The 57,671-nt window shown below is 45.1% G+C and carries 52 protein-coding genes (1 of these 52 running past the window's edge); 33 read left to right on the forward strand and 19 right to left on the reverse strand.

Annotation, left to right across the window (positions count from 1 at the left end; genetic code table 11):
• Positions 1–942: 942 nt before the first annotated feature.
• Complete coding sequence (locus tag NBH15_RS08710) at positions 943–1,818, reverse strand: NAD kinase (RefSeq protein WP_010802500.1); 876 nt, start codon at positions 1,816–1,818, stop codon at positions 943–945.
• 13 nt (positions 1,819–1,831) lie between these two features.
• Complete coding sequence (locus NBH15_RS08715) at positions 1,832–2,491, reverse strand: CBS domain-containing protein (RefSeq protein WP_250822481.1); 660 nt, start codon at positions 2,489–2,491, stop codon at positions 1,832–1,834.
• 85 nt (positions 2,492–2,576) lie between these two features.
• On the opposite strand from NBH15_RS08715, the gene NBH15_RS08720 reads away from it, so the two are divergent.
• From NBH15_RS08720 to NBH15_RS08745, 6 genes are all read left to right on the forward strand, one after another.
• A complete protein-coding gene (locus tag NBH15_RS08720) occupies positions 2,577–3,296 on the forward strand; it encodes a pyridoxine 5'-phosphate synthase (RefSeq protein ID WP_224265647.1) in 720 nt (239 codons plus the stop codon).
• 33 nt (positions 3,297–3,329) lie between these two features.
• A complete protein-coding gene (locus NBH15_RS08725) occupies positions 3,330–4,040 on the forward strand; it encodes a MotA/TolQ/ExbB proton channel family protein (RefSeq protein ID WP_007658773.1) in 711 nt (236 codons plus the stop codon).
• An 8-nt stretch (positions 4,041–4,048) separates the two neighbouring features.
• A complete protein-coding gene (locus tag NBH15_RS08730; protein ID WP_007658774.1) occupies positions 4,049–4,459 on the forward strand; it encodes an ExbD/TolR family protein in 411 nt (136 codons plus the stop codon).
• Positions 4,460–4,464: 5 nt separating this feature from the next.
• On the forward strand, positions 4,465–5,301 hold the full coding sequence (locus NBH15_RS08735; protein ID WP_007658775.1) for an energy transducer TonB family protein: 837 nt from the start codon (positions 4,465–4,467) through the stop codon (positions 5,299–5,301).
• A 10-nt stretch (positions 5,302–5,311) separates the two neighbouring features.
• Positions 5,312–5,857, forward strand: a complete 546-nt coding sequence (locus tag NBH15_RS08740; RefSeq protein WP_244050903.1) for a DJ-1 family glyoxalase III — start codon at positions 5,312–5,314, stop codon at positions 5,855–5,857.
• Between the two features lie 92 nt (positions 5,858–5,949).
• Positions 5,950–6,864 carry a DMT family transporter gene (locus NBH15_RS08745; protein WP_199676218.1) on the forward strand — a complete coding sequence of 305 codons (915 nt, stop codon included), beginning with the start codon at positions 5,950–5,952 and terminating at the stop codon, positions 6,862–6,864.
• A 41-nt stretch (positions 6,865–6,905) separates the two neighbouring features.
• On the opposite strand, the gene NBH15_RS08750 is transcribed toward NBH15_RS08745, so the two are convergent.
• Positions 6,906–7,805, reverse strand: coding sequence for a 1,4-dihydroxy-2-naphthoate polyprenyltransferase (locus tag NBH15_RS08750; RefSeq protein ID WP_250822482.1), 900 nt, complete (start codon positions 7,803–7,805; stop codon positions 6,906–6,908).
• Positions 7,806–7,893: 88 nt separating this feature from the next.
• Between NBH15_RS08750 and NBH15_RS08755 the strand changes: the two genes are divergently transcribed.
• The 6 genes from NBH15_RS08755 (at position 7,894) to NBH15_RS08780 (ending at position 12,274) form a co-directional block, all read left to right on the forward strand.
• Positions 7,894–8,292 carry a hypothetical protein gene (locus tag NBH15_RS08755; RefSeq protein ID WP_007658789.1) on the forward strand — a complete coding sequence of 133 codons (399 nt, stop codon included), beginning with the start codon at positions 7,894–7,896 and terminating at the stop codon, positions 8,290–8,292.
• A gap of 286 nt (positions 8,293–8,578) precedes the next feature.
• Positions 8,579–8,791: a hypothetical protein gene (locus tag NBH15_RS08760; RefSeq protein ID WP_007658790.1), complete on the forward strand. Its 213-nt coding sequence runs from the start codon at positions 8,579–8,581 to the stop codon at positions 8,789–8,791.
• A gap of 40 nt (positions 8,792–8,831) precedes the next feature.
• A complete protein-coding gene (locus tag NBH15_RS08765) occupies positions 8,832–9,038 on the forward strand; it encodes a hypothetical protein (protein ID WP_186961155.1) in 207 nt (68 codons plus the stop codon).
• Between the two features lie 200 nt (positions 9,039–9,238).
• Positions 9,239–10,186: a calcium/sodium antiporter gene (locus NBH15_RS08770; protein ID WP_186961156.1), complete on the forward strand. Its 948-nt coding sequence runs from the start codon at positions 9,239–9,241 to the stop codon at positions 10,184–10,186.
• An 80-nt stretch (positions 10,187–10,266) separates the two neighbouring features.
• Positions 10,267–10,968 carry a nucleoside-specific channel-forming Tsx family protein gene (locus tag NBH15_RS08775; protein WP_186961157.1) on the forward strand — a complete coding sequence of 234 codons (702 nt, stop codon included), beginning with the start codon at positions 10,267–10,269 and terminating at the stop codon, positions 10,966–10,968.
• A 10-nt stretch (positions 10,969–10,978) separates the two neighbouring features.
• A complete protein-coding gene (locus tag NBH15_RS08780; protein ID WP_250822483.1) occupies positions 10,979–12,274 on the forward strand; it encodes an NCS2 family permease in 1,296 nt (431 codons plus the stop codon).
• An 84-nt stretch (positions 12,275–12,358) separates the two neighbouring features.
• Here NBH15_RS08780 and NBH15_RS08785 read toward each other — a convergent pair whose 3' ends face one another.
• Positions 12,359–14,401 (reverse strand): M13 family metallopeptidase, encoded by a 2,043-nt coding sequence (locus NBH15_RS08785; RefSeq protein WP_250822484.1) that lies wholly within the window; start codon positions 14,399–14,401, stop codon positions 12,359–12,361.
• A gap of 156 nt (positions 14,402–14,557) precedes the next feature.
• Here NBH15_RS08785 and NBH15_RS08790 point away from each other — a divergent pair, with 156 nt between their 5' ends.
• The gene (locus NBH15_RS08790) at positions 14,558–16,897 is read left to right on the forward strand and encodes a beta-galactosidase (protein ID WP_250822485.1); all 2,340 of its coding nucleotides are present in this window, start codon (positions 14,558–14,560) and stop codon (positions 16,895–16,897) included.
• A gap of 16 nt (positions 16,898–16,913) precedes the next feature.
• Here the strand turns inward: NBH15_RS08790 and NBH15_RS08795 are convergent, their stop codons facing one another.
• Positions 16,914–17,918, reverse strand: coding sequence for an AI-2E family transporter (locus NBH15_RS08795; RefSeq protein ID WP_250822486.1), 1,005 nt, complete (start codon positions 17,916–17,918; stop codon positions 16,914–16,916).
• Between the two features lie 299 nt (positions 17,919–18,217).
• Positions 18,218–19,303, reverse strand: a complete 1,086-nt coding sequence (locus NBH15_RS08800) for a winged helix-turn-helix domain-containing protein (RefSeq protein WP_250822487.1) — start codon at positions 19,301–19,303, stop codon at positions 18,218–18,220.
• A gap of 209 nt (positions 19,304–19,512) precedes the next feature.
• Between NBH15_RS08800 and NBH15_RS08805 the strand changes: the two genes are divergently transcribed.
• From NBH15_RS08805 to NBH15_RS08820, 4 genes are all read left to right on the forward strand, one after another.
• Positions 19,513–19,707 carry an NVEALA domain-containing protein gene (locus tag NBH15_RS08805; protein ID WP_233584433.1) on the forward strand — a complete coding sequence of 65 codons (195 nt, stop codon included), beginning with the start codon at positions 19,513–19,515 and terminating at the stop codon, positions 19,705–19,707.
• A 72-nt stretch (positions 19,708–19,779) separates the two neighbouring features.
• Entirely contained in the window at positions 19,780–20,073 is a 294-nt protein-coding gene (locus NBH15_RS08810; protein WP_147426532.1) for an NVEALA domain-containing protein, read from the forward strand.
• A 176-nt stretch (positions 20,074–20,249) separates the two neighbouring features.
• Positions 20,250–21,380, forward strand: a complete 1,131-nt coding sequence (locus tag NBH15_RS08815; protein WP_122327264.1) for a DUF4934 domain-containing protein — start codon at positions 20,250–20,252, stop codon at positions 21,378–21,380.
• Positions 21,377–21,994, forward strand: a complete 618-nt coding sequence (locus tag NBH15_RS08820; protein WP_122327265.1) for a hypothetical protein — start codon at positions 21,377–21,379, stop codon at positions 21,992–21,994. The genes NBH15_RS08815 and NBH15_RS08820 overlap by 4 nt, the downstream gene beginning before the upstream one ends.
• A gap of 135 nt (positions 21,995–22,129) precedes the next feature.
• On the opposite strand, the gene NBH15_RS08825 is transcribed toward NBH15_RS08820, so the two are convergent.
• A complete protein-coding gene (locus NBH15_RS08825) occupies positions 22,130–23,233 on the reverse strand; it encodes a sialidase family protein (RefSeq protein ID WP_007658805.1) in 1,104 nt (367 codons plus the stop codon).
• A gap of 188 nt (positions 23,234–23,421) precedes the next feature.
• On the opposite strand from NBH15_RS08825, the gene NBH15_RS08830 reads away from it, so the two are divergent.
• Positions 23,422–23,940 carry an HdeD family acid-resistance protein gene (locus NBH15_RS08830; RefSeq protein ID WP_010802480.1) on the forward strand — a complete coding sequence of 173 codons (519 nt, stop codon included), beginning with the start codon at positions 23,422–23,424 and terminating at the stop codon, positions 23,938–23,940.
• Between the two features lie 6 nt (positions 23,941–23,946).
• Here NBH15_RS08830 and NBH15_RS08835 read toward each other — a convergent pair whose 3' ends face one another.
• Complete coding sequence (locus tag NBH15_RS08835; RefSeq protein ID WP_010802479.1) at positions 23,947–24,849, reverse strand: helix-turn-helix domain-containing protein; 903 nt, start codon at positions 24,847–24,849, stop codon at positions 23,947–23,949.
• Positions 24,850–25,085: 236 nt separating this feature from the next.
• Between NBH15_RS08835 and NBH15_RS08840 the strand changes: the two genes are divergently transcribed.
• The 12 genes from NBH15_RS08840 to NBH15_RS08895 all read left to right on the forward strand — a co-directional run bounded on the left by NBH15_RS08840 (position 25,086) and on the right by NBH15_RS08895 (position 37,090).
• The gene (locus NBH15_RS08840; RefSeq protein ID WP_250822488.1) at positions 25,086–25,703 is read left to right on the forward strand and encodes a TetR/AcrR family transcriptional regulator; all 618 of its coding nucleotides are present in this window, start codon (positions 25,086–25,088) and stop codon (positions 25,701–25,703) included.
• A 32-nt stretch (positions 25,704–25,735) separates the two neighbouring features.
• Positions 25,736–27,145, forward strand: coding sequence for a TolC family protein (locus NBH15_RS08845; RefSeq protein ID WP_044214748.1), 1,410 nt, complete (start codon positions 25,736–25,738; stop codon positions 27,143–27,145).
• A 39-nt stretch (positions 27,146–27,184) separates the two neighbouring features.
• Positions 27,185–28,207 (forward strand): efflux RND transporter periplasmic adaptor subunit, encoded by a 1,023-nt coding sequence (locus NBH15_RS08850; RefSeq protein ID WP_010802478.1) that lies wholly within the window; start codon positions 27,185–27,187, stop codon positions 28,205–28,207.
• A 13-nt stretch (positions 28,208–28,220) separates the two neighbouring features.
• A complete protein-coding gene (locus NBH15_RS08855; RefSeq protein ID WP_244050899.1) occupies positions 28,221–31,346 on the forward strand; it encodes an efflux RND transporter permease subunit in 3,126 nt (1,041 codons plus the stop codon).
• 125 nt (positions 31,347–31,471) lie between these two features.
• On the forward strand, positions 31,472–31,765 hold the full coding sequence (locus NBH15_RS08860) for a PG0541 family transporter-associated protein (RefSeq protein ID WP_007658818.1): 294 nt from the start codon (positions 31,472–31,474) through the stop codon (positions 31,763–31,765).
• A 6-nt stretch (positions 31,766–31,771) separates the two neighbouring features.
• On the forward strand, positions 31,772–32,329 hold the full coding sequence (locus NBH15_RS08865) for an STM3941 family protein (protein ID WP_244050898.1): 558 nt from the start codon (positions 31,772–31,774) through the stop codon (positions 32,327–32,329).
• A 50-nt stretch (positions 32,330–32,379) separates the two neighbouring features.
• Entirely contained in the window at positions 32,380–33,105 is a 726-nt protein-coding gene (locus NBH15_RS08870; RefSeq protein WP_122327372.1) for a DUF1295 domain-containing protein, read from the forward strand.
• A gap of 64 nt (positions 33,106–33,169) precedes the next feature.
• A complete protein-coding gene (locus NBH15_RS08875) occupies positions 33,170–34,396 on the forward strand; it encodes an NADH:flavin oxidoreductase (RefSeq protein WP_128135323.1) in 1,227 nt (408 codons plus the stop codon).
• Positions 34,396–35,283, forward strand: coding sequence for an SDR family oxidoreductase (locus NBH15_RS08880; protein ID WP_250822489.1), 888 nt, complete (start codon positions 34,396–34,398; stop codon positions 35,281–35,283). The genes NBH15_RS08875 and NBH15_RS08880 overlap by 1 nt, the downstream gene beginning before the upstream one ends.
• A 95-nt stretch (positions 35,284–35,378) precedes the next feature.
• Positions 35,379–35,969, forward strand: a complete 591-nt coding sequence (locus NBH15_RS08885; protein WP_250822490.1) for a 50S ribosomal protein L25/general stress protein Ctc — start codon at positions 35,379–35,381, stop codon at positions 35,967–35,969.
• A gap of 120 nt (positions 35,970–36,089) precedes the next feature.
• Entirely contained in the window at positions 36,090–36,653 is a 564-nt protein-coding gene (gene pth / locus NBH15_RS08890) for an aminoacyl-tRNA hydrolase (protein ID WP_128135320.1), read from the forward strand.
• Between the two features lie 2 nt (positions 36,654–36,655).
• Entirely contained in the window at positions 36,656–37,090 is a 435-nt protein-coding gene (locus tag NBH15_RS08895) for an RNA-binding S4 domain-containing protein (RefSeq protein ID WP_128135319.1), read from the forward strand.
• A gap of 340 nt (positions 37,091–37,430) precedes the next feature.
• Here the strand turns inward: NBH15_RS08895 and NBH15_RS08900 are convergent, their stop codons facing one another.
• The 3 genes from NBH15_RS08900 to NBH15_RS08910 all read right to left on the reverse strand — a co-directional run bounded on the left by NBH15_RS08900 (position 37,431) and on the right by NBH15_RS08910 (position 42,502).
• The gene (locus NBH15_RS08900; RefSeq protein WP_250822491.1) at positions 37,431–37,904 is read right to left on the reverse strand and encodes a toxin-antitoxin system YwqK family antitoxin; all 474 of its coding nucleotides are present in this window, start codon (positions 37,902–37,904) and stop codon (positions 37,431–37,433) included.
• A 122-nt stretch (positions 37,905–38,026) separates the two neighbouring features.
• Entirely contained in the window at positions 38,027–39,661 is a 1,635-nt protein-coding gene (locus NBH15_RS08905) for a beta-helix domain-containing protein (protein WP_250822492.1), read from the reverse strand.
• Between the two features lie 45 nt (positions 39,662–39,706).
• Positions 39,707–42,502: a TonB-dependent receptor gene (locus tag NBH15_RS08910; RefSeq protein WP_250822493.1), complete on the reverse strand. Its 2,796-nt coding sequence runs from the start codon at positions 42,500–42,502 to the stop codon at positions 39,707–39,709.
• 225 nt (positions 42,503–42,727) lie between these two features.
• Between NBH15_RS08910 and NBH15_RS08915 the strand changes: the two genes are divergently transcribed.
• Positions 42,728–43,993, forward strand: coding sequence for a DUF3843 family protein (locus NBH15_RS08915; protein WP_250822494.1), 1,266 nt, complete (start codon positions 42,728–42,730; stop codon positions 43,991–43,993).
• A 415-nt stretch (positions 43,994–44,408) separates the two neighbouring features.
• Here NBH15_RS08915 and NBH15_RS08920 read toward each other — a convergent pair whose 3' ends face one another.
• From NBH15_RS08920 to NBH15_RS08935, 4 genes are read right to left on the reverse strand one after another with little or no spacing between them, the layout of a single operon-like run.
• Positions 44,409–45,434, reverse strand: coding sequence for a Gfo/Idh/MocA family protein (locus tag NBH15_RS08920; protein WP_250822495.1), 1,026 nt, complete (start codon positions 45,432–45,434; stop codon positions 44,409–44,411).
• 7 nt (positions 45,435–45,441) lie between these two features.
• Positions 45,442–45,762, reverse strand: a complete 321-nt coding sequence (locus NBH15_RS08925; protein WP_250822496.1) for a type II toxin-antitoxin system RelE/ParE family toxin — start codon at positions 45,760–45,762, stop codon at positions 45,442–45,444.
• Positions 45,744–46,073, reverse strand: a complete 330-nt coding sequence (locus tag NBH15_RS08930; RefSeq protein ID WP_250822497.1) for a hypothetical protein — start codon at positions 46,071–46,073, stop codon at positions 45,744–45,746. Before NBH15_RS08930 ends, NBH15_RS08925 begins: the two co-directional genes overlap by 19 nt.
• A gap of 44 nt (positions 46,074–46,117) precedes the next feature.
• On the reverse strand, positions 46,118–46,846 hold the full coding sequence (locus tag NBH15_RS08935; RefSeq protein ID WP_250822498.1) for a 2-phosphosulfolactate phosphatase: 729 nt from the start codon (positions 46,844–46,846) through the stop codon (positions 46,118–46,120).
• 236 nt (positions 46,847–47,082) lie between these two features.
• Here NBH15_RS08935 and NBH15_RS08940 point away from each other — a divergent pair, with 236 nt between their 5' ends.
• On the forward strand, positions 47,083–47,673 hold the full coding sequence (locus NBH15_RS08940) for a DUF4251 domain-containing protein (protein WP_007658846.1): 591 nt from the start codon (positions 47,083–47,085) through the stop codon (positions 47,671–47,673).
• 73 nt (positions 47,674–47,746) lie between these two features.
• On the opposite strand, the gene NBH15_RS08945 is transcribed toward NBH15_RS08940, so the two are convergent.
• From NBH15_RS08945 to NBH15_RS08960, 4 genes are all read right to left on the reverse strand, one after another.
• Positions 47,747–49,741: a glucosamine-6-phosphate deaminase gene (locus tag NBH15_RS08945; RefSeq protein ID WP_128135644.1), complete on the reverse strand. Its 1,995-nt coding sequence runs from the start codon at positions 49,739–49,741 to the stop codon at positions 47,747–47,749.
• 113 nt (positions 49,742–49,854) lie between these two features.
• Complete coding sequence (gene nagA / locus NBH15_RS08950; protein ID WP_250822499.1) at positions 49,855–51,021, reverse strand: N-acetylglucosamine-6-phosphate deacetylase; 1,167 nt, start codon at positions 51,019–51,021, stop codon at positions 49,855–49,857.
• A gap of 34 nt (positions 51,022–51,055) precedes the next feature.
• The gene (nagA, locus tag NBH15_RS08955; protein WP_250822500.1) at positions 51,056–52,222 is read right to left on the reverse strand and encodes an N-acetylglucosamine-6-phosphate deacetylase; all 1,167 of its coding nucleotides are present in this window, start codon (positions 52,220–52,222) and stop codon (positions 51,056–51,058) included.
• Positions 52,223–52,374: 152 nt separating this feature from the next.
• Complete coding sequence (locus tag NBH15_RS08960; protein WP_186961182.1) at positions 52,375–54,321, reverse strand: ABC-F family ATP-binding cassette domain-containing protein; 1,947 nt, start codon at positions 54,319–54,321, stop codon at positions 52,375–52,377.
• 445 nt (positions 54,322–54,766) lie between these two features.
• Here NBH15_RS08960 and NBH15_RS08965 point away from each other — a divergent pair, with 445 nt between their 5' ends.
• Positions 54,767–57,671, forward strand: partial view of a SusC/RagA family TonB-linked outer membrane protein gene (locus tag NBH15_RS08965; protein ID WP_250822501.1) — the 5' portion only. Its footprint extends 218 nt past the window's final position; 2,905 of the gene's 3,123 nt are visible here — the first part of the coding sequence; it begins with the start codon at positions 54,767–54,769; its stop codon lies beyond the right edge, outside the window.

A 57,671-nucleotide genomic window follows, 5' to 3' on the forward strand; every position in this document is an offset into this window, starting at 1 on the left:
TCATAAGCTATATCGTTATTAGTTAATAATGAATTTGATACAATACAAAGTTAACTAAAATGGTATAGCTTTTGTAGTGCTATCTCGTGCTATCCGTCTTTTCCGATTTTAAACATAGGAACTATTTGAAGCATTTAGGTTTTAAGAAGTACAAAGATAAGTCTTTTTCCACGGAAATAAAGACCGATACGTCTATAAAACAGAAAAGCCATCCATCACGGACAGCCAATCTTCATTGTTAACCTTAAATCTAATACCATGAAAAACACAGTGCAAATATAGAGGTTTTATGTTATTCAGCATAATATTCACCTCAAAAACACCATTCATTTAATACAGTTTAACAAAAAACATGCTACACAACACATTTCTATAGCATATTCACGCTATAAAATGTCATTATCCATACAGATAACATTCTTTACTATCAGAGTATCGCAGAAATTTTACGTACTTCTGCCAGCCGCTCCATAAATGTCTTGTCTTTGCGGGTAGCTTGCATTATCTCCTAAAGAGACCTTTCAAAATAAAATTCCCCGAACCAAGAAAATCTCGATCCTCTGTCCCCTCCACCTTCACTTCCTCCTCCGGAAGGAGCTTTGGTTTCGTTGGTACTGTCTTTGTCATTAAAGTCCATTCTTTAATAGCGACTTTTGAGTCGGACTACTTTTCACCCACACTCAGCAATACAGGAGACTTTGTCGTTTACTTTGCAGAAGCATTTTAAACAGGAACCTTATAAACGCAAAAAAGGCCATCCATCACGGACAGCCAATCTTCATTGTTAACCTTAAATCTAATACCATGAAAAACACAGTGCAAATATAGAGACTTTATGTTATGTAGCATAATATTTCGCTTGGAAATCTCATTTATTTAATATGATTTAACAAATACATGCTGTAAAACATCTTTTTAGAGCAGTTTTACACTACCTTATCCCTACTTCATTCTTGCATCGGCCCCCCACATCAGCTTCTCACGGAGAGTCTGATAAAAGGTATGATTATATCTTTTTATTACTTTCGTCGTATAGTCTGCTTTCGTCACTGTCAGCTGGATACCTGCCGGAAAGATTTCCGAACGGCCGTCGAGAGAGATCAGAAAGGATTTATTCCGGCTTTCCACTCCCAACGTGATCGTATAGGTGTCCGGTATGATCAGCGGGCGCACATTCAGGGAATGAGGTGCAACCGGACTTAATACGATATTCTTACTTTGCGGGATGATGATCGGTCCGTTTACGCTCATGGAATAAGCGGTAGAACCTGTCGGTGTTGCGATCAGCAGACCATCCGCCTGATAAGAAGCCAGGTATTCATCATTCAAAGAAGTGTGAATCGTGATCATGGAAGAAGTATCGCGTTTCAGGATAGCGATCTCATTCAAGGCATAGTTATACCCATGAAAGGCCCGTTCTTCGGTATGAAGCCGCAACAGGGTACGCTCTTCTATCTTATAATAGTTCTTGAACAGTTCCTCCAACGTGTCTTCTATATCATTACCTCCGACATCGGCCAGAAAACCAAGACGCCCGGTATTAATTCCGAGAATAGGAATATCCTGCCGGTTCACACGGGCAGCCGTACGCAGGAACGTTCCGTCTCCACCCACACTCAGGGCGACATCGAGATCAAAATTATCATCGGTCAGCAGTCCTGCCACCGGAGGTTCATAATTGAGTATATCAGTAAGAAAATTATAGAAACGTACATCTACGTAGATCTCCGCTTCCTGGGATATCAGTTTTTCAAACAAACGTTTTATCTGGCTCTGTTTTTCTACCTGATATTTACTACCAAATATGCCAACTCTCATAACTTTCAATCAATTAGATATTCATATAATGCAACAATTCGTTCATCCGCTGCTGCAACAGATCGTCTACCATCCCTTTTTCCATGAAATAATAAAGGACAGTATAGTTAAAGCGCTCGAAACTGCGGATCACCGGTGAGGCATCCTCCAGGTCTATCTTTATAATAAGATGTAAGCGTCCGGTATCCTTATCCGTGTATGAAAGCAGGTTCAGGACATGCGCATTGTTCGACTCGACCAACCGGGCTATATCCGTCAGCGAATAATCCTGCGGCATTACCTCCAGGACGAACACGCTGCCCGAAGTCTCGGCATTACACAATTCCGAAAGGATATCGATCAGCTTATCCCGCGTAATCGCCCCCTGGTATTCCCCTTCCGGAGTAACAACCGGAAGCAGGCTCAACTGATAGCGGGCAATCAATGCCAGCGCCTCGTGAATATGTGTATTTTCCATTACACTGGGAGCAAACAGAACCGGTTCGCCAATCGTTGCCGCAGGATCAGGCATAGCCAGAAGATCCTTTTCCGAGATCAGGCAACGATATATCCCTTCGCTCAATAACGGTAGATGTTTTAACTTAAAATCATCCATTAGCGCTAAAGCATATTCCCCTGTGTCAAAACTTTTTAACACAGGAAGTTCCTTCGTTATGAAATCTTTCACCAACATTATTCTGTTAATTCCCTTAATTCTGCTAAATTTGCCGATACTTTTGTGCAAATGTAATGAAAGAAAAAAGATATAACGATATACGATGACAAATTTAAGTGTAAACATTAACAAGGTAGCAACCATTCGTAACGCACGCGGTGGTAATATGCCTGACATTTTAAAAGTCGCCCAGGATTGCGAAAATTTCGGCGCACAAGGAATTACAGTTCATCCCCGTCCGGATGAAAGACATATCAAATACAGTGATGTGTATGGATTGAAACCTCTGATCAGGACAGAATTTAACATTGAAGGATATCCCTGTAACAATTTTATAGACCTGGTTCTGAAGGTTAAGCCGACACAGGTCACACTCGTACCGGATGCTCCCGATGCCATCACTTCGAATGCCGGATGGGATGTGAAAACACATTTCGACCAGTTGAGTGAATTAGTGGATACGTTCACTGCACAGGGGATCCGTACCTCTATTTTTGTAGGAACAGACCTTGCCAATATCGAACTGGCTGCAAAAACAGGAACAGACCGTATCGAACTTTACACAGAACCCTATGCAACCAATTATCCGGTTAACAAGGAAGAGGCTGTCGCACCGTTCGTTGCCGCCGCCCAACTGGCTAAAAACCTGGGCATGGGTGTCAATGCGGGTCACGACCTGAATCTGGAAAACCTGGCCTGGTTCAGTCAGAATATCCCCTGGCTGGAAGAAGTATCCATCGGCCATGCCCTGATCTGTGATGCTTTATATCACGGATTACAGGAAACAATCTCCCTATACAAAGCGTGTTTACAACAGAAATAACGAATTAATATTAACGAATAAGTATACAAACCTATGAGTATTTTACTTTCCCTACAGGCAGTAGGGGCACAGACAGCAGAGCAGATGCCGGATCTGACGGCAGTAACAGTCCCCACTGAAGCAGAGATCAATGTGATAGACCTTGCATTCAAAGGAGGGTGGATCATGGTTGTACTATTGCTGTTATCACTAATGGCAGGTTATATCTTTATCCAGCGTTTACTGGTCATCCGTCGCGCCGGTAAAGAAGACCAGAATTTCATGAACCGTATCAAAGACTATATCCACGAAGGAAAAGTAGATTCGGCCCTCAACCTGTGCCGCAGCACCAACACTCCTTCCGCCCGTATGATCGAAAAGGGTATCACCCGCCTGGGCCGTCCGATGAACGACGTGCTTGTGGCTATCGAGAATGTAGGTAACCTGGAAATTGCAAAACTTGAAAAAGGATTCCCGCTGATCGCAACGACAGCCGCCGGAGCCCCCATGCTCGGTTTCCTCGGAACAGTAACCGGTATGGTACGTGCCTTCTTCGATATGGCTAATGCCGGAACAAACGTAGACGTATCCTTGCTTTCAGGCGGTATCTACGAAGCTCTTGTAACAACCGTAGGCGGTCTGGTAGTCGGTATCATCACTTTGTTTGCTTACAACTACCTCGTATCGCAGGTGGATAACGTGGTGAACAAAATGGAAGCCCGCACCATGGAATTTATGGACTTATTGAACGAACCGGCTAATTAACAAAGCGAATGGCACTAAAACGAAGAACAAAAGTAAACGAAGCCTTCAGCATGGCCTCTATGACCGACGTCATATTCCTGCTGTTGATCTTCTTTATGGTCACCTCTACGGTAGTCATTCCGAATGCCATCAAGGTAACATTGCCGCAAGCCAAGAAGCAGACGGCAGCCAAACCGCTTACGCGGGTTACCATCGATGCCAACCTGAATTACTACGTAGCCTTCGGTAACCAGCGGGAAACGCAGGTCACGTTTGACGAGATCACCCCGTTCCTGCAAGACAGTTATGCAAAAGAGCCCGAAATGTTCGTCGCCCTTTATGCTGACGAAACAGTTCCTTATAAAGAAATCGTAAAGATCCTGAACATAGCGAACGAAAACAAATTCAAGATGGTGCTCGCCACCCGTGCGCAGAAATAACAGATATGAAATTCAACAAAGATGACATATACAGTATAGCCGGTTCAGTCGCTTTCCACCTGGCGATCTTTCTGATCCTGTTGTTCACGGTACTACGGACGGAGATTCCGGAAGAAGACGGGGGCGTCCTTGTCAATTTCGGAAACGTCAATTCCGCAGCCGGTACCTTCGAACCCAAATATACGGGACAGGAACTGCCACAGGAAACGACCACGCCTCCCCCTCCACCTACTCCGCCGGTAGAGACACCGAAGGAGGAAGTCATTACGCAGGACATCGAAGAAAGTGTTGCCATGGCTGATGCCAAGAAGAAGGAAGAGCAAAAAAAGAAAGAAGAAGAGCGTAAACGGAAAGAGGAAGAAGACCGTCGCAAACGTGAAGAGGCTGAAAAGAAACGTCTGGAAGAAGAACGTCGCAAGAAAGAACAGGCCATCAGCAACCGCGTTGCCGGAGCATTCGGTATCGGTGGCGCTGAAGGCAACAGTCAGGGCGATGCAGAAACCGGAACAGGTAACCAGGGTAGTCCGTTCGGTAACTCCGACCACGGAGCAAACGAAGGCGTAGGCGGTTACGGTTCGTTCAACCTGAACGGTCGTTCCATCGGAGCCGGAGGCCTGCCCCGTCCTGCTTACACCATCCAGGAAGAAGGCAAGATCGTGATCAACATCACGGTAGACCCGAAAGGGAATGTGATATTTGCAGAAATAGGAAGAGGTACCAACATCGACAACGCCTCCATGCGTAAAAGCGCACTGGATGCCGCCAAACGTGCTAAGTTCAATAGCATCAGCGGGGCGAACAACCAGAGCGGTACGATCACCTATGTGTATAAACTAAAATAAAGGAAGTAATATGAAGAAAGCAATTGTATTTTTAGCCAACGGCTTCGAAGAAATGGAAGCCTTGGGTACAGTCGATATCCTGCGCCGCGGAGGTATTGAAGTGACAACTGTTTCCATCACAGCCAACCCTGTCGTAACGGGAGCACATAATGTTCCGGTTACTGCCGATACTACTCTGGAGAAGGCAAACCTGGCAGATGCGGATGCTTTGGTCCTCCCCGGAGGCATGCCCGGTGCATCCAACCTGAACGATTCAGAAGCGGTAAAGGAAGCCTTACTGCAACAATATCGCGACAGTAAAATCGTTGCCGCTATCTGTGCTGCTCCTATGGTCTTAGGCGGACTAGGCTTGCTGAAAGGTCGCAACGCTACTTGTTATCCCGGCTTCGAACCGAAACTGATCGGTGCCAACGTTACCGGCGAAGCAGTAGAAGTATCCGACAACGTAATAACCGGAAAAGGCCCGGGACTGGTCATAAACTTCGGTCTTGCCCTGGTAGCCGCCATCAAAAATGAAGCGGTGGCAGAAGAAGTGGCAGCTGGATTGCTTGTTTAATCATCTGAAATAATATTTAAGAGCCGTGATATAACCTGATAATATCACGGCTTTTTTGTATGTTTGCAGCCGTTTTAGCAAAAGGTAAAAAGATGAACAGTAACATAAAAGGATTTGTATACGGCATTGCCACTTCCGCGACTTTCGGTTTGATCCCGTTATTCACCCTGCCGCTGATGGCAAAGGGGATGCAGTTTGATTCGATCCTTTTCTACCGTTTTCTGTTTGCCTCGATAGCACTGGTGGGTATTATGGCTAGTAAAAAGGAATCCCTGCGTATCGACAAAAAAGATATACCGGTGTTAGTCCTGCCAGGGTTCTTTTACACGGCTTCGGCCATGTTTCTTTTCTGGGGATATAATTTCATGTCAGCAGGGATAGCTACGACATTACATTTCACTTATCCGATATTCGTTACACTTATCATGTTATTGTTCTTCCGCGAAAAAACATCGTGGGTAACGTTGTTGGCTATTGGGCTGGCAATCTGCGGGGTTGCTCGTCTGTCGATCAATGAAGGAGAGATGAAGCTAAGTGTACTGGGCGTATTTATCGTACTCCTGTCTGCTGTCGGATATGCGCTTTATATTACTACCGTCAACAAATCGAGAGTGCATACGATGACAGGCAGAAAACTGACATTCTATGTATTCATTGTCAGCACCATCCTGTTTTCCATTAAGGCAAGCACCAACGAAGGGATACAACCGATCCCCGACACGATGTCGCTAGTCAACCTGATACTTCTGGCTATTGTCCCGACAGTCATTTCAAATATCACTCTGGTACTGGCCGTCCATAACATCGGTGGTACGCTGACTGCCGTATTGGGAGCTATGGAGCCCGTTACCGCCGTCTTCGTTGGTGTACTCGTCTTCGGCGAACCGTTCACATTCAATCTGGCCATCGGCATCCTCCTTATTATCATCGCCGTCACCATGATCATCCTCTCCAAAAGCATACAAAAAGCCTTACGGGGACTCCGCAGGGCTTTGTTTCATTTATAAGAATATTCGAATAAACAAATATACGACACTGTGTGTTTCCGCTATAATCCTGTCGTTAACGAGATTAACAGAAGCGATAACAGCAGGGTGAAGAGAAAGACATTGCGGGCGGTATGGCCCAGGGTCTTATTGAGTTCGCGTCCTTCAAAACGGTAAAGTTGCCGCCAGGTCGCATAAAAGAGGGCAAAAAAGGCGGCGAAAAGGAACTGTATCCACCAAGATGCGTCCAGCATCAGGGGCATAGCCAGCAAAAGCGCCACTACCCCGTTCAACAGGTAGAATATCCGGCCGAAACCGCGCCCGAAAAGGACGATGGTGGTCCGCTTATGCGATGCCTTGTCCTGCACATAATCACGATAATTGTTCACGACAAGGATATTTGTAGAAAGCAATCCGACCGATACGGACAACAGAAACGATAACGGGGAAAAGGACAGCGCCTGTACATAATAGGTGAAGCATACCGGGATGATCCCGTAGAACAGCACCACGCAGACATCGCCCAGCCCGTTATAGGCCAGCGGAAAAGGTCCAGCGGAGTATGCCAGCACGCAAAGGGCGATGGCGATACCGACGGGTATCAACTCCCACCCGGCATAAAACAGCAGCATACATCCGCAGAAACACGACAAGCCCAAGGTGAGAAAAGTGGCTTTCAGCATGGCTTTCGGAGTGATCCATCCCTGGGCGACGGCACGCTCGGGCCCCAGGCGGTCTTCCCGGTCGGCTCCCTTTTTAAAATCAAAATAATCGTTGGCAAAGTTACTGGCTATCTGCGCCAGCAAAGCTACTCCAAAACACAAAAGGGCCGGTACCAACCGGAATACTCCCTCGCACCAGGCTAAAACACATGCCAGCAGCACAGGACTTAACGATGCCGGCAGCGTTTTCGGGCGCGCGGCCTCCAGCCATGATTTAAAAAGGCTCTTCTCTCTTTCCATCTTTCCTCGTTCACTTTTAACGGACAAAAGTATAAACAAAAACCACAATGATTTGTTTTTTTAATAGGAATTCGTATATCTTTGCAGCATGAAAAATTTTCTGTTCATATTGACTCTGCTTTTCGGCATGTTGCTTTTTTCTCCCCAGGAGGAGGTTGAAAGCGACAACATCGCTGTGGCTCAAAAAGAGGCAGTCATGAAGGAAAAAGGTTCTGCGGATGTACAATATTACCTGAACGTATTAAGTACCGACCTGAAAGAAAGCAAAGGTCTGACTGCACGCAGAACGGTTCAATCGACAAATAATACATTTCATTTGCGCACGCTGAAAATAGCGGAAAAAGTACTTCAGGATATCCGCCTGAAGGAGATGAATGCACAACGGAAAGTGCTGGAAAATGTATCAGAATGTCAAACCATAAATCTGTCTACCCTTCTTTGCCGCATGGGGGAACATGTGTTTGCTCTGCGGAAACTCATTATTTAGTAATTGATAATTACTTTTGGCTTGATCCAAAAGTAATCAAAAAATCAAGGCTACACCGGCTTCGCTGCTACGGCGAAAGACTACGCTGTCGTCTGTGAACTCGCTGCGCTCAAACAGCACAGCCTCCGGACGCTTCGTCTTTCTCCTTCGCCCGACGCTCACCCGCTGAGGCCTTGTCAAGAACGCCATGCGTTCTCTTCGGATTGCCGACACTACCTGTCACATTGATAAGTAAGGCTTCGAAACAATCCGGTCATTAATTATTAATTACTAAAAATGAAATATTATGTCTACTAAAAAATCAAATAAAACACGTATTTATGTTTCTGTTATTATAACTGTTGTTGGTTGCGTACTGGCTTGTAGTTCTATCATTCCTAACGATTACCTGAAGTTATTGGTGGTAATGGGTGCTCTGGGATATGGATTATATGGCATCATGAAAGGTTTGAGCAATACCGGCTCTGCTGAAGAAACTGCTATTGAAGAAAAAGAATAAGCATATTTGAACAAAAGTAACCATTAAAAAGTTTAATAAAATGAAGATAAATAAAGATTTGGTAGATGCCGTCATGATGGTGTCGTTTATCATTTTGGTGTTGATCGGTACAACCGATTTTGAAAACGCTATCGCAAAAGATGTAACAATGGGAGCATTAGGGCTGGTAACAGTCGTCATGGTCATACTCCGTGGCATACAACTGAGACAGGCAGCCAAAGAGCCTAAGGAAGAATACGAATATTAAATCACTAATACGAATATTCCTAACAACCCTAACTGAAATGTCTAGTTGCTTCCTGCTGTTATTCCGGAGCGATCCGGGGTTATCCGAGGTGCGTTTTTCTGCCTAAAAAATAACTTGCTGTTTACTTGGTTACGGTGGCAACATCCACCGGACAACAGGAAGCCGGACATTGTAATAAAAAGATTAGTAAATTTGCGACCATGATAACAAGCGTAACATTATTAGTTCTTTCGCTGTTTGCTCTCTACATCGGAGCTGGCTGGCTGGTAAAGGGTAGTACGGAGATAGCCCTGAAAGCTAAGATATCAAACCTGGTGATCGGTCTTACGATCGTTGCATTCGGTACCAGTGCCCCGGAATTGGTGGTCAGCCTGAATGCGTCCTTATCCGGGCAGGGTGATATAGCCGTGGGGAACATTATCGGTTCCAATATTTTCAATATCGCCGCCATTCTCGGTATATCCGCCGCCATCCAACCGCTACAGGCCAAACGCCAGCTTACCCGCCTGGATATTCCCATACTGATCGTCGCCACCGCCGTCTTCACGCTCCTGTTCTGGAACGGGGTACTCGGAAGGCTGGAAGGTTGTTTCTTTTTAGCAGGTATCATTATTTATACGGTCTTCAGCCTGTACTATTCACGCAAACATGAAAAGAAAGTGGAAGAACAGATCGGGGAGTTGGAGAAACAACCTGAACCCTGGTATAAAGATGTCCTGTATATCGTGGGCGGCCTGGTGATCCTGATCTTCGCCTCCAATCTGCTGGTCAACAATGCCGTATCCATCGCCCAGGAACTGGGTGTCAGCGAAGCGGTCATCGGACTGACTATCGTTGCCGCCGGAACAAGCCTGCCCGAACTGGCAACCTCGGTCGTGTCGGCCCTCAAAAAGAATCCGGATATTGCGATCGGGAATATTGTCGGTTCCAACCTGTTCAATATCCTGGCTATAGCAGGAACCAGTTCTGTGGTAAGTCCGATCGCTGCCAAAAACGTCAATTACGTTGACCTACTGGTCATGCTGGGATTAACCCTGCTCCTGCTTCCACTGGTGAAAAGCGGACAAAAGATTTCACGTGCCGAAGGGTGGGCGCTTATACTTGTGTATTTATGCTACCTGGCATGGCTGCTCAGGGATCTGATCTGATCGTGTAAAAGCAGGGCTTTTTTGAAGGTCTTGCTTTTTTTATACCTTTGTGGCTTCCATACATATTTTAAACGATCAGAATGAGAAAGTTTTTTACCCTAGTAGTCCTATTACTTGCCGTTTTCTGTGGGAAAGCGCAAAATGTTCAGTTACATTATGATTTTGGAGGCGCCTTGTACGACAAGGACCTGGACGGGCGTCCGGCACTGACCTCCACCGTGGAAATGTTCAAACCGGATAAATGGGGAAGCACCTATTTTTTCGTGGATATGGACTACAAGAGCAGCGGGGTCGCTTCGGCCTACTGGGAGATTGCCCGCGAACTGAGTTTCTGGCAACCGCCTTTTTCCATCCACGTAGAGTATAACGGCGGGCTGATGAAGGGAGCCTCCTACAACAATGCCTATCTGGGCGGTGCCACCTATACTTATAACAGCAAAGATTTCAGCAGGGGAATCACTTTCACCGCCATGTACAAATATATCCAGAAACATAAAACACCCAATAATTTCCAGCTGACAACCACCTGGTATCTTCATTTTGCCAAGAACGGCCTGTGTACTTTCAGCGGTTTCGCCGACTGGTGGCGGGAAAAGAACGACCACGGGAACTTTATTTTCCTCTCCGAACCGCAGATATGGGTAAACCTGAACAAGATAAAAGGGGTAGACGAGAAATTCAAACTGAGTGTGGGCAGTGAAGTGGAGTTAAGCCATAACTTCGGAGGACGGAACGGCTTCTATACTATTCCGACACTTGCTGTAAAATGGACATTCGATTAAATAAACCGGCATGATACAAAAACTTTTAGGGTTTGACAAACAAACCATGAGAATCCGTACGGAAGTTATCGCAGGTATAACCACATTCCTGACAATGAGTTATATCCTGGCTGTGAACCCATCCATCCTGGGAACTACCGGTATGGACAAAGGAGCGGTTTTTACGGCCACGGCTCTGGCTTCCGCAATTGCCACCCTGCTCCTCGCCTTTATGGCCAAACTGCCATTCGCACAGGCTCCGAGCATGGCGCTGAACGCATTTTTTGCTTTCACGCTGGTGCAGGGCATGGGATATTCCTGGCAGACGGCGATGACGGCGATGTTCGTCGAAGGGGTGATATTCATCCTTATTACTTTTCTGAATATCCGGGAGATCATACTTAACAGCATTCCCATGAACCTGCGGTATGCCATATCGGCGGGGATCGGTATGTTCATTGCATTCATCGGGTTGAAGAATGCAGGGATCATTGAATCCAACCCTGTCACCTATGTGATGTTCGGGGCCTTTACGCCGTCTTCGGTCCTGGCGATGGTCGGGATATTGTTAAGCGGCATACTGATTGTCAAAAAGGTGAAAGGCGCATTGTTCTACAGTATCCTGATCTGTACCCTGATCGGCATCCCGCTGGGGGTGACGGAAATACCGGAAGGATTTCTTCCTGTCTCCATGCCCCATTCGATGGAGCCGACATTCTGTAAGTTCGATTTTTCCGAGTTCTTCACACTGGATATGGCGGTAGTGATCTTTACCTTATTGTTTATGAATATATTCGATACGGTAGGGACATTGGTCGGCCTGGCTTCGAAGACCGGAATCATGGGAGAAGACGGGCATATCCCGCATGTGAAAGAGGCGATGATGTCCGACGCGATAGGTACTACGATCGGGGCGATGATGGGAAGTTCCACCATAACGACGTATGTGGAGAGTGCCTCGGGTATTGCGGAAGGAGGACGTTCGGGTTTCACTTCACTGATAACCGGACTGCTGTTTATCCTGGCTTTGTTCTTTGCGCCGTTGTTCCTGCTGATTCCCAGTGCGGCCACAAGCGGGGCACTGGTGCTTGTCGGTGTGTTTATGATGGATTCGATCTCCAAAATCGACATGGAGGATATGTCGGAAGCGCTGCCGGCATTTATCACCATCATTATGATGGTCCTCACCTACTCCATTGCCGACGGGATGGTGTTGGGACTGCTCTGCTATGTATTGGTAAAACTGTTCTGCGGCAAGCATAAGGATATCAGCATTACCATGTATATACTGGCAGCCTTGTTTATACTGAAGTTCATCTTTGCGTAAAAGCGATATTCAGAGATATAAAAAGGAGGTGCAGCAAAAGCCTGTTTTGCTATACCTCCTTTACATTATATATTATATGTATAATTACCAGATAACTACCCGTTCGGCAGGCAGCATGTACATCGGGTCGCCTTCTTTAATATCGAATGCCGAATAGAAGGTGTCGATATTACGCAAAGCGGCATTTACACGCCATTTACCTAATGAGTGCGGGTCGATCTTTGTCAGCAACAGGATTTCTTCAGGACGAATATTTTGTCCCCACAGGGTTGCATATCCCAAATAGAAACGTTGTTCGTTTGTGAATCCGTCAATCGGAGCCGGAGTCTTACCCTTCAAGGAATTCAGGTAAGCCAGGTGAGAAACCAGCAAACCACCCTGGTCAGCGATGTTTTCTCCCAATGTATAACGTCCGTTCGCATGAACACTGTCTGCAACGATAATATTGTCGTACTGCTGAACCAGACGGTCGGCACGCTCCGTAAAGAGGGCTGCGTCTTCGGGAGTCCACCAATCAGCCAGGTTACCGTCTTTATCGTAATTACGTCCCTGGTCGTCGAATCCGTGTGTCATTTCATGACCGATCACCACACCGATAGCACCATAGTTAACGGCATCGTCAGCTTCCGGGTTAAAGAAAGGAGGCTGAAGGATAGCTGCCGGGAAGCAGATTTCGTTTGTTGTCGGGTTGTAGTAGGCATTTACAGTCTGCGGTGTCATTCCCCAACGGGCTTTGTCGACCGGTTTGCCTGCTTGTTCCAGCTGGTACTCCATATCGAAGATATTCGAACGGCACACATTTGCCCAGTAAGAATCATCCTTGATTTCCAAAGCGCTGTAGTCACGCCATTTATCAGGGTAACCGATCTTTACAATAAAAGCAGACAGTTTTTCCTGCGCTTTCGCTTTTGTCTCATCGCTCATCCATTCCAAACCTGCGATACGTTCCGACAACGCTTTCTGTAAGTTTCCTACCAGTTCAAGCATCTTTTCCTTAGAAGAAGCCGGGAAATATTTAGCCACATACATCTGGCCGACAGCTTCGCCTAGAGCACTGTTCACTGTAGACAGCGAACGTTTCCAACGCGGTTTCTGTTCCAGCTTTCCGGACATCACTTTTCCGTAGAAGTCAAATTCGGCAGCCACAAAATCATCACTCAAGTAAGGAGCAGCCGCATTCAAGAGGTTAAAAGCCAGGTAGTATTTCTGTTCGTCGATGGAAACATTTTTCATGAACTCGCCCAACGCTTCATAGAACGGAAGTTGTTTGGCGTCGATATATTCTATTTCCATCAAGCCCATGCTTTCAAAATAAACGTCCCAGTCGAGCGGGGTATTGTTTGCCTTGAACTCCTGCAACTTAATTTTATTATAGTTTTTCTGGCTATCGCGCAGGTCTTCACGGCTAAAAGAACTTTTGGCGATGCCTGTTTCTATTTTCATTACGGCATTGACAGCAGCTTCGGCCTGCTCAGGAGAAGCACCGGTCAATGTGAACAACTGGCTGATGAATTGTTTATACGCATCGCGCATTTTTACGGAGGCATCGTCTTCCACCAGATAATAATCGCGGTCACCCATACCGAGACCTGCCTGATACAGCTGTACGATATTCATTGAACTGTTCTTTTCATCGGCATCGACGAACAAAGCGAAGAAAGGAGCCATTCCTTCTTTATGCAAGGTTGCCACCATTTTGGCAACATCAGCTTTCGTTCCCAGACGGTTAATTGCATCCAATTGTTCCTTGACGGGAGCCAGCCCTTCCGTATTCAGTTTTGCACTATCCAACCCCATTTCATAGAGTATGCTGATCTTCTGGGCAACGCTTCCGGCTTCCTGGGGTTTGGAATCCAGTTCTGTGATAAGCGTACGCAATTGTTCCTGATTATTCTCAATCAACTGATCGAATGTACCGAAGCGGGAATATTCCGGTCTCAGAGGATTGTTCTTTATCCAGCCTCCGCAAGCGTACTGATAGAAATCTGTACCGGGAGCCACTGTAGTGTCCAGATTTGCCAGGTTGATGGCATCATTTTTTGCAGTTTCCTTCACAGGTGACTGACTGCATCCCGACATTGTTATCATACCGACAGCAACCAACGGAATCATCATTAACTTTTTCATTTTTGTTCAACGTTTACTTGAATTATGCCGCAAAGGTACATAAATTCAGTAAAATAGAACCGATTTTAATTCAATATGACCGATTATTATACCTATATTTTCTTTTCTTTTATCTACTTTTACCATCGGAAAATATTTATAAACTTAATTTTTATCATGAATCATTTTATGAAGACCGTAACACTCCTGATGGTCATGTTGATTTGCGTACTGAGCGGATGCAAAAATCAGTCCGGCAGCAACGGCACTTTTGAAATCGGTGACAAAACATTTCTGCTAAACGGCAAGCCTTTCATTATAAAGGCCGCCGAAATCCATTACACCCGAATCCCCGTAGAGTATTGGGAACATCGTATCCAGATGTGCAAAGCGTTAGGCATGAATACGATTTGCATCTACGCGTTCTGGAATATCCATGAACAGAAACCGGGCGAGTTCGATTTCAGCGGACAGAATGACATTGCTGCATTCTGCCGTCTGGCTCAGAAAAACGGCATGTATATCATGCTACGTCCCGGACCGTACGTTTGTTCCGAATGGGAAATGGGGGGCCTGCCCTGGTGGTTATTGAAAAAAGAAGATATCCAGCTGCGTACAAACGACCCGTATTTCATAGAACGTACACGTATCTATATGAATGAGATCGGCAAACAACTGGCCGACAGGCAGATTACACGAGGTGGTAATATTATTATGGTACAGGTTGAAAACGAATATGGTTCTTATGCGACCGATAAGTCGTATATTGCCAAAAACCGGGATATCCTGCGCGAAGCCGGGTTTACCGACGTTCCCCTGTTCCAGTGCGACTGGAGTTCCAACTTCCTGAACAATGCGCTCGACGATCTGGTATGGACCGTTAATTTCGGTACCGGAGCTAATATCGACGAGCAATTCAAGAAACTGAAAGAAGTACGTCCGAACACCCCGCTAATGTGTAGCGAGTTCTGGAGTGGCTGGTTCGACCATTGGGGAAGAAAACATGAAACACGTGATGCGGAAACGATGATTGCCGGACTCAGGGACATGCTGGACCGCAATATTTCTTTCTCCTTGTATATGACCCACGGAGGTACGACCTTCGGACATTGGGGAGGTGCAAACAGTCCGGCCTATTCGGCCATGTGCAGTTCATACGATTACGATGCCCCGATCAGCGAAGCAGGTTGGGCAACCCCCAAATATCACAAACTACGCGAATTCATGGCAAACTATATGGCTCCGGGTGAAGTACAACCCGAGATTCCCGATGCATTCCCGGTGATCGAGATACCCGAGTTTGAACTGAAAGAGACGGCCCTGTTATTCGAAAACCTGCCGGAACCTAAAACCAGCCGCGACATCAAACCGATGGAGCAGTTTGACCAGGGCTGGGGCAGCATCCTGTATCGTACCACCTTGCCGGCAGTCAAAGCAGGTACCACCTTATTAATAGACGAAGTACATGATTGGGCACAGGTTTTCATCGACGGTAAACTGATTGGCCGCCTGGACCGCCGCCGCGGAGAATTCACAATTAAATTACCGGCTACAACTGCCGGCGCCCGGCTGGATATCCTGATCGAAGCGATGGGACGTGTCAATTTCGACAAGGCGATACACGACCGGAAAGGTATCACGAACAAAGTGGCACTGATCACCGAATCCTCATCCGACGAACTGAAGGACTGGCAGGTATATAATCTCCCGGTGGACTATTCATTTGTAAAAGATAAGAAATATACACCGGGTAAAAAGGTTGAAGCGCCTGCTTACTACCGTGCTACTTTCAATCTCGAAACTCCCGGCGATGTATTCCTGGATATGCAGACCTGGGGAAAAGGTATGGTATGGGTAAATGGAAAAGCCATGGGACGTTTTTGGGAAATCGGTCCTCAGCAAACGTTATTCATGCCGGGTTGCTGGCTTAAAAAAGGAGAAAACGAAATTATCGTTCTCGACCTGAAAGGACCGGAAAAAGCATCTGTCAAAGGTCTGAAAACACCGATACTCGACATGTTGCGTCCGGAAGCACCGCTTACCAACCGCAAAGAAGGGCAAAACCTGAACCTGAAAAACGAAAAGCCTGTGGGACAAGGTTCTTTAAAGGCAGGAAACGGTTGGCAGGAGGTAAAATTCGATGCTCCTGTACAGGCCAGTCATTTCTGTCTGGAAGCCCTCAACGCCCAGGATGGAAAAGACAACGCTGCCATCGCCGAGTTTTATCTGCTGGATGAGAACGGCAAACCGCTCAGCCGCCAGCATTGGAAGATCGCTTATGCAGACAGCGAAGAAACTTACGGAGGTAATTTTACCGCCGATAAAATATTCGACTTGCAGGAATCCACTTACTGGAGTACGGCCAGAGGAGCCAAATACCCGCATCAGGTAGTCATTGATTTGCGCGAGACGGTAACAGTCTCCGGCTTCCGTTACCTGCCGCGTGCCGAAGAGGGCTATCCGGGAATGATCAAAGACTATAAAGCATATGCAAAAATGACTCCGTTCAGTTATTGAACGGGGTCATTCCCCTTTATTTATCCAAATACTCTTTTTTGAACATCGAAAAGCAAAGTATAAAGACAGAGATCAGGAGCGGACCGAATATAATTCCCATAAAACCAAACAGGGACAAACCGATTATTACTCCGAAAATCGTGATCAGCGGATGGGTATCCGCCATTTTTTTCTGTAAGATAAAACGAATCAGGTTATCCACGTTAGTGATAACGATCAGTGCATAGGCTGTCAAAGCCAGCGCATTTACCCAATCGCCGGTCAAAGCCATGTAAACGGCAAGAGGCAGCCACACCAAAGCAGTTCCCACAACTGGAATAATAGTCGCAAAACAGGTCAGAAAACCGAATAAAAACGGGCTAGGCGCATTAAACACCCAATATCCGATCATCGCGATAACACCCTGGATGATTGCCAGCAGAGGGATACCGATCGCATTGGAGGTAACGATCATATTGATCTCTTTCAGTACTTCGCGTTTATTTTCTTTGCTGAAGGGCAGGATTTCATAAATGTATGTTTCCATCTTACTCCCTCCGATCAGCATAAAATAAAGGATAAGAACCAGAACTGCCACATTCACTGCAAAACCGCTGATACCTCCCATCAGGGCTTGTCCGATCTTAGGCAGCACGGAAACAATGGATGCGATATTATCTTTCTCCAGCAAATCAAAGCCGGTCTTCTCACGGATCAGGTCGGCGATATGCTCAAAAGAACTGATCAGATCAGATGGGTTCAGATTTATATTCTGAAGTTTATTAACGAATAGCCAGACAGCAAGGGACAATGGTATCAAAAAACACAAAATAGTTTCAAGCAACAGCAGTATGGCAGCCAGGCTACGGTTCCAATGTTTTTTCTCCGTCAGATGCTTCAATTGCTTTCTCAATAGGATATAGATGGTAAAAGCACCGAGTATTCCTCCCAGGAACGGAGTAAACTCAATAAAAAGTATGATTCCCATTACCAGGATAATAGTAATCAGGGAATATTTCCAGTACGATTCTTTTAAGCTCATATTCGATTTTAAATAACGATTCAATAACTCATTTTACTTCATGGCCTCCTGCCATTTTCTTAATAAACAAAATAAACGGTGCAGTTGTTAAGAAACACTCGCCTTTTCAATCATATACTTTCCCTGCTTTCCCCGACTTTTCATTAGGAAGGAATCTGTTCACGAGAAAGTGAACGCACTGCCCGACAGAAATATCAACCATACGTATTTATCTAAATGATAGCACACCAGGCTTTCCAGTATCTTTTCGATACGTTAAAAAATATTACCCGGTGGGGTATTTTATTTTACCCGGTATATTAATCCGATTTTCCCAGTAAGGTAGTGTCATTTTGATAGTTCAAGATATCACCTTCTCCGCCCCTATTTATCTTTGTCTGATGTTCTTGTTTATTTATGATTCTTAGTCCTTTCTTAGTCAACTTTTCCACGTACAGGCCGGAACCCTTCAATTCATTATTTAAACGGTTGACTGCATTACGTACTGCATCATTCGATGTATCACCATTTCCCCAAACATCTTTCTTGATATCTTCATACGTTTGAAACCAATCCTCTCCTTTGAAAAGATAAGCCAGCAATTCCGCAGATCTTTTCGTTAGAGAAATCCGGTTTTCGTTATATCGAAGTTCTCTCGTTGTCTCATTAAAAAACAGGTTCTCTTTTATACATTTATCACTCGGAGAACACTTTTCTATATATTTCAATTGAGAGAAGACCTTCCATTTACGCCAATTCAGAAAAGTATATCCTCCTACTAATATGAGCACAAGCAGTCCGATAATAATCAGCGTCCATCTATGCGGAATATTTCGCCATATATCCCAGGTTCTGTATTTCACATATCCCTGCAATTTTATAAAATTACCAATAGAAACCAACTCCAGCGCGATAGCTTCTTTATAAAATACACTATCAGATACACTATATTCACTCACCCCATTAGTCGTATAAACAATAGCCGTTTCGCTGGGTAAATTATCTTCTTTCAACAACTCTTTGAATATAGAATCCAATCGGACTACGTTAATGGGATTTTTGGTTAAAAGATAAAGATGGTCATTTATATATTTCCCTTCTTCATAAGAAATATCTTTCTTCTCTTTTTTCATTTCGGTTATACCTTCTTCCGTTGTTATCTTAATAGATTTCGAAGGTACACGTGTACGTTTCACTCCTGAACTAAATGCGTTTAAAAACCCCTCCCCTCTTTGAGACTTATCCTGTCGTATAGCCTGATCAAACACTTCGAATGTTTCATCTATCAATTTTTCCTTTGCCTTATCTACAAAAAAAACCAATCCCCACCCTTCCCAAAAGACTACCAGAATAAATACAATCCCGAATATTATAAACCTCTTCATTTCAAAATCTCTTACTTTCATGACCCGGCAAATTTGTCCACAAATATACCAAAATCATCCAACTACCTCTAAAGAAATGCGGGCAAAAAGCGGGCAAAACCAAAAAAATCAAAACGTTCGCTTTATGTTCGCCTTAAATCCTTGGCGTTCTCATTCCTTACACCTTATATTTGCATCGTTGAACAACAAAACGATCAGTCATGAAAAAAACTATTCTAAAACTACCCCTGGTGATTTGCCTAATTACAGCAAGTTGCTACCTCTATTTACAAAAAGACAACGACCTCAATAATTTGGTCATTAAAAACATCGAAGCATTAGCCGAAGATGAATATTATGAAGAAGATTATTATTGTTATGGCATAGGCTCTGTCGACTGCTACGGTGATAAAGTCGAAATGAAAATAGAAGGTTATAGATTGTAATAAAACAATGAATATAGTTACTAATTTATTAATCAAGTACTCCAATGTTGAGTGCTCTAATATTATTTACGTATGAAAAAAATAATTTTTATGGTAGTAATAGCAGCCTTGGCTGCTATAAATGTGAATCTTGCATTCAATAGTGAAGAATCCGTCATTGATTTGTCTTTGACAAGTATAATGGCTCTGGCAAGGGGAGAGACTGATATTTGTTCGATTTGCGGTAATGATGTTAACACTTGTAATTGCGATTTAGGCATCACATGCGATGAAGGTAGTTGTCGGGGAAAGGTGTGCCATAAGAATACTCAAAATTGGGTTTGTCCCTGTGAGGCAAATGGGAATCCTTATTCTTTTTGTATATAATATACAGTAAGTAAAGATGCCCGGTTATTTATTTAAGAGGGCACTGAAAAACTCTTTTTATTAGAAATCACCTCCTCTACAGACAGTTCTGAAGATGGTAAAATCTGAAAATCAGTTTTTCTGTGTTCTCTTTTTTTAACTGGACATTTTTTTTATAATTTTAATTAGATTGAAAGATGAAGAAACTATTTATACTGTCATTTGTAATATGTTTTACAATGTGTACACCAAAACCAAAGACTGGTGATGCTATTTTTGCTGATCTAGATCGACCGGAGAAAGCATCTCTGTTCGATTATTTTCATTCCATTGAGCTAATTCCGTTGGAAACTTCTTCTGACATTCTTATTACAGGGATTTCGAAAATAATTTATCACCAAGAAAAATATTATGCATTAGACAAACCTCAAAGTATCATTTTCGTATTTGATAAAACGGGAAAATTTCTTTTTAAAATAGCAACAAAGGGACAAGGTGCCGGAGAATATTCCTTTATTCAGGATTTCACGATCAATTCTTTTTCTGATAATCTTGAAATACTTGAACCTTATGGAAGAATACATATTTATGATTTATCCGGCAACTTTATCGAAACAAAACGAATTGCTTATCCAGGGTTTAAAGTCGCACACTCATTTACCGCTCTAGATTGCGCCACCTATGTCTTGCATTCGAAGTATGAACCTAAAAAGATTATTTATTTTAATCTTGATGAGCAAAAGTTATTACATGAAGAATTTGAAGAGGACATGTCTATTGGTAGTTACTCTAATATTCCTTATCAATATCAGAATGACTGGTTCTTTTTCCGACCGTTCCATCCTGTCGTTTACAAAATGGGAAAGAAACAGCTTGAAGTCGCTTTTCAATTCGATTTTGGAAAATATACCAAAGAAGGTAGAACTGCCGTTCTCTCGAAAGAGTCTGAAAAAAACTTCGCTAAAAATACAGAAGAAATGTTTGCCCAATTTTCTTACATGATACAGTCTGTGAGACATAACAGTAAATATATATTTGCTTCACTTTTCTGGAAAGATGAAGATCACAAGGCTAATATAATATATGACAAATCTACTGGCAAATCAAAATACATTCTTGATTTTGACGAAAAAGTATGGTTTAACTCCTATCGGGGAGAAGAAATAATAGTTACAGACGAATATGCCTTGATGCCTATCCAATGGGTTGATCTGGAAAAACGCATTACAAAAGAAATGTTGGACGACAAGCAACAGGCAATTCTTGAAAAACTATTACAAGCAGACATGGAACAAAATCCGATATTAATTAAATACTGGTTCAAATGAAAAATAAATCAACACAAATAGTTTTAAAATGTACTCTAGCTTGTTTTCTACTATTCAATATCGGCTTATTATTTTTGAATCAACAGTATAAAAGTGAACTAAATAACACAAAGCATAAGTTAGAACACTTAGAAAACATTGAAATCATGTTTGAAGTATCCAAAGAAACAACTGTCACAAGATTCAAATACGAACAATGCAACATAGGTAATTCAACTATCTATTTAGGCTCTGATAACAAAACCCTCATCCCTGCCCTATCCATCACCGATCGGCCCAAATTGGTGATAGGCTTGAATCAGAATATGTGTCGACCATGTGTTGAAGGAGTATTTGCTCACATTAAAGAAGTTTTTCCTGATTTTGAATCAAATCCGGATATTATATGCATTGCCGATATTGAACAACGATTCAAAGACGATTATTATGGCAAAAAAGTAGTAAGCTTTCATCAAAAAGAAGATTATCCTTTGTATGAAATAGAAACAACGCCATACTTTTTTATCCTTGATAAAGACTTATGTGTTAAATTATTATTTATTACTGATACAACAAGCCCTGAGCTAACAAAAGAGTATCTGAAAATCATTAAAGATCGTTATATGGTAAATTGAAATTCATCTCTAACACTGAATAAAAAAACATGATTATCAGATTACATCTGCTGTTTTGATGCCTTTTGAGTGATAGAGTCAGGAAAGGGGAGGGTTCAAAATTTTGACACCTCCTCTTTCTTACATCCACTTTTATTACAGTTTCACGTCTGTTTCATCCAATTTGAAACGGACTTCCACAATGGAATGTTTCGCTTTTCCCGGACTCATCTTAATATAAGTAATTGCTATAATAGTCCCGTCCGGTAATATTTCTAACCCCGGATAACCACAGTCCGAACCGGCATAACTATGCAGCAGTTTGATCTTATATTGGCCGGAAGTTCCTTCACGCAAGTCTTTTTCATGTCCTACCCAGGCTACAAAATGACCTTTGGTCGGACTGCCAGGCGCCATATCGCGGAAGACGGCAACCAACCGCCCATCGGGAGCATATTTGATGACATGCCGGTCTCCCGTCAGTCCCCAGGGCGTTTCCTGCAAGGCGCTCCAGGTTTGTCCTTCATCCGTCGATACCATCATTAAAGAGTTTCCGACACGCTTATTTTCACGGGCAATGCAAATCAGACGTTTACCGTCTTCCGAACGGATCACGCAAGGTTCGCAGGGAGCACGGCCTTCCATCTCTCCTACTAAAGTCGATTCCTCCCAGGTCAGACCGCCATCATGGGATATCGATTGCCACAAAGTCAACGGGGGACGGTCCTGGTCATTCAGTCCACGATGGTATAACCCCAGATAATCTCCATTTTTCAATTGGATAATACTGGAAAAAGCCATCACACAGGGTTTACCCAACCTCTTGACCGGACTCCAGCTTTTTCCGCCGTCTTCACTGTAAGTCATAGGCATATCCGGCTGGCCGCAAAAGACAAATAAGCGTTCTTTACCTTTCTTATCCTTCAGGTTGTATATACTCGGACAGTTCCGCATAGTCGACCAGTCCTCGGGAACCGCCTGTTTGGTCCAGGTCAAGCCCGAATCTTTACTGACTGCCAGTAATCCGGCATCACCTCCGTGATCGAAGCTCCATGTACAATAAATCGTTTTATTGTCATCGAGCATCACAGTGGTAGGATGCCCGTTATACAACTCAGGTGTTCCTTCTGAGAGGACGATCTGGCGTCCCCTGTCAGAAGAGATATCCACCCAGGGTAAATTTGGTTTTACCTGCTGTGCCATTACAGGCAATACAGAACCAAGCAATAACGTCTGAAACAATAATAAACCCTTTTTCATCTTCATCTATTTTAGAATTCAATAAATACCAAAAATACATATATTACTACACATTTTCAAATTAGAGATAACTGTATATATATCTTTATTCCCATTTTTTCAGTAATGATAAATATCAATTTATTCCATTCGATAAAGAAAATAACGTATCTTCGTTGTTATATAAAGAAAAACAAAAAAATATCCATATGAAAAGAATCAACAACTCAGTCTTACGCAGTGCGTTTGCCATGATTTTAGGATTTGTACTGGTCTTATGGCCGGAAGCAGCTGTCACCTATCTGGTTATTACTATCGGTATCTGCTTTATTATACCTGGTATATTTTCTCTACTGAATTATTTCACCCGGGAAAAGGTAGAAGGGGAACCCTCCCCCATGTTTCCGATAGACGGAGCCGGAAGCATTTTGTTTGGGGCATGGCTTGTTATCATGCCGGAATTTTTTGTTAATATATTAATGTATATCCTGGGAGCCTTATTAGTAATTGCCGGAGTCCAGCAAATCGCAATGCTTGTTTCAGCCCGCAAATGGAGTATGGTGCCGTTCGGCTTCTATGTAATGCCGGCCCTGATCTTACTGACAGGCATCATGATCATTGCCTATCCGTTCGGGGCCGCCGCTAATACATTTGTGATCTTTGGCGTTGCCAGCATTTTCTATGGTATAATAGAATTAATCAACTGGTATAAATTCCGCCAAAGATGAAAAGAATCAGGATTTGCGGTATTCCATCGGGGAAATACCCATATGCTTCTTAAAGAATTTTCCAAATGTAGACTGATCGGAAAAATGCAGCATATCGGCTACCTGTTGCACGGTCGCCTGCGGGGCTTTCAGTAGGATCTTTGCTTCGACGATCAATGCATCGTCAATCCACTTATTAGCAGATTTTCCGGTCAGTTCCTTTAATATCAAGGACAAATATTGCGGAGTTATAAACAGTTTTTCCGCATAGAATGTAACTACATGCTGCTCTTTGCAATGTTCGAACAACAATTGAAGGAACTGCTCAAACAGTTCCTCCTTTCGGGAAAGGGCAGGCATCAGCAAACCATCCTTCTTTCCCATGAAAATATTAGCTATTTCCAGCAGAAACCCGACAAACGCATTCTGCATTACCTCTTTCTGAAAAAAATGCGTCCGGTTCTTTATTTTACTTCTCAACAATTCTATGTAATTATCTACCAGCTCTGTCTCCTGGGCTTCAAAAGTCGTACATGGATTCTTCCTTAACTGCATATAATTAGCCATCGAAGGACTGCGCTTGGCCGTGTTGCATTCATCCAGAAACTCACGTGAAATAACCAGTAACTTTCCTTTAAATCCTTTGCTGACCTTGTTAAGCTGTATCGTATGCGTCGGCATAATGATAGTAAAACTATTCGCTCCAATAGTATAAGGAACATAGTCGAGGGCTATTTCCGAAGAGCCTTCCAACACCAATACCATCAACAATGCATCCAACCGCATCGGCATCGTATGATCTTGTACATCCTGATCGTCCAATTCGCTGTGTCCGTCAATATCTGCGATCAAAAAAATATCCTGGAAGCTGTCGCGGATGATGATACCTTTATTCAATTCCGCAAACTTTATTAAAGGAAGATTCTCCATAATTTTATATTTTACTCATCATTATAGTCACCACAAAGATAAGTATTGTTTATAATTCCACAAGAGATATGTTTCATTTTTTACCAATATAGACATCTTCTCCACCTAAAAGACTTTGTTTTTTAAAAGCATCTTTCGTTTCAGACCAATCCTGTAACAGAATAAACCTTTTGAGTTTTCTAAAATAGACAGACCTTTGTCACCGAGCATAGTACAGATGATTCAAAAAAATATATATGACAAAGGAACAAGTAATGACGACGGCATTGGATATGTTCTCACAATACGGAATAAAAAGTGTGAGCATGGACGATATTGCCCGGAATACAGGTATTTCAAAGCGAACGATTTATGAATTCTTCGAAGATAAGGAGACTTTATTGCAGGAAGCGATAAAGTACCACAACAACACTATGCGGAAAATACTTAGTGAACTGGAAAAAGGACCGTTTACGGCTCTTGACGTTTTCGTCCTTTTTTACGAAGAATTCATGAAACATCCCCGCTGGTATATCAAAAGATATTACGATGATCTGAAACGCTATCCCAAAGCAGTGGAACAGGCAGAAAAAGACAAAGCCGATTTTACAACAAGATGCATCAAGCTCCTGAACCGCGGCGGAAAAGAGGGTGTTTTCCAGAAAGACCTGAATATCGAGATATTGGCTTTGCTGGCAAAAGAACAACTGAAAATGATCCAACCGTCAAAAGCGTTTGTAAACCATTCGGTGACAGAAGTATTCCAGACGATACTGTTTACTTTTCTCCGGGGTATCTGCACAGAGAAAGGTATGGTGATTTTAGAGCGTTACGCCTTGAAACATTCGTACGATATGTTGTCAAGAAAGGAATAATACAGAATTATATTCAAATCAAATCTATTTAAATGGAACGAGTATTTATTAGCAAAAAGAGGATGTGGATGGTTGTGATGTTGCTACCTTCTCTATTCTTTTCCACCGTCAAAGCACAGGAAGTCCTGACGCTCGACCTGGAAAAAGCACTGGAGATTGCGCTGAGTGAAAACCCGACCGTGAAAGTCGCAGACAAGGAAATCGAAAAGAAAAAGTATGCACAGAAAGGTTCCTATGCTGCTCTGTTCCCTCAGGTCAGTTTTACAGCTGACTACACCAGGACATTGAAAAAACAGGTAATGTATATGGACGGTTTCGATATGGGCAGTGGTGAAGGTTCAGGAGAAACAGGAGGAGCCGGAGGATCAGCCGGTATGGAAAGTATCGATATGAGCAAAGGTATCGAAGTGGGCCGTGATAACAACTGGACTACCGGTTTCAACGCATCCATGCCGCTTGTGAACGCAACATTATGGAAAAGCCTCAGCATCTCAGCATTAGATGTGGAATTATCTATCGAACAGGCACGATCTTCCAAAATATCTATGGTAAATCAGGTTAAGAAGAGCTTCTATGCCGTGTTACTGGCAAACGATTCTTACCGGGTTTTCAAGGAAAGCTACGATAATGCCATGGAAAACTACCTGGATATTAAGAAGAAGTATGAACAGGGAACAGTGGCCGAATATGACCTGATTCGTGCAGACGTTACAGTCAAGAACAGCGAACCGAATATGCTTCAGGCTGAAAACTCGCTGGTACTGGCCAAGTGGCAGTTGAAAGCTCTTATGGGAATGGACCTGGAGCAGGAGATCGATTGTACAGGGCAATTAGCCGATTTCGAATCGGTCCTTTTTGCCGATTATATAGCAACAGACACGACACTGACTGCCAACTCTGATTTGAAACAGATCGATCTGCAAGCACAACAATTGAAGAAAACATTGCTCATGCAGAAATTCGATTATCTGCCGACGTTATCACTGACAGGCATGTATCAGTGGAATGCCATGAACAACGATTTCAAATTTAAGAATTACAACTGGACTCCCTATTCGATCATAGGGGTATCGCTTTCAATTCCGATCTTCTCCGGAGGTAGTAAATATCATACTATCAAACAGACGCAAGTATCTATCCACCAAATGGATCTGCAACGAGAAGACACGAAACGCAATCTGCAATTGGCTGTAAAACAGTATCTGGATAACATGAAAACCTGTGTAAAACAATTCGATGCCGCCCAAAAGGGAGTCGAACAAGCCAACAGAGGCTATAAGATTGCCCAGAAACGTTACGACACCGGCGGCGGTACATTGCTTGAAATGAATGATGCAGAACTGGCGCTGACACAAGCGAAATTGAATCTTAACCAGTCCATCTACAATTATATGGTTGCCAAATCGGATATGGAAAAAGTCTTAGGTCAAGAAACGTATTAAGAAACAAGTATGAGTACAAAAATAAAAACAGTTTACAATATGAAAACACGTGAAATGCTGAAAGTTATCCCACTTATTACATTAGCCCTGCTGATGTCATGTTCGGGTGAAAAGAAGGACGCAGCGACAGATACCCATGATGAAAAAGTAAAAGTGAAGATAGAGCAGGTATCCTCTCAGGATGTAGACCAGATAGCAGATTTTACTGCAACAGTAGAGGCCAATATAAAGAATAATATCGCACCTCAGTCGCCGGTTCGTATTGCGAAGCTGTTTGCCGAAGTTGGCGATCATGTAAAAGAGGGTCAGGTACTTGTCAAAATGGACGAAACAAACCTGCAACAGGCAAAGATCCAACTGGACAACCAGGAAATCGAGTTCAACCGTATCGACGAACTTTATAAAGTAGGCGGTGCCTCCAAATCGGCCTGGGATGCCCAGAAAACTCAGTTGGACGTAAGCCGTGCCAGCTATAAGAACTTGCAGGAGAACACACAGCTGTTAAGCCCGATCAGCGGTATCATCACTGCCCGTAATTATGACAGCGGCGATATGTACAGCGGTGGAGAACCGATCTATACGGTTGAACAAATCCGTCCGGTCAAACTATTTGTAAACGTATCCGAAAGCTATTTTACAGATGTAAAAAAAGGAAACGAAGTGGACATCAAACTCGATGTATACGGTGACGAAGTATTCAAAGGCAAAGTAAGCCTGGTCTATCCGACCATCGACGCTTCAACCCGCACCTTCCCTGTTGAGATCAAGATTGTCAACACTGATGAGCGCGTCCGCCCGGGAATGTTCGCCCGTGCAACCATGAACTTCGGTACACTCAACCACGTTGTTGCTCCGGATCAGGCGATTGTTAAACAATCCGGATCAGGCGACCGCTACATCTATGTGTACAAAAACGGAAAAGTATCCTATCAAAAGGTAGAATTGGGACGTCGTATGGGTAACAAATACGAAATCGTATCAGGCGTAGAAAACGGAGACCACGTGGTAATTACCGGTCAGAACCGTTTGACTAATGGAATGGAAGTTGAAATTGACAAGTAAGAAATAAAAGTATATGAGCTTATATGCAACAGCGGTAAAAAAACCGGTGACCACCGCCCTCGTGTTTGTGGCTGTGGTGATCATGGGTCTTTTTTCCTTAACCCGATTATCTGTCGACCTGTTCCCGGAGATTGAAACCAACATGATCATGGTCATGACGGCCTATCCCGGTGCCAGTGCCAGTGATATTGAAATGAACGTCTCCAAACCGTTGGAGAACGTACTGAATAGCGTGAGTGACCTGAAACATATCACTTCGCAATCCAGAGAAAACATCTCTATCGTAACTCTCGAATTCGAATACGGGACCGATATAGACGTGGCAACCAACGACGTTCGCGACAAGTTGGACGTCGTGGAGTCGTCCCTTCCCGATGATGTGGAAAATCCTATCATCTTCAAGTTCGGTACCGACGACATTCCTATCCTGTTGCTATCCGTGACAGCGGAGGAAAGTACCAACGCCCTTTACAAGATTCTGGATGATAAAGTATCCAACCCGCTGGCCCGTATCAGCGGCGTAGGTGCCGTATCCATCTCAGGAGCCCCGGTCCGTGAAGTGCAAGTGTATTGCGATCCTTACAAGTTGGAAGCCTATGGCCTGACAATCGAAGGGATTTCAAATATCATCGCACAGGAAAACCGGAATACCCCGGGCGGTAGCATCGATATCGGTTCGAATACCTACACACTGCGTGTACAGGGTGAATTCACCGATGCCCGCCAGATGCTCGACCTCGTAGTAGGAAGCAGCAACGGCAGGAACGTTTATCTGCGCGACGTAGCAGACGTAAAAGACTACGTGGAAGAACGTGCACAGGAAACCTTCAACAACGGCGGCCGCGGTGGTATGATCGTTATCCAGAAACAGTCGGGCGCCAACTCGGTGAACATCGCCAAAAAGGTACACGATAAGTTACCCGAAATACAGGCCAGCCTGCCTTCTGACGTAAAATTAGGTGTGATCGTGGATACATCCACCAACATTTTGAACACGATCGACAGTTTGAAAGAAACGATCATGATCACCTTCATTGTCGTAATGTTCGTGGTATTCATCTTCCTCGGACGCTGGAGAGCTACGTTCATCATTATCCTGACAATCCCGATTTCTCTGATAGCCGCCTTCGCTTATCTGCTGGCTTCAGGAAATACGCTGAATATTATCTCGCTGAGTTCGCTTTCTATCGCCATCGGTATGGTAGTGGATGATGCGATCGTTGTATTAGAAAACGTAACGACCCATATCGAGCGGGGTAGCAAGCCGAAGCAGGCCGCCGTACATGCGACCAACGAGGTAGCCATCTCCGTAATCGCTTCTACGCTGACCATGTTGGCCGTATTCCTGCCGTTGACGATGGTAACCGGTATGGCGGGTATCCTGTTCAAACAGTTGGGTTGGATCGTTAGTATCATTATGATCGTATCGACAGTAGGCGCTTTGACGCTGACTCCGATGCTTTGTTCGCAGCTGCTGCGCCTCGATCCGAAGAAAGGCCGTCTATACGTACTGTTCTTCACGCCGATCGAGAAAGCATTGAATGCGCTCGATGTAGCTTACGCACGATTCCTGAGCTGGGCTGTACGCCATCGTAAAACAGTCATCTTCGGTGCCATACTGATATTCGTAGGAAGCATGATGCTGGTTCCGACCGTCAAAACGGAGTTTTTCCCGACACAGGACAACGGCCGCGTCGGTATCACGATCGAACTGCCGATCGGTACCCGTCAGGAAATCACTCGCGACCTGGCCTTGCGCATCGATAAACAGTTCCGCGAGAAGTACCCGGAAATAGATGTATTGAACTTCAGTGAAGGACAAGCCGATACCGACAATACCTTCGCACAACTTAGCGACAACGGTTCGCACATCATCGAAATGAATGTCGGGTTAAGCAGCGTGGGAGACCGCGAACGCGGATTGATCGAAATTTGCGACCTGATGCGTAAAGACCTGGCTCAATATTCGGAAATCAAGGAATATAAAGTACTGGCCGGTGGTTCTTCCGGCGGTGCAGGTGGCGAAACGACCGTCGATGTGGAAATCTATGGTTTCGACTTCGAAAAGACCGACATCGTAGCTGCCGAACTGGCCCGCCGCCTCGAAACCTTGAAGGGTTGCTCGCAGGTGAACGTCAGCCGTAAAGATTATATCCCGGAATACCAGGTAGACTTCGACCGCGAAAAGCTGGCGATGAACGGCCTGAATGTAACTACAGCCTCCACGTATCTTCGTAACCGTATCAACGGCTCCACCGCTTCAAAATATCGTGAAGATGGCGACGAATATGATATAAAGGTACGTTATGCCCCGGAATTCCGCCAGTCGGTAGAAGATATCGAAAATATCATAATCTACAACAGTGCCGGACAAGGCGTTCGTATCCGCGACGTGGGTAAAGTTGTAGAACGTATGACCCCGCCGACTATCGAACGTAAGAACCGCGAACGTATCATTACCGTTTCGGCTGTTGTTGCCCAGGGTGCCGCATTGAGTGACCTGGTAGAACAAACCCGTGCCGAACTGAAAAAGATGGATATTCCGTCTGAAATAAACTGGCAGTTGGGTGGTACTTTCGAAGACCAGCAGGATACTTTCGCCGATCTGGGTATACTGATGGTATTGATCATCATCCTCGTATTCATCGTGATGGCTGCCCAGTTCGAGTCGCTGACCGACCCGTTTGTGATTATGTTTTCTATCCCGTTCGCCTTTACCGGGGTTGTCCTGGGATTGTCTATCACACAAACGCCGCTGGGTGTAATGGCATTGATCGGTGTGATCATGTTGATGGGTATCGTGGTAAAGAACGGTATCGTACTGATCGACTACACGATCCTCTGCCGCGAACGTGGAATGAGTATCCTGACAGCAGCTGTTACAGCCGGTAAATCCCGTCTCCGTCCGGTATTGATGACCACACTGACCACTGTGCTGGGTATGATCCCGATGGCGGTCGGTACAGGTGAAGGTTCCGAAATGTGGCGTTCGATGGGTATGACGGTTGCCTGGGGGCTTGCCGTTTCGACCCTGATCACGCTGGTAATCGTGCCGGTTGTCTATTGTACATTTGCCGGGAACGGGGTGAAACGCCGCCGTCGCAAGATCGCTAAACTGAACCAGCTGGAACAATTATAAAACAGACAAACCGGGAAGTGGGACTTCCCAGTACCAGGAAGAAGGTATTCCCAGCATTGGGAACGATCTCTTCCCAGTACCGGGAACCACCCGCTCCCGGATATAACATTAAAATATAAAGAATAATGAAAGCTATATTCATATCATTCAATCAGGCCTATTACGAAATGATCCTCAGTATCATGGACCGTAATAATATCCGCGGTTTCACCTACTGGGAAGAAGTGCAGGGACGTGGCAGCAAGAACGGCGAGCCCCATTACGGGAGCCACGCCTGGCCTACCCTCAACTCTGCCATACTGGCAATGGTCCCGGACGAAAAGGTAGACCCTTTCCTAGACCTGCTGCATAAGATGGATTTACAGACGGAAGCTCAGGGGTTACGTGCATTCGTATGGAATATCGAGAAATCAATTTGATAAGGTATGGAAACACCTTCTGTAACCACATTCAAATTGAGCAGGCATAAAAAGAGAGGACTGTTTCTGACTACAGTCCTCTCTGCCCTGATCGGTACCGGAGCCTTGTACGCGGCCGACGGACTCCAATACGGTGAAGGCCGTTTTGTTTTCATCGCTATCGGAGTATTCGCGTTGCTCACCACTTTCTTCTGTTTCATCAGTTATTCCTTTCTGACCCGGGAAAGTTTCAAAGCCATCTATATATCTGAAGAAGGAATTAACGACATATCTACCGGTAACCGGATCGGAACAATTTTATGGAAAGATGTTGATAGTATCAAAATAATGGACGATATTAGCAACCTGAAACGTAAATATATCGTACTGAAGGTCAGGAACCCGAACGAATATATTGACAGGGAGCCCACACGTAGTAAGAAGCGTTCACTGGAACTGCGGCTTCAATACTACGGATCACCTATTTGTATTTCCAGCCGTGCGTTGGATTGCACTTTTGAGGAATTAAAACAGGCCGTATTCGACAGATACGACCTCTATAAAGCCTCACACAAAGAGGCATAGTATATTAAAAAGAAATGACACAGGAAGATTTTTCAATATTACTTATCATAATGGCGGTCATCGCCGCCATTGTTTTTGTTACCCTTTATTTCGTAGAAGCCGGCTACGGCATGTTATTCAACAAAAAATGGGGCGTGCCTATCCCCAACAAAATAGCCTGGGTATGTATGGAAGCCCCGGTCTTCATCGTAATGCTCGTCCTGTGGGCAGGATCGGAACGGCAATTCGAAACAGTCCCCCTACTCTTTTTCCTGTTCTTTGAACTGCATTATTTCCAACGGGCCTTCATCTTTCCACTGCTTATCAAAGGAAAAAGCAAGATGCCCGCCGGTATTATGACGATGGGAATCGTATTCAACCTGCTGAATGGTTATATACAAGGAATGTGGATATTCTACCTCTCCCCCGAAAATATGTATTCTATCCAATGGCTGACTACACCGCAGTTCATCACCGGAACAATCCTGTTCTTTGCCGGCATGTGGATCAACTGGCAATCGGATTACATCGTCCGCCATCTCCGCAAGCCGGGCGACACCAACCATTATCTGCCCAAAGGAGGTATGTTCAACTACGTTACTTCCGCCAACTATTTCGGCGAACTGGTAGAATGGTGTGGTTTCGCCATCCTGACCTGGAGTGCCAGCGGCGCCCTGTTTGCCTGGTGGACATTCGCCAACCTCGTTCCCCGTGCCAATACGATCTGGCATAAATATAAAGCCATGTTCGGGAAAGAAGTCGGCAGCCGGAAACGGATCATCCCATTCATTTACTGATTATCTTTGCATACTGATTATATAACTATACAACGAACAGATCATTGAAAACAGACTAAACATTATGAACAAAGAATCTGTACTATTTACTCCGGCCACTATCGGCCCGCTAACACTCAGGAACCGTACGATACGGGCGGCAGCATTCGAAAGCATGTGCCCCGGCAACGCCCCGTCGGAAATGCTTTACAACTACCATACCTCCGTTGCTGCCGGAGGTATAGGTATGACAACCCTTGCTTATGCAGCCGTCACACAAAGCGGACTTTCCTTCGAGCGCCAGCTGTGGCTTCGACCGGAAATCATTCCCGGCATCAAAAAGATAACGGATGCCATCCATAAAGAAGGAGCAGCAGCCTCCATACAGATCGGACATTGCGGGAATATGTCCCATAAAAATATTTGCGGATGCACACCGATATCCGCTTCAACCGGATTCAACCTTTACTCGCCCACTTTTGTCAGGGGGATGAAACAATCCGAGATCATGGCCATGTCGAAAGCCTTCGGACAGGCTGTCCACCTGGCACGCGAAGCCGGAATGGATGCCGTAGAAGTACATGCCGGACACGGTTACCTGATCAGCCAGTTCCTTTCCCCTTACACCAACCACCGGAAAGACGAGTATGGCGGAAGCCTCGAAAACCGCATGCGTTTCATGAAAATGTGCATGGAAGAGGTTATGAAAGCAGCCGGTTCGGATATGGCAGTCCTGGTTAAAATGAATATGCGCGACGGTTTTAAAGGAGGGATGGAACTGGATGAAACACTGGAAGTTGCACGCACATTGCAAGACGAATGCGGAGTACATGCACTCATCCTCAGTGGCGGATTTGTCAGCCGTGCCCCCATGTACGTGATGCGCGGAGCTATGCCTATCCGCACGATGACCCATTATATGCCTTTCGGATGGTTGCCTATAGGGGTCAGGATGGCTGGCCGCATGATGATACCGACCGAACCGTTCAAGGAGGCTTATTTTCTCGAAGACGCGCTGAAATTCCGTGCTACCCTGAAAATGCCCCTTGTTTATGTGGGTGGACTCATCTCCCGCGAAAAGATCGACGAAGTACTCGGTCATGGCTTCGAATTCGTCAGTATGGCACGCGCCCTGCTAAACGATCCGGCTTTCGTCAACCATATGAAAGAGAACGAACAGGCACGCTGCGACTGCGGACACAGCAACTACTGCATCGCCCGTATGTATTCGCTTGAAATGGCCTGCCACAAACATATGCAGAATCTACCGAAAAGTATTATCAAAGAAATAGAAGAACTGGAATATAAATAATGGAAAAAGGAATAGCCATTATCACCGGTGCAGACGGCGGAATGGGCCGGGAAATAACGCTGGCACTCGCAAAAGAGGGCTTTCAGATCATCATGGCCTGTAAAGAACCGGATAAAGCCCGTACTGTCTGCGATAAGATCAAAAAAGAAAGCGGGAACGGGCAGATCGAAATACGACAGATAGACTTATCCTCACTGGCTTCGGTACGCTCATTTGCCGATAAACTATTAGCAGAGGGGCGCCCCGTCAGCCGGCTCATGAACAACGCAGGAGTCCTGACAACAAATATCCGCCAGACAGCGGACGGCCTAGAAACGATCGTAAGTGTTAATTACGTAGGTCCTTACCTCCTTACCCGCCTGCTTCTTCCCCTGATGCAGCGGGGAAGCCGTATCGTTAATACCGTATCGTGCACATATGCCATCGGACGGATAGAATCCGACTTTTTCAGCAAAGGGAAAAACGGACGCTTCTCACGGATACCGGTATATGGAAATACGAAACTGGCCCTTTTACTCTTTACACGCGAGTTGGCGGAAAGAGTAAAAGAAAAAGGTATCACCGTCAATGCTGCCGACCCGGGAATTGTCAGTACCAATATGATCACGATGCATGCCTGGTTCGACCCGCTGACAGACATCCTGTTCCGCCCGTTCATCAAAACAGCGGCACAGGGAGCTGCTACTGCCATCTACCTGGCGCAATCGCCGGAAGTAGACGGTAAAAGCGGAGGCTGCTACGCCAACTGCAAAGAGAAAAAGCTCCCGGAACGCATACTCCGCCACCCTCTGCAACGCCGACTTTGGGACGATACGGAAGCCCTGCTTCTCTCCCGTAACCTGCTGAACAGAAAAAATATCCCGGAGACAGTTGGAACGTATGAATAAAAAAATTACCTTTGCACCGCTTTTAACCCCCCGTACGTGTGATGGGAAATTAGGAAGCATAAAAACTAATTTTGAGTAACACAAAAATTAAGAAAATGAAAACATTTCAATTAGAAGGAAAAGGCAGAGAAGTAGCAGCTACTTCAGCCGATCAGAAAAGAGCTTTGAAAGCTATGCGTAAAAATCAGGAAATCCCTGCTGTATTATACGGTGGTGAAAAAGTAACTCACTTCACAGTAAATGTTGAAGGTGTACGCAAGCTGGTTTATACTCCGGAAATTTTCGCTGTAGAACTGAACATCGACGGCAAAAAGACAATGGCTATCGTTAAAGATATCCAGTTCCAGCCGGTAACCGACGCTATCATGCACATGGACTTCATGGAAGTATCAGACAGCAAACCGGTAGCAATGGAAGTTCCTGTTGTATTGGAAGGTCACGCCGAAGGTGTTAAAGCCGGTGGTAAGCTGACATTGCGTATGAGAAAACTGAGAGTAAAAGCTATCTACACTCAGATCCCTGAAAAACTGACTATCAACGTTGATCACCTGGGCTTAGGTAAATCTATGCAGGTGGGTACTTTACACTTCGAAGGTCTGGAACTGATGAATGCAAAGAACGCTGTTGTTTGCGCCGTTCAGTTGACTCGTGCCGCTCGTGGTGCTCAGGCTACTGCGGGTAAGTAATCTGATAAAGAGAATACCAAATAACGTGAGGGAGGAATGTTCAGGAGAATGTTCTTCCCTTTCTTATATTATACAATTTACGGATACGCCCGAACGTATCCTTGTAAAAATAGAATAACAATGAAATATCTGATAACCGGACTTGGCAATATAGGCCCTGAATATTGGGGAACACGTCACAATATCGGTTTTCGTGTCGTAAACGCATTGGCCGAAGATGCCGGAGCACCGTTCACGGAAGAACGTTACGGGGCGGTTTCACGGATGCGGGTAAAGAACTGTGAACTGATCCTGCTCAAACCGAACACTTTTATGAATCTGAGCGGAAACGCTGTCCGTTACTGGCTGCAGAAAGAAAACATTCCCGTGGAAAATCTGTTAGTGATAGTAGATGACCTGGCATTGCCTTTCGGCACTCTACGTCTGAAACCTAAAGGCAGCGATGCCGGGCATAACGGACTGAAGAATATACAGCAACTCCTGGGCACACAGGAATATTGCCGTTTACGGTTCGGCATAGGAAACGACTTTCCCCGTGGCGGACAGATTGACTATGTATTGGGTAAATTTCCTTCCGAAGAGTTGGAATTGATGCCCGAAAAGCTGAAACGCGCAGTAGAGATTATCAAGAGTTTTTGTCTGGCAGGTGTACAGATCACCATGAACCAGTTTAATAACAAATAAGTATGAACGAAGTACGAATAGATAAATGGATGTGGGCAGTCCGCATCTTCAAATCCCGGACCATCGCAGTCGAAGCCTGCAAGAAGAACCGGGTGATGATCGGAGGCGTAAATGTAAAAGCATCGCGTATGATAAAGGTCGGTGATGTTATACAGGTCCGTAAACCGCCTATCACCTTTTCCTTTAAGGTGCTGGCATTAACGGAACGCCGCATGGGAGCCAAACTGGTTCCCGATTATATGGAAAATGTAACGACTCCGGATCAATACGAAATTCTTGAAATGAACCGTATCTCCGGTTTCGTAGACCGTGCACGCGGTCTGGGCCGTCCCACCAAGAAAGATCGCCGCGAACTGGAACAGTTCACCGATCCGGGCATGGCCGGAGATGGGTTCGATTTTGAATTCGATTTCGGATCGGAAGGTGATGATGAATAATGTTCAGTTATTGTCAGATGTGAATGTAGCGTCGTTGGTAGGGGCGGTTCGCGAACCGCCTTTACGGTGTCAATATAAGCCTGTAAGGCTTTAACAAACCAGCCCAGGGTTCTAACCCTGGGTTTATGAAAACCCGCTCCTCCCTTTCCGCCCTGTAGGGGCGGCACAAGATAAATATCAGCCCTTTCAATCTTGTCGCACCCCTACAGGGTGCCTCAGAAAGAGAAAAATTCAAGGGAACCCAGGGTTAGAACCCTGGGCTAGTTTGTTACAGGCCTACAGCCTGAAGGCACTGTCACTAATTGGCTCATCCTATAATTTACAGATAGCTCAATTATTTCTAACTGTGTTTCTCTTCCGTCAACAAAACACCTTCATCATTCCATGTCCGCCAAATGCCGCTTTTCTTGCCGCGGGTATAGAACATTTCAAAACGCATGACGCCTTTATCATTCCAGATGCGCCAGGGACCATCTTTCTCGCCATCTTTATAAGTGGCCAGGCCAATCAGTTGTCCGGCTTCGTTGTAAGTACGCCACTCTCCATGAAAGATGCCATGATAATAAGAGCGGACCTCGGCTATTTTTCCATCCGGATAATAGATCACATAGGTACCTTCGGGGCGCCCGTCTTTGAGGTAAAGCTCCATCTTCAACATGCCGTCATCGTAGAATTCGGTATAACGGCCGGTATACGGGGTTGTCTGTGTTTCATCCGTATAATACTGTCCCTCGCTGAGAACCAGGTCCTGCGCCTGTATAGTGAGAGAACTTCCGGCGATTAATGCAGATGCCAATAATAATTTCCTATTCATTTATTGTCGCTATTGTAGATTCTTATATATATCCTATAATATAAAAAGGCAAAGGGCGCCGGAACATGTAACCATCTCCCGGGCCCCGAACCATTATTCAAAAACTTGAGTAAGAAACAGAATCAATATACAGTATTCTGCGGATCCCAGTTTGTCCAACCTTCCGTCCAGTCGTTTGTTCCGTCGAAAGCACCTTTGTAAGTTACCTTTTCAAAGAAGCTATCGGCCAATTTAGAAAAGTCAGCACCTTTCACTGCATCCGCTACGACAGAAGAATAGTCACCGTCTTTCGCAATGATCTGCCGGGTATTTTCCAGAACCGTATTATTACCGGCACGGTTGAAGAAGTTCTCGCTCACCTTTTCGTCTTCGTAGAAGTTCTTCCACATACCGGCAAAGATCACATTTTCGATAACGATACCATCGTTAGCCTGCCCTTTCTTGTCTGTTGCACGCAGACCATAAGGCCATCCCGTAAAGACTGAGTTATATACATTCAGGCTTGAATTACGACGCAGGTGCATGGCAGCCTGGTATTTTCCGCCCTTGGCTCCGTTGGCTGCATCGGCAGTCTTGGCTTCCACTTCCGCCTGTGTCATATCAAATACCTTACCATAGAACGGGCCGATCAGGGTTACATTAGAGAATACCGGCTTGGTAAACGGCGTATTGGTAGAACCGTCACCGTCATTATCAGACTCAAAACCATTGGAATCGGAAGTATCGGCAATATCTTTATCACGTACGCTCAACAGGAACTGTAGTTTACCTGTATAACCGAAGTCTGTATCGAAATCATCATCCCACCCCTTATAAGCAATCAGGTGTTTCGCATTCACCGTACCACCGAACCATTCGTAAGAATCATCATTCGAATAAGATACCTGAACAAATTCCACTTCCGTACCGCTACCTACGCCTCCAAATGTCAACCCGTTGATTTCCTTATCCGGCTCCAATGGATAACCGGCAAATTCGATACGTACATATTTCAGCTTACCGGAACTTTCGCCGTTAAATTCATCAGAAGTCGTATTGCCATAATGTGTGCCGGGGCCTCCTTCAATAGTCGGCTGGTTCGTACGGTTTACGCGGGCATTACCACAAATAATCAAACCACCCCAGTCACCGGTTACACGTTTGCCCGGTTCCTTGTCGGAAGTAAAGACGATCGGTTTGTCTACCGTACCCTCAGCGATGATCTTGGCACCCGGTTCGATAATCAGGGAAGCCGCTCTCTCACCCGGAGCAACGGAAATACCTTTGATAACGGAACCTGCCTCGATAGTCAACGTTGCGCCGCTCTTGACATAAACGAAACCTTTCAGGAAGTTCTTGTTGGCAGCAGAGATGGTACGATCGGCAGTGATATTCCCTTCCAGCGTATCTTCTAGCACCTCCGGCGCATCTTCAGATACGGTTACGGTGCAAGTTGCCGTCTTATCTCCACTCTTCGTCGTTGCAGTAATAGTCGCGGAACCTTCGGCCACACCGGTTACCTTACCGCCATCCACGGTAGCCACCTTTTCATCGGAAGAACTCCATGTAATTGTTTTATCTGTCGCATCCTCCGGAGTGACAGTGGCAGACAATGTGACTGTCGCACCCGGTTTAACTGCGGCTATCGTAGGATTTACAGCAACAGCAGAAACGGCTATAGTACCCTCTTTTTCGTCATCATCACTACAAGATACAGTTCCAAACATCACGGCCAGTGCAAACACAGAGGCCAAACCTTTTAATAGAAATCTGTTCATAATAAAAACATTTTGTTTGTAATAAGAATTATAGTCAATTAATCATTAGAACTTTAAGGAAACACCCACATTGATATCCACTCCCGGACGATAGCTGCGGATCAGCTGTTCACGTTCGCGCTTCCCCACGTTTTCATCCGTCAGCTTCACAAATTGTTTGTATTCCACTTTCGAATTAAGCAGGTCCTGTACACCCGCCTTGATCTCCACGAACTTGCCGATCTTCTTCGAGAATGTCAGGTCCAGCGAGTTGCGGGGCATCTCGTATATATCGGGAATATCTTCACTTTCGTTCTGCATCGGGACACCGACCGACTCGATACGCTTCCCGATCCGGTTGTAAAGCAGTGAGGCAGAGATTCCCTTGTCGTCATGCTGATAGAACAATCCGGTGTTCACCAGGTAAGGAGATTGTCCGGCCAGCGGACGGTCGCGCTCGGTCGCGCCATCCTCGAAACGTACCCGGCTATAGATATAAGCGGCGTTGCAAACCAGGCTCAGTCCTCTTAACCCGATAAAGTCGAGGTTTTTCCGGATATCCAGCTCCACACCGAAAGCATCGGCGTTCTTCGCATTATGATAGGTATATTGCAGGCCCGATCCCGCCTCGTTGTATGTCTCTTCGATCGGGTCTTTGAAACGTTTGTAGAACCCGCCCAGCGTAATCATCTCGCCGGTGGCCGGATAAAACTCGTACCGCAAATCCAGATTGTCGGCATAGGCGTTCTTCAGGTCGACGTTACCTACGATATTGGCATCGCGCTCCAGATTGAAGTAAACGTAAGGCACTACCTCCCGGAACTCCGGCCGGTTGACGGACCGTCCGTAAGCCGCGCGTATCAAATGTTTCTCCGTCAGATTATAAGAGACATTGACCGAAGGGAAGAAATCGGTCGCATCGTTATCCAGATGTACCGGCTCGGTACCGTCGGAAGAATACCCGTCCATCACCAGGTTGTAATATTCCATGCGAACCCCGACCACGGCATTCAGCTTCTCGCCATAGTTCAACTTTGCCGAAACGTAGGCGGCACCCAATTTACTGTTCGAAGTATAAGAATCGTTATTCTTCGTTACCTCGCGCATCCAGATACGGTCGGCAGAGATGTTATCGTCCGAGAATATCCCGGTATAATCCCAATCGGCATAACGGTCATAGCCCGTACCCAGCAGGTTGTAACCAAAGCGACGAGCATCGAACGTACGGTCTTTATATTCTCCGTAGATACCACCGTTGAATACGGGAGCAAACATATCAGACACTGCGAACTTATGTTCGTAATTTGCCGCCAGCGATGCACTGTGATCTTTCAGGTCCTGATAGTAACGCATCGGATCGGATACATAATAGTTCGGCTGCTCCTTCTTATTCTCATCCAGGATAGAGTTTACGATCTTGCGGTCGGGCTCCCGGTAAGAGGCGAAGGCATAGCCGGCCGTCCAGTCTACCTTGTCGATATTCTCCCGCAAGGTATGCGTACCGCTCAACTGGCCGGAATAGGTCGTACGTCCGGTATAAAGCGATTCCCATTTGCGGATATCCTTATCGGAATAGTAGTTGGTCCCCTCCCGTTGCGTCAGGGCGGAAACACCGCGTTGGCTGAAGAAGTTACGAAATTCGTACTTATTGCCACCCTTCATGAACGACCAGTTGAAGAGGGCACCCAGCTTGGAAGTATTCCGGTAGCGAATGTCATTGTATTCGAAACGGGGACGGGAGACGTCGTTCGCCACATCATAGGTGATATAGTTGTTGTTCACCGTTTCCGAATAGTCATATTCCGTACTCCAGTTCACGTTGGTGATATTTCCGATTTTCCAGTCGCCGATGTCGAAGGTGCGGTGAGAGGTAAGCGAGATCTTCTGGTCGGGAATGGCCTTGAATGTATTGATCCCCCAGCGCTGGTTGATCTGCCGGGTGAAAGCGGCCGCCTCTTCTGTCGAATGCTCTCCCAGATGGGCAGGAAAAGAAGCAGGCAGGCTCCGGGCAGCGACTCCGAATCCGAAATAATCTTTCCAGCTTCCTTCTGTCAGCCGGAAGTCACGGAAGGTCGCATTCGTATTAAAACCCATTTGATAAGAAACTGCAAAGGTATTCCCCTCCGGGATATTCTTCGTCATCACCTGCACGAAGCCACCTGAAAAATCGGCAGGAACCTCGGCCGACGGACTTTTATAAACCATCATATTATCGATCAGCGAAGAAGGCAGCACATCAAAAGAGAAAGCCCGGCTGTCCGTCTCGCTCGAAGGCGTCGTGGCATTGTTCAGCCAGACATTGTTATAACGCTGCGCCAGGCCGCGCACCACGATAAACCGGTCGTCCACAATCGTGATACCGGGGATGCGGCGAAGTACCTCGGCTGCATCGCTGTCCTGCGTCTTACTGATCTGCTGGGAGGAAATACCGCTCACGACCGGCAGACTTTTCCGTACCGTATTGATAACAGCCGTCTCTGTTCCCAGTTTACGTTGGGCAACGACCACCACATTCTGCAACTGAAGGTCGGCATCCGAAAGCTCGATACGCAACACCGCCTCCTGACGGGCGACGACTTTGACCTCTTTGATCGTTTGTGAATTATAAGAGACATAGGAAGCTACCACATTATATACACCCGGCTTTATGTTCTCGATACGGAAATTACCGTCCACGTCAGCAATCGCGCCGACAGAGGTTCCTTCGATCGTTACAGTCGCACCGATCAGCGCTTCTTTGAATTTGGCGTCGGTCACCGTCCCGCAAATCACTCCGGTCTGCGCCCCGGCCGCCCATGAGAGAAAACAGCCAACCAACAGGCCCAGCAGTTTCTTTATCGTCCTAACTTTTACAGTACTCATTCTTTAATACTTGTTACATCTTTGAATTATTCGAGAGCAAAAGTAAAGAGAGGATATTTCAGGGTTATTTAGATTTTGTCACATTGTATGACAAGGTGGTTACATTCCGGATACAGGGTACAGACCAGAAACTTTTAGACCAGACAGAAAAATAATACAACAATCTACATGTAAACTTATTTTACTACATTTGCATCTTCATTATTCTAAACAGATAAACAATATATGAAGAACACTAAAATCTATCCGAAAGACTGGCTGCAACTGCATCCCTATAAACAATCAGGTCCGACCGACCTTTATTATACCCGCATTGCCAATCAGATACATGAAATGATGGAACAGACCGACCTGGCGAACTCGTTCGAAAAGGAAGATGTCATCCAGATCAGCATGCGTATGGCGGCTTATTTCGAGGACGTGATATCCGGGCTGAACATATGGCGTGCATTCATCACGGAATATAAGAAACAGACAGGCAACTATCTCCCTTTCTATACCGTCAGCGACCATTATTACGACGACGAGGCAAACTACGAAGACGTCCGTTTCCTGCTCTGGCACTATACCCAGCAGTACCACGGTGCCAAGAAAGGCACCTTCGTCAACCCCGATAACCCAGCCAACGAAGAGACGGCCCGCCTCATCTACCAACTGTTTTGCAAGGAATGGACTACCGCTCCCGAAAACACAAAGATGCAGGCTCTTTTCGCCCCGGAAACATCATACGAGGACCCGGAGAAACAGGCCGAACTGCTCCACTGGTTCCACTACAACTCTTACCTGCTGACCGACTCTAACGTCGACCTGAGCGAAACGGTAAAGGAATACTGGCGCCAGAACCCGGACGAACGGCAGAACACACAGGCTGTCATGGTTATCTACGACTCGCTGGCTCATATCAGCCGGACGCCTCTCCTGGCCTACACGTCACCGAAATGGCTCTCGCTTATCATACCGGAAACGCATCCGGACTATGCCGCCTTCGCCGATAAAGCGGAAAAAGCAGAATCTTTTGTCGACCCCGCCATCAAGGAACGGGAAGAAAGTAACAAGGCTGTCTACGATAAATTCACTGAAATTGCGGACGGCAAGTTATTATTCTATATGAAGAGCAAGCAGGAATTCATCGACTTCACCACCCAGCAACTGAAACTGGAGGAAAGCGAATATACTCCGCTGGCCGATTGCATTGAATTCAACGAGTTTGCCGTATATGCTTCTCCCCGTGAAGGCCTCCAATTACTGGTAGACGGCATCGAATTCATCAAAGACGAACAAAACCCGTTCTACGACGAGAAAAAGGCTTCCGACCAGGGATTATCTTTCTTCATCGTCAAACATTGCAGCAAAGACCTGCTAAAAGCCCTCGAAGAACGCGGCATGCTCGCCGATGCCCAAACCAAGAGCCTGCTCAGCCCCGAACGCGGAAAAGATATCATTCATGGGAATTGGGAATTCCTGGCGAAGTATTTTATCAGAGAGGTTTAAAAGGATAGTGGCAATTATAGAAAAAATTGAATCATCTGTTTATTGACTGGTTGTAACTGGCTCCCCTCTTGAGAGGGGGTAGGGGGTGTGTTAAAGCCAGTCAATAAAACAAGCCTTGTTACAGGTTTATTTGCCGTCTGCTTCAGCTGACGGATTAGTCAAGGGGTTATCTCATTGGACTTTAGTCCCATTTCTTACAGGTTTCTATCTAGGAGAAATGTGGCTGAAGCCAAAAGAGAGAAACAACTTGTAAACCGTCAGCTGAAGCAAACGGCAAATGAACCTGTAATAGTCAAGTGACTCTGATTTTGGTGGTTGTATGGCGGGGATATGACACACCCCCTCCCCCTCTCCAGAGGGGAGCCAGGTACAACCAGTTGCTATAAAAGATAGCTCAAATCTAATAAAATCCGAATCACCTATCAGCCGGATAAACAACCCCCAACTGCCGGCGTATCTCGTCAATAATCTCCAATGTTATCAATGAATTATCATGGCTGTTAATAGCCGATTCGCGTTTACCGGCAAGAACCAGGTCTATAAATTCGGCCACCTCATAGTAGTATTCGTCCTTATCCGTCACCGCGCTGATATCCTGCGGCTCAGGAATGGCACTCTTGCCCGCCGCTGCGGCAATCCGGGGCAGATAAGTCACCTTGCTAATAATATTCACCCGGTCCAGAATGATGTTTCCTTCTTCCCCTTGTATCTCTGTCGGCAATGACGAGTTAGCTATCTTCGAATAAAGGATAGTCGCATTCATTCCTTTATACTGGAAGTTCACGGCCCCTTGTCCGTCTGCCCCCGAAGAAAGCACGACACCTGTCGCCTCCACCTTCTCCGGCCGCCCGAACAGGACTACCATCGGATAAAGCGTATAGATACCGATATCCATCATTGCCCCATTCGAGAGTTCCGGCTTAAAAGCATTCAGCACAATCCCTTCCTTAAACTTGTCATACCGCGACGAATACTGGCAATAGCAGGAGAAATAACGCCGTATCGTCCCCAGCCGGTGCAGATTCTCACGTACGGCACGGAAGTTTGGAGTCAGCGTCGGTTTCATCGCCTCCATCAGCGTCACATTGTATTTCCGGGAAGCCTCAATCATCTCCCTCACCTCCCGTGCATTCGAAGCAAACGGCTTCTCACATAACACATGCTTGCCATGCTTCATGCAAAGAATACTCTGCGGAGCATGCAAGAAATTAGGAGAAGCAATATACACCGCATCTATCAACGGACTTTGCGCCATCTCCTCCAAAGAAGTAAATGTATAGGGAATCTGATGCCTGGCAGCAAATGCATCTGCCGTCTCCTGTGTCCGCGAATAGACGGCAATCAGTTCAAAACGTTCGTCCTGCCGTGCCCCGGCAATCACCCAATCTGTTATAAAGTTCGTTCCTACTACCCCGAAACGTATTTTATTTATTATAGCCATTTCTATGTTATCTTTCCAATACTTGTTTTAATCGTAAAGTATCTTGTCTGCAATCCCATACAGCATGAATCTCAATCAGACACTCTTTAACTGTGTAAACTAACTTATAATGTCCGTTTACTACCAAAGAGCGAAAACATTCCGGCATATCTGCCAATAAAGGTTCAACCGGACCAGCCTGAGGAAATGTATAGAATATATCTGCTGACTTTACTAATGTTATATATAGCTCATAAGCTGCTTTTTCGTTCTTTTCAGCAAGAAAGGCACAATGATCGTCAATATGTCCTACAGCCTTGGGCAACCACTTTATTCGGATTTCATCCATGATGGCTTCCTGTTAAGCATTTCTTCTTGTGATATACCTAGTCCCATACTGGATTGCTCCACCGACACTTTCAGTTCATCCTTTAACTCTTCTACAGTAAACTGAATAGGTGAACCTGATCCTTCCTTCAATATATGAGAAAGGCTGTCTATCGCTTTATGCAATAAAGCTGGAGTATCAATATTCATTAATAATCCAATAGCTTCTACCTTCAATGCGTTCATATCATAACCATACGCCAAGGATGGTTCATTTAAACGTTGTTGATGTTGTTGCTCATCATCCGGATGAGAATAAGGTTTTACCGGCATAATCTTTTTATTTAGTAATCTACAAATATAATAAATCTATCTGTTTAAATCGTCATCACCTTCTTCAATACCAAAGTCTCCCCTTCTATCACCAACTCCGGTACAACGACGACACTGTCCGGTGTCAGGCAAAAAGGCACGGCATCTTCCAGATGATTGGCTTTCAGGCGAGCCATATGGTCGGTCGGAGCAAGATAAGCGATCAGGTTCTTTTTATTATTCGTCCACATGTCGCGGGCAATGACTGCGGCATCCGTAGCCGGGCGGTATTTACCGGTTTTGGCAAGCACTTCTACCAAAGCCCCACCGAACAAAGTATCTTCTATATTCACCTTGTCCTGCCAGCCGGAACATAAAACAACGACATCGCGTCCATGAAACAGACAATAGTCCGCAACCGCCTGTAAATTAACAAAGGCCCCTGTAATAACACGATAAGCAGACTTCGCTATGGTGATAGCCCGGGTACCATTGGTCGTCGTAAAAATCACATCCTTGCCGGCTACTTTCTCCGGCGTATAGTCGAACGGTGAATTTCCGAAGTCGGCAAAATCACATCGTTTCACATTACGTTCGGCACCGACCAGCCAGCCTTTTGCCTTATATTCCTGAGCTTCCTCCACCGTCGCTACCGGGCGGATACTGCGAACGCCATTCTTGAAAGCCGCCGCCATCGTTGTCGTTGCCCGGAACACATCCACTACTACGACAATTGCTTCCGGGTTATGATATACCGGATACAGGGCCGGCGAAAAACATACATCGATCTTCATATCTTCTCGTTTTAATCATCTGATATTACCCGCAAATGTACAGGATAATTCGCTGAATACCTAGTCTGGTTACCCCGCAACTACCTATTATATAAAAGATTCTATAATAAAAATGAGGATTAACCAAATTAGCATGATAAAATGTTATAGTATCTACAATCATCTATTTGTTAGGAACCTTTTTTACTCATGCTTGTTCTTTTACTACATTTTGAAAACGTTTTAAACTAAATCGTATGAAAAGAATTGTATCTTTTATCGTCGTTTTCACTCTTGTAATGGGGGGAATGACACATGTACAGGCTCAGAGTAAAGCCGTAGAAAAAGCAGAGAAAAAGTTAGAAAGAGAAGCTAAGAAAGAAGCAAGAGAAGCGAAGGATGCTATCATGGACGAACAGGAATTCAACACTGCCATGCAAGCTATCACCAACCAGTCTTTTGTATTGGAAGCCAACTCCGTACAACCAATGAACGGACAGGTTTACTATGTAAACTCAAACACAAACTTCGTCTCTTTGAATGATGGCCAGGCAATGGTACAGATCGCATCCAACTCTCCGTACCCAGGTCCTAACGGATTAGGTGGTGTTACCGTACAGGGAAGCGCATCCAACATCCAGACCAAACAGGACAAAAACGGTAACGTTTACCTGTCAATGAGTGTCCAGGGTGTTTTCATCTCTGCCACTGTAAACCTGGTATTGATGAACGGAAGCAACAAAGCAACAGTTACCGTAGACCCGAACTTCTCAGGAAGAGACCTGACAATGACAGGAACATTAGTTTCATATGCCCAGTCAAACATTTTCCAGGGAACGACCTATTAATTTAGCATCAACATTAAACATGAAGAGCGCTTGCCATCAGGTAAGCGCTCTTTTTTATAGAAACAATTAAGTCTTATTTATCAAACGGGATCATATACTGAACGAATGCTTCGATTGCTTCATAGGAAGCCAGACCCAGATCCTTATACAGTTCGGCTGTAGCACGGTTACGGTCTTCGGCACGCTGCCAGAACAGACGTTCGTCGTCACCCAGGAACGGTGCGCTTTCTGCCTGCGACTGATGTTTCAGGATAGCATTACGTTTGAAGCGCAATTCTTCCGGACTGATAGGAACTGCCATTTCGATGTGGTCCATTTCCCATTCTGCCCATGCTCCGCGATACATCCAAACACGGCAATGTTTCAGCCATTCTTCGTCTTTCAGTTCATCAATGGCAGCCAGTACGGCATCCAGACAAACCTTATGTGTTCCGTGCGGATCAGCCAGGTCACCGGCCACAAACATCTGGTCCGGTTTGATCTCCTGCAACAGTTTCTTTACGACAGCGACGTCGGCTTCACCCAGATCATTCTTCTTAACAAGACCTGTTTCATAGAACGGAAGATCCAGGAAGTGAACGTTTTCATCTTTCACACCCGAGTAACGGCAACCGTGACGGGCTTCTTCACGACGGATAGTACCTTTCATGAACAGGACATCTTTCTTTTCCGGTTCCCCGTTTTCTACCTTTTCGAAACGCAGGTATTTGATAATCTCTTCCGCTTTGTCTTTAACAGTACTGTCATTCGGAGAATATTTGTCGCAAACATCACGCAGATACTCGCAGTAACGGATCACTTCATCATCCCCCACAGCAATATTGCCGGAAGTTTCATAAGCCACATGCACATCATGGTGCTGGTCGCACAAACGGCGCAAAGTCCCCCCCATAGAGATCACGTCGTCATCCGGGTGCGGACTGAATACGATCACTTTCTTCGGATATGGGGTAGCGCGTTCCGGACGGTTGGAATCATCTGCGTTCGGCTTACCACCCGGCCATCCGGTGATTGTATGCTGAATATCATTGAATATCTTGATATTTACATTATAAGCGGAACCATACAACGCTAAGAGTTCGCCCAGTCCGTGTTCGCTGTAATCCTTGTTTGTCAGTTTCAGGATCGGTTTGCCAGTCAACTGGCACAGCCAAACGATAGCGCGACGGATCAGTTTGTTATCCCAATCACAGTTGGTAACCAACCAGGGATGGCTGATTCTTGTCAGTTCGTAAGCGGCAGACAGGTCGATCACCACCTTTGCATTCATATGAGTCTGCAAATAAGTAGAAGGAACTGTTTCACTGACCTTACCTTCAACCGTATTGGCAATGATACGTGATTTATCTTCACCCCAGGCCATCAGAATCACATTCTTAGCTCTCAGAATAGTTGAAATACCCATTGTGATTACACTTGCCGGAACATTTTCAATTGATTTGAATGTACGGGCAGCTTCTTTGCGTGCATCGTTATCCAACAAAACCAGACGGGTTCCGACATTGGCAGATGATCCCGGACCGTTAAAGCCGATATTACTAGCATGCCCTACTCCCAACAGGATATAGTCGATTCCGCCGAAATTCTGGATTTGCTGTTCATACTGTCTGCAAAATTCGAAGATATCGTCTTTCGGCATAGAACCGTCGGGTGAATAGATATTCTTCGGATCAATATCCACCTGGTCGAGGAATGACTCCTTCAAATAAGCCAGATTACTGTTTGTCGATGCGCTCAGCGGATAGAACTCGTATACATTAAATACAATTACGTTGCGGAAGCTCAGTTGTTCTTCCTTATGCATACGAACCAATTCCTTAAATACACTCCGAGGGGAACGTCCACCCGACAAAGCGAGAACGAAAGGTTCGCCGGCTGCCTGTTTTTTACGTATTTGTGAGGCCAATTCTTTCGCGATCACGAAAGATCCTTCTTCAGCTGATTCGTAGATGTTTGTCGGAATCTTCTCCATACGAGTTAAAACTGATTGCTCGTAAGCGTTTTCCGGACGGTAATACCTGAGCGGTATACGCGTCAGGGTAATTTGAGAACTAAGGTTCGTCTTCATGTTTAATTACGATTTAGTAGAACTTTTTTACTTGAACTACAAATATAACAATTCTTCGGCAAATAAAGATTAAAGAACCCTATCAAAAATATCTATTTACCTATAAGTTGGTACTAAGCCAATGTATTCGTTCCTTCCACCAAATGTCCCATCGACCAGACAGAACGAACGTTCAGCTTACGGTCAAGGATAACGATGTCGGCATCCTTACCACGTTGCAGAGAACCCTTGCGATCGTCTACTCCCATCAGGCGGGCCGGCGTTTCTGAAGCCATACGGATAGCATCAGCCAAAGGTACTCCGGCTTTCTGCACCATTGTGCGAACCAGCACATCCATCGTAGCTATACTTCCAACCAATGAGGAATGATCAGCCAGTTTACAAACGCCATCCTCGATAATGATACGGGGATCATCCACCGGCTTTCCTTCATTAGCAGCATAAGCCAATGCATCCGTTGTCAGACATGTACGTTCCACACCTTTCAGCTTGTAAACCAGACGCAGGATTGTTGAAGGCAAGTGACGGCCATCAGCAATCACCTCCACTGTCATATCATCTTCCAGGAACACACTCTCTACCGTTCCTTCATATTTATATTCACGACGCTTATGGAATCCAGGCATAGCATTATAGAAATGAGCCGCATGCGTAAAACCGGCTTCATAAGCAGCTTTAATATCTTCAAATTCTGCCTCCGTATGAGAAACAGCTGCCAAAAGACCTTTTGAACAGACATAACGGGCAAAATCCAATGCCCCCGGTAATTCCGGACTTGCATCCCAACGTTTAATACAATTCGTACTTTCCAGTAACGATTTATATTCGTCCGGATCAGGATCTTTCAAAGCGTCCGTCAGTAAACTGCCTGCCATCTTTGGATTCAGATAGGGTCCTTCCAACTGTAATCCCAACACAGGACTGTTTTTCTCTGCCATCGCACTTTCACATAAGGCAACCCCTTTCCTGATTTCAGTCATGGGAAGCGGGCCCAATGTCGGGAAAATACAAGTCGCCCCATATTTCATGTGTGCGTTCACTGCCCCGTGGAAAGCTTCTTCTGTACATTCCTTAAAATCATATCCACCGCCACCGTGTATATTCATAGCAACGAAACCCGGAATAATATACATTCCTTTGGCATCTACCACCGTAGCCCCTATCACAGCCAGGTCACTATTTGTTACTTCCAGTATTTTACCATCACTGATCAGAACAGAACCGTCTTTTAACCAACCTTGCGGCGTCAGGATCTGTCCGTTTATTATTTGAGTTAACATAACTTCCTCTATATTTTATTCTTGTTCGATCCCGTTAAAACAACTTATTAGTACCTTCCACCAATTTACCCATAGCCCAGACAGCACGTACATTCAAATCTTTGTCCAAGACCATCAGGTCGGCATCTTTACCACGTTGCAAAGAACCCTTGCGGTCGTAAACTCCCATGATACGGGCCGGCGTTTCAGATGCCATACGAATCGCATCTTCCAAAGGTATCTCGGCGTTCTGTACCACCGTACGGATCAGGCGGTCCATCGTTGCAACACTACCGGCCAACGCTGAGCGGTCGGCAAGTTTACAAACCCCGTCTTCAATGATCACACGCGGGTCGAAAGCCACCTGGCTATCGCTGGCCGCACAGGCCAGTGCATCCGTGATCAGACAAGTACGTTCCACACCTTTCACTTTATATACCAAACGAAGGATTGTCGGCGGGACATGAATACCGTCAGCTACCACTTCCACTGTCATGTCATCGATCAGATAGATACTTTCGACAGTTCCTTCATACTTATACTCGCGGCGTTTATGGAAACCGGGCATAGCATTGTAAAAATGGGTGGCATGTGTATAACCCGCTTCATAAGCCGTCTGGATATCTTCATACTCAGCCTGTGTATGTCCGACAGCTGCCAACACGCCTTTCGAAGTGATATACTTACCGAACTGCATGGCACCCGGCAATTCAGGCGCAGCGTCCCAACGCTTGATACAATTCGTCTCTTCCAATAACGTGATATATTCTTCAGGGTCCGGATTCTTGATATTTTCAGGAATCTGGCCACCGGCCATCTTCATATTGAAATAATGGCCTTCCAAATGTAATCCGAGGATAGGACTGTCCTTTTCAGCCATCAACTTTTCAGTTGTAGCTGCCGCCGCACGGATCATCGGGATGGTTGAAGACGACAAAGTTGGGAAAATACTCGTCGTACCATGTTGCATATGAGCAGCCACGGCACCACGGAACGCATCTTCCGTACCTTCCATAAAGTCACGTCCGCCTCCGCCGTGAACATGAATTTCCACTCCGCCCGGAACGATATACATTCCTTTGGCGTCAATCAGGTTTGCACCAACTATGGCGAGGTCACAGTTGGTCACTTCCAGAATTTTGTTATCACTAATCAGAACAGAACCATCTTTCATCCAGCCCTGTGGTGTCAGGATACGACCGTTAATAATTTGAGTTAACATAATATTTGTCTATAAATTAGGCGTTTGTTATTTATCAATTAGTTCAATCTCATGGTATGATAAACCGGAGTCTATCAATTGACAAAAGTAAATACTTTTTATTTAATGCAATCCTTCTTTAATCAATATATTTCAAAAAAAGCGCCACCGGATCACCGGGACGCTTTCTCATTCAATTCTTCTAATTCCATGGTCAACTCCGTCCATGTGTCCATTGTGTCGGACAACTCTTTTTTCAATGATGAATAATCATTATATAAAGAGGTATCGGAAGCTCCTTCGGGAGTCGCCAGCCTGGCTTCAATGGCGGCTATGGAGTTTTCCAGTTCCGTTATTTTATTTTCTGCCTCGGCAACAGCTTTCTCCACTTTCTTGATCGCTTTGCTTTGTTCTTTGCGTGCTTCGTAAGAAAGTTTGTTTTGTGTAGGCTGGCCATCCGCATCCGTTGCCAAAGAAGCTGCCTGTGTGGAACGTTCCAGTTCACGCAAGCTATCCATCTTCTTTTTTTCCAGGAATTCATAGATTCCTCCCAGATGTTCTACGACACGCTGGTTTCCGAATTCATAAACCTTATCTACCAGGCCATCCAGAAATTCACGGTCATGGGAAACGACAATCACGGTACCGTCAAATTCACGCAACGCATCTTTCAGGACATCCTTCGAACGCATATCCAAATGATTGGTCGGCTCATCGAGGATCAGCAGGTTGACCGGCTCCAGCAACAGGCGGATCATCGCCAGACGGCTTCTTTCTCCTCCCGACAGGACTTTCACCTTCTTATCGGACGCTTCGCCGCCAAACATAAAGGCACCGAGGATATCACGGATCTTGGTCCGTATATCACCCTGCGCTACATAATCGATCGTATCAAAGACCGTCAGGTTATCATCCAGCAACTGCGCCTGATTCTGGGCAAAATAACCGATCTTCACGTTATGCCCCAATTGCAGTTTTCCCTCATAATCGATCTGTTCCATGATACATTTGACCAGCGTCGATTTACCTTCACCGTTCTTTCCGACGAAAGCGACCTTATCCCCTCTGTTGATGGTCAATGTGACATCCTTGAAGATCAGATGATCTCCATAACGTTTAGCCACATTCTCCATAATCACAGGGTAAGAACCGGAACGGGGAGCCGGAGGAAATTTCAGGCTCAGCATGGCTGTATCTACCTCATCCACTTCGATACGCTCTACCTTTTCCAACTGTTTGATGCGTGACTGTACCTGAACAGATTTGGTCGCTTTATAACGGAATCGTTCAATGAATGCTTCGGTATCAGCCAGTTTCTTCTGCTGGTTTTCGAAGGCACGGAGTTGTTGTTCGCGGCGTTCCTTACGAAGCTCAACGTATTCGGAATACTTTACTTTATAATCGTATATACTTCCCAACTCGATCTCGATCGTACGGGACGTGGTGTTATCAATAAAAGCACGGTCATGCGAAACCAGGATCACAGCATTGGCACGGGTCGCAATGAAATTCTCAAGCCATTGGATAGATTCGATATCCAGGTGGTTGGTCGGCTCATCGAGCAACAACACGTCCGGACGGCGAAGTAATAACTTTGCCAACTCGATACGCATACGCCAGCCACCGCTGAACTCGGAAGTCGGACGTTCAAAATCACTGCGGTTAAATCCCAGACCGATCAAGGTACGTTCCAGTTCTGCATGGTAGTTGCTTCCCCCCATCAGCTGGAAATGTTCGGAAAGATGTGTTACCTTATCTATCAACTTCTGATACGATTCCGTTTCGTAGTCGGTCCGTTCAGCCAGTTCCAGATTCAGCCGTTCGATCTCCTTTTCCATTTCCTGGATATGACCGAAAGCCTGTTCCGCCTCTTCACGGACAGTACGGCTGTCGGTCAACTGCATCTGCTGAGGCAGATAGCCGATCGTCGTCTCTTTGGGAATACTCACCGTACCGGATGTCGGAGACTGCAAACCTGCAAATATCTTCAACATCGTAGATTTTCCCGCCCCGTTCTTACCGACCAGTGCGATACGATCCTTCTTGTTTACCACAAACGAAACATCATCAAAAAGCGTAAATCCGCCAAATTCAACTGTTAGTCCTTCAACCGAAATCATATCTATTTCTTTTATGGCTGCAAAAGTACACAAAAATCGCCTACCACTCCAAATTAGCTGAATGCAGTATCATAATATATGTCACAAAACCGGACAGTACCTTATCGGTAGAAAAAAAATAATTAGTAATATCAGGAAAAATACTCGGAAGATTACAAATAGAAACGACTAAGTTCTAGCAGAACTAATTTATAACGACACCGCAAATATAGTATATTTTTTATTATCAATGCCTAAATATATTAAAATTAATTACGATCCACAAGAACTTAAGTCGAATATGTTAATTATTAATTACACAATTAAGTTAACATGCTTTTTTCTATCTGTTACCAATTTTACCCTAAATAGCTGATTCACTAACGAATAGTTCTAACACACAAGACATAGTTCTGCTAGAACTATGATAACCTCTAACTAGTATTAATTATTAATCAAAAAACACATGAATTACAGGTCTATTTTAAAGCAAAATCAAGTTTCTTTGCTTTTAATCGCACTTGCTTTTCCTGTTTCAGTAACCACATCTTCCTTGTACGCAACTACAACAGATGTATCTATTACCCAACAGCAAAAAGCCATAAGTGGAGTCATTTTTGACGGAGCAATGAATGAACCACTGATCGGTGCCAATGTCATTGTTAAAGGCACAACCAATGGAACTGTTACAGATTTGGATGGCAAATTCACTCTGGAAGCAAATCCTAATGACATCCTGGTTATCAGCAGCATCGGTTTTAAAACCATTGAGATCAAAGCCTCAGAAGCTGCTAAAGGAAAAATCATCCTGCAAGAAGATTCTAAAGCTTTGGATGAAGTAGTTATAGTAGGGTACGGTGTGCAGAAAAAGGTAAATTTGACAGGAGCGGTTACTTCCATCGGATCGGAAGAACTAAAAGAACGCGTCAATACTGATGTACTCGCCTCTGTGCAAGGACAAGTTCCCGGTGTAACGATCATCACACGACCAGGGTCCAGTCCTTCGATCAACATGCGTGGTCGGGGTAACTTGGGTACATCTTCCCCGCTGTTCGTGATCGACGGTGCTATTGCCGACGCATCATTTTTCTCCAACCTCGATCCAACTTCCATCGAAAGTATCTCCTTCCTGAAGGATGCTGCATCTTCCGCTATTTACGGTTCACGTGCTGCTTATGGAGTAGTACTGGTTAAAACAAAAGGAGGAAAAGAGGGAGACGTAAAAGTAAATTATGACGGAACAGTCTCAATGAAAATTGCGACATACACTCCGAAAGTGTTAGGTTCTGAATGGTATGCCAAGCTGACTAACGAAGCCGCATTCAACGACAATCCAAACGCAAAGATGCCATATAGCGATGAAGAAATAGAAATGTTTGCCAACGGCAGTAATCCGGACATGTATCCAAACACCAACTGGTATGACCTGGTGCTGGACGACGTATCGGTTATGACCAAACATGCTGTCAGCGTCAGCGGAGGTAATAAAGTCAAGTATTATACATCTTTAGGATACATGTACGATGACAAGTTTACTCCGGATTCTTATTCCAACCGATATAACCTCGTGACCAATCTTTCTTCGGATATTAATTCATGGTTGTCGTGGCGTTCCAACATAAAATATATCCAGAATACGTCCAAAACAGATAACGGAGGCGTTGCTTATGTAAATCTACTGACCGTACCTTCTACCTATGCAGCTCGCCAGAGTAACGGGGCATGGGGTAGCTATGAAGGCGGTAAACCTGCATCTTTAGTAAGCATGCAGCGTAATCCGCTACGCCAGCTGGAAGAAGGCGGCTGGTCAAATAGCAAATCACAAAACACATTGATCAACCTGGCTGTCGACATCAAACCGGTAAAAGGACTAGTCCTAACTGGAGAAATGATCTACAAGGCTTATGACTATAAGGAAAAAAAATATGAAGCCAACAGAGACAAGATCAAAGATTTCAAAACAGGTCTGGAACTGAATGGAACCGATGTGACGGCATCCAAGATGACTTACGACTGGAATGAAAACTCCCGCCTGACATATAATGGACTAGCAAACTATACCTGGAACAATGCGGACCACGACATCAATGTATTGGCCGGCGTTTCGTATGAACACTACCAGTATCAGCAACAGAAATCATACCGCAAAAATTTCCCAACAAACGGAATGACTGGTATAAACGGTGGTTCGAGCGCACCAAACGATATGTTTACAGAAGGTAAAACCTATGAAGATAAACTGATGTCTTATTTCGCCCGCATCAATTATTCGTTCAAAGAACGTTATTTGTTTGAAGCCAACATTCGTTCGGATGCCTCTTCGCGGTTTCATAAAGACAATCGATGGGGAGTCTTCCCTTCTTTCTCCGCCGGTTGGCGAATCAGTCAGGAAGATTTCATGAAAGAGATTTCATGGATCGACAACCTAAAGTTGCGCGCTTCTTGGGGGCAATTGGGTAACATCAACAATGTAGGCCAATATGATTATTTCTCAACCTATGCACAAGGAGGCAATTACAATTTTGAAAATTCAATTGTAAACGGCATCATAGAATCCAAACCTGCCAATAAAAACCTGGGATGGGAAACCGTAACGATCACTAATATCGGCGTCGACTTCGATGTCCTCAACGGCTTTTTGAATTTCACCGGTGAATACTACGACAAACAGACTAAAGACATCCTGTTGGCATATCCGAGTCCGGCTGAAATCGGTATCAATAAAGATAACAAAGTGTCTCAAAATATAGGAAAAGTCAGCAATAAAGGGGTGGAATTTTCAGTTACTCACAATCATTCATTCGGTGATTTTTCCTATACGGCAGGTTTCAACATCACTAAGAACTGGAATGAGGTAAAAGATTTGGGTGCCAACGACCCGATGATTGACGACCCATGGATCAAAAAAGTAGGTTATGCGATCGGTACATTCTACGGTTTTCGTTCTGACGGTTTATTGACTCAGGAAGACATAGACAAAGGTAATTATATCACAGACGGAATAACCCCCCAAGCCGGAGATATCAAATATGTGGATCTCGATGGTGATAAAAAACTGACAGATAAAGACCGGGATTACTTGGGTTGCGATGTACCGGATATCACCTATGGCGTAAACCTGAACCTACGCTATAAAGGATTCGAACTGAGTATGTTCGGACAAGGAGTTACTGGGACATTAGTACGTTTCTATCAGGAACAGGCCTGGGCATTCTCCGACAATGCCAGTCCGCGCGAATATCACCTGAAACGCTGGACAGTCGACAATCCGGATCCGAACGCAGCTTATCCGCGTATCTATCCACGTACCAGTGCACATTCGACTTATAATAACAAGTTCTCTGACTTTTGGTTGTTCAATTCCGATTATT

The organism is Parabacteroides caeci (genome assembly GCF_023656795.1).
In the GTDB taxonomy this organism is placed as follows: Bacteria; Bacteroidota; Bacteroidia; order Bacteroidales; family Tannerellaceae; genus Parabacteroides; species Parabacteroides segnis.

Coding starts and splice junctions, on each gene's coding strand:
- NBH15_RS08710 (WP_010802500.1), bottom strand. CDS start 1,818: ATGAGAGTTGGCATATTTGGTAGTAAATATCAGGTAGAAAAACAGAGC.
- NBH15_RS08715 (WP_250822481.1), bottom strand. CDS start 2,491: ATGTTGGTGAAAGATTTCATAACGAAGGAACTTCCTGTGTTAAAAAGT.
- NBH15_RS08720 (WP_224265647.1), top strand. CDS start 2,577: ATGACAAATTTAAGTGTAAACATTAACAAGGTAGCAACCATTCGTAAC.
- NBH15_RS08725 (WP_007658773.1), top strand. CDS start 3,330: ATGAGTATTTTACTTTCCCTACAGGCAGTAGGGGCACAGACAGCAGAG.
- NBH15_RS08730 (WP_007658774.1), top strand. CDS start 4,049: ATGGCACTAAAACGAAGAACAAAAGTAAACGAAGCCTTCAGCATGGCC.
- NBH15_RS08735 (WP_007658775.1), top strand. CDS start 4,465: ATGAAATTCAACAAAGATGACATATACAGTATAGCCGGTTCAGTCGCT.
- NBH15_RS08740 (WP_244050903.1), top strand. CDS start 5,312: ATGAAGAAAGCAATTGTATTTTTAGCCAACGGCTTCGAAGAAATGGAA.
- NBH15_RS08745 (WP_199676218.1), top strand. CDS start 5,950: ATGAACAGTAACATAAAAGGATTTGTATACGGCATTGCCACTTCCGCG.
- NBH15_RS08750 (WP_250822482.1), bottom strand. CDS start 7,805: ATGGAAAGAGAGAAGAGCCTTTTTAAATCATGGCTGGAGGCCGCGCGC.
- NBH15_RS08755 (WP_007658789.1), top strand. CDS start 7,894: ATGAAAAATTTTCTGTTCATATTGACTCTGCTTTTCGGCATGTTGCTT.
- NBH15_RS08760 (WP_007658790.1), top strand. CDS start 8,579: ATGTCTACTAAAAAATCAAATAAAACACGTATTTATGTTTCTGTTATT.
- NBH15_RS08765 (WP_186961155.1), top strand. CDS start 8,832: ATGAAGATAAATAAAGATTTGGTAGATGCCGTCATGATGGTGTCGTTT.
- NBH15_RS08770 (WP_186961156.1), top strand. CDS start 9,239: ATGATAACAAGCGTAACATTATTAGTTCTTTCGCTGTTTGCTCTCTAC.
- NBH15_RS08775 (WP_186961157.1), top strand. CDS start 10,267: ATGAGAAAGTTTTTTACCCTAGTAGTCCTATTACTTGCCGTTTTCTGT.
- NBH15_RS08780 (WP_250822483.1), top strand. CDS start 10,979: ATGATACAAAAACTTTTAGGGTTTGACAAACAAACCATGAGAATCCGT.
- NBH15_RS08785 (WP_250822484.1), bottom strand. CDS start 14,401: ATGAAAAAGTTAATGATGATTCCGTTGGTTGCTGTCGGTATGATAACA.
- NBH15_RS08790 (WP_250822485.1), top strand. CDS start 14,558: ATGAATCATTTTATGAAGACCGTAACACTCCTGATGGTCATGTTGATT.
- NBH15_RS08795 (WP_250822486.1), bottom strand. CDS start 17,918: ATGAGCTTAAAAGAATCGTACTGGAAATATTCCCTGATTACTATTATC.
- NBH15_RS08800 (WP_250822487.1), bottom strand. CDS start 19,303: ATGAAAGTAAGAGATTTTGAAATGAAGAGGTTTATAATATTCGGGATT.
- NBH15_RS08810 (WP_147426532.1), top strand. CDS start 19,780: ATGAAAAAAATAATTTTTATGGTAGTAATAGCAGCCTTGGCTGCTATA.
- NBH15_RS08815 (WP_122327264.1), top strand. CDS start 20,250: ATGAAGAAACTATTTATACTGTCATTTGTAATATGTTTTACAATGTGT.
- NBH15_RS08820 (WP_122327265.1), top strand. CDS start 21,377: ATGAAAAATAAATCAACACAAATAGTTTTAAAATGTACTCTAGCTTGT.
- NBH15_RS08825 (WP_007658805.1), bottom strand. CDS start 23,233: ATGAAAAAGGGTTTATTATTGTTTCAGACGTTATTGCTTGGTTCTGTA.
- NBH15_RS08830 (WP_010802480.1), top strand. CDS start 23,422: ATGAAAAGAATCAACAACTCAGTCTTACGCAGTGCGTTTGCCATGATT.
- NBH15_RS08835 (WP_010802479.1), bottom strand. CDS start 24,849: ATGGAGAATCTTCCTTTAATAAAGTTTGCGGAATTGAATAAAGGTATC.
- NBH15_RS08840 (WP_250822488.1), top strand. CDS start 25,086: ATGACAAAGGAACAAGTAATGACGACGGCATTGGATATGTTCTCACAA.
- NBH15_RS08845 (WP_044214748.1), top strand. CDS start 25,736: ATGGAACGAGTATTTATTAGCAAAAAGAGGATGTGGATGGTTGTGATG.
- NBH15_RS08850 (WP_010802478.1), top strand. CDS start 27,185: ATGAAAACACGTGAAATGCTGAAAGTTATCCCACTTATTACATTAGCC.
- NBH15_RS08855 (WP_244050899.1), top strand. CDS start 28,221: ATGAGCTTATATGCAACAGCGGTAAAAAAACCGGTGACCACCGCCCTC.
- NBH15_RS08860 (WP_007658818.1), top strand. CDS start 31,472: ATGAAAGCTATATTCATATCATTCAATCAGGCCTATTACGAAATGATC.
- NBH15_RS08865 (WP_244050898.1), top strand. CDS start 31,772: ATGGAAACACCTTCTGTAACCACATTCAAATTGAGCAGGCATAAAAAG.
- NBH15_RS08870 (WP_122327372.1), top strand. CDS start 32,380: ATGGCGGTCATCGCCGCCATTGTTTTTGTTACCCTTTATTTCGTAGAA.
- NBH15_RS08875 (WP_128135323.1), top strand. CDS start 33,170: ATGAACAAAGAATCTGTACTATTTACTCCGGCCACTATCGGCCCGCTA.
- NBH15_RS08880 (WP_250822489.1), top strand. CDS start 34,396: ATGGAAAAAGGAATAGCCATTATCACCGGTGCAGACGGCGGAATGGGC.
- NBH15_RS08885 (WP_250822490.1), top strand. CDS start 35,379: ATGAAAACATTTCAATTAGAAGGAAAAGGCAGAGAAGTAGCAGCTACT.
- pth (WP_128135320.1), top strand. CDS start 36,090: ATGAAATATCTGATAACCGGACTTGGCAATATAGGCCCTGAATATTGG.
- NBH15_RS08895 (WP_128135319.1), top strand. CDS start 36,656: ATGAACGAAGTACGAATAGATAAATGGATGTGGGCAGTCCGCATCTTC.
- NBH15_RS08900 (WP_250822491.1), bottom strand. CDS start 37,904: ATGAATAGGAAATTATTATTGGCATCTGCATTAATCGCCGGAAGTTCT.
- NBH15_RS08905 (WP_250822492.1), bottom strand. CDS start 39,661: ATGAACAGATTTCTATTAAAAGGTTTGGCCTCTGTGTTTGCACTGGCC.
- NBH15_RS08910 (WP_250822493.1), bottom strand. CDS start 42,502: ATGAGTACTGTAAAAGTTAGGACGATAAAGAAACTGCTGGGCCTGTTG.
- NBH15_RS08915 (WP_250822494.1), top strand. CDS start 42,728: ATGAAGAACACTAAAATCTATCCGAAAGACTGGCTGCAACTGCATCCC.
- NBH15_RS08920 (WP_250822495.1), bottom strand. CDS start 45,434: ATGGCTATAATAAATAAAATACGTTTCGGGGTAGTAGGAACGAACTTT.
- NBH15_RS08925 (WP_250822496.1), bottom strand. CDS start 45,762: ATGGATGAAATCCGAATAAAGTGGTTGCCCAAGGCTGTAGGACATATT.
- NBH15_RS08930 (WP_250822497.1), bottom strand. CDS start 46,073: ATGCCGGTAAAACCTTATTCTCATCCGGATGATGAGCAACAACATCAA.
- NBH15_RS08935 (WP_250822498.1), bottom strand. CDS start 46,846: ATGAAGATCGATGTATGTTTTTCGCCGGCCCTGTATCCGGTATATCAT.
- NBH15_RS08940 (WP_007658846.1), top strand. CDS start 47,083: ATGAAAAGAATTGTATCTTTTATCGTCGTTTTCACTCTTGTAATGGGG.
- NBH15_RS08945 (WP_128135644.1), bottom strand. CDS start 49,741: ATGAAGACGAACCTTAGTTCTCAAATTACCCTGACGCGTATACCGCTC.
- nagA (WP_250822499.1), bottom strand. CDS start 51,021: ATGTTAACTCAAATAATAAACGGACAGATCCTGACGCCGCAAGGTTGG.
- nagA (WP_250822500.1), bottom strand. CDS start 52,222: ATGTTAACTCAAATTATTAACGGTCGTATCCTGACACCACAGGGCTGG.
- NBH15_RS08960 (WP_186961182.1), bottom strand. CDS start 54,321: ATGATTTCGGTTGAAGGACTAACAGTTGAATTTGGCGGATTTACGCTT.